This is a genomic window from Microbispora siamensis (assembly GCF_016863095.1).
GTDB classification, from domain to species: domain Bacteria; phylum Actinomycetota; class Actinomycetes; order Streptosporangiales; family Streptosporangiaceae; genus Microbispora; species Microbispora siamensis.
In genome coordinates this window covers 115,343-173,013 of sequence record NZ_BOOF01000027.1, presented here as the reverse complement: position 1 = coordinate 173,013, position 57,671 = coordinate 115,343, and the positions used below count along the sequence as shown (strand labels likewise).

Genomic DNA, 57,671 nt, shown 5'->3' with positions numbered 1-57,671 from the left:
TCCGCGACGAGGCGGAGATCCGCGGTCACCGGCGCACGTACGTGGGGGCGCTGCCCGGCCGCATCGTCCGGGCGATCCGCGAGGCGGGCTCGATGAACCCGGTCGTGCTGCTCGACGAGATCGACAAGGTCGGCGCCGACTACCGGGGCGACCCGACGGCGGCGCTGCTCGAGGTGCTCGACCCGGCGCAGAACCACACGTTCCGCGACCACTACCTGGAGGTCGAGCTCGACCTGAGCGACGTGCTGTTCCTCGCCACGGCCAACGTGCTGGAGCAGGTGCCTGGGCCGCTGCTCGACCGCATGGAGATCGTCACGCTCGACGGCTACACCGAGGACGAGAAGGTCGCCATCGCCCGCGACCACCTGCTCCCGCGCAACCTGGAGAAGGCCGGCCTCACCGCCGACGACGTGACGGTGGAGGAGGCGGCGCTGCGCCGCCTGGCGGGCGAGTACACCCGCGAGGCGGGCGTCCGCTCTCTCGAGCGCTCGATCGCCCGGATCCTGCGCAAGGCGACGGCGAAGGTCGCCCTCGGCGAGGCCGAGCTCCCGGTGACGGTCACGGCCGGCGACCTGGTCTCCTACCTGGGCCGGCCGCGCCACGTGCCCGAGTCGTCCCTGCCGGAGGCGCGGCAGCGTACGGCGGTGCCGGGCGTGGCGACCGGCCTCGCGGTGACCGGCGCGGGCGGCGACGTCCTCTACGTCGAGGCGTCGCTGGCCGACCCGGAGACCGGGGCGACCGGTGTGACCCTGACCGGCCAGCTCGGCGACGTGATGAAGGAGTCGGCGCAGATCGCGCTGTCCTTCCTGCGGTCGCGGGGCGCCGAGCTGGAGCTGCCGGTCGGGTCGCTCAAGGACAGGTCGGTGCACATCCACGTGCCCGCGGGCGCGGTGCCGAAGGACGGCCCTTCGGCCGGTGTCACGATGACCACCGCCCTGGCCTCGCTGCTGTCGGGCCGGCCGGTCCGCGCCGACGTGGCGATGACCGGCGAGGTGTCCCTCACCGGGCGGGTGCTGCCGATCGGCGGGGTCAAGCAGAAGCTGCTGGCGGCCCACCGGGCGGGGATCACCACGGTGCTCATCCCGGCGCGCAACGAGCCCGACCTGGACGACGTCCCGGCCGAGGTGCTGGCCGACCTCACCGTCTACGCGGTGAGCGACGTCCGCGAGGTCCTCGACCTGGCCCTCACCCCGGCGACGGTCGCTCAGCAGGCGGCCGCCTGACCCACTCCACACGGCCCGCGTCTCCGCTCCGGAGGCGCGGGCCTTTCCCTGTGACGAAGCACACATTCCCGGTATGGAATAAGGATTAGCTCACTCCTGTTTCAGCCGGTCGTGAGCGTATCGAACCTGGTGAACCCGCCCGAGCGAGGGTGTCCCACGGCCTGAAGCCTGCGACCCCACCCCTCCAACGAAGGCACTCACCGATGACGCTCTCCCCGCTGCCCGATCTGATCCTGCGCCGGATCACGCATCTGCCCTTCCCACCCGGCACGCGCTAGCCGCGCATGCGTGAGCAATCGGCCGCCAACTTCTTCGGGGACAGCAAGTGATCACGGTTACGGGCCTGCGCAAGGCCTACGGCGACGTCGTCGCGCTCGACGGCGTCGACCTCCACGTCGGCAAGGGCGAGGTCTTCGGCGTGCTCGGGCGCAGCGGCGCAGGCAAGAGCACCCTGCTGCGCTGCGTCAACCTGCTCGAGCGTCCCGACGAGGGCGTGGTGACCGTCGACGGGCGCGAGCTGACCGCCCTCGGCGCGGCCGACCTGCGCCGCGCCCGCCAGCGCATCGGCATGATCCACCAGCACTTCGCGCTGCTGTCGTCGCGCACGGTGGCGGGCAACGTGGCCTTCCCCCTGGAGGTCATGGGCGTCGGCAGGGCCGCCCGGGCCCGGCGCGTCGCGGAGATGCTCGACCTCGTGGGGTTGGCCGACCGGGCCGGGGCCTACCCCGCGCAGCTGTCCGGCGGCCAGAAGCAGCGGGTCGGCATCGCGCGGGCGCTCGCCGCCGAGCCGTCGGTGCTGCTGTCGGACGAGGCCACGTCCGCGCTCGACCCCGCCACGACCCAGTCGATCCTGGCCCTGCTGCGGCGGCTCAACCGGGAGCTGGGGCTGACCATCCTGCTCATCACCCACGAGATGGACGTCATCAAGGCCGTCTGCGACTCGGCGGCGATCATGAGCGACGGGCGGATCGCCGAGGCGGGCCCCATCCCGGACCTGCTCGCCACCCCCGGGTCGCGCCTGGCGGCCGAGCTGTTCCCGCTGCCGCCCGCCGAGCCCGGCACCGTGACGGTCGCCCTGGCCGCCGACCAGACCCTGCTGTCGCGGCTCGCGCGTACGTACGACGTGGACGTCGCCGTCGCCGCGGGTGCGGTCGAACAGGTCGCGGGGGTCCCGGCGGGCCGGCTGCGGCTGCGGATCACCGGAGCCGGTACGGCTGCCGCCCTCGCCGACCTGCGCGAGCGCGGCCTGCTGGTGGAGGAGGACGCATGACCTGGTCGGAGATGAGCCCTCTGCTGTGGGAGGCCACCGGGCAGACCGCCGTGATGGTGGGCTGGTCCACGTTGTTCACCGTGCTGTTCGGGCTGCCGCTCGGCGTCTGCCTGGCCGGGACGGACCGGGGCGGGCTGTTCCCGGCCCCCGCCGTGCGGCGCGTGCTCGGCCTCGTCGTCAACGTCGGCCGGTCGCTGCCCTTCATCGTCCTCATGATCGCGGTCATCCCGGTGACCCGCGTGCTCACCGGCACCACGATCGGGACCGCCGCCGCGGTGGTCCCGCTGACGATCGGCGCGGTGCCGTTCTTCGCCCGGCTGGTGGAGACGGCGCTGCGCGAGGTGGGCCGCGACGTCGTGCAGGCGGCCGAGGCGATGGGGGCGGGCCGGGTGACGATCGTGGCGCGCGTCCTGCTCCCCGAGGCGCTGCCCGGCCTGGTCGCCGGGCTGACCGTCACCGTGGTCACGCTCATCTCCTACTCGGCCATGGCCGGGGTGATCGGCGGCGGCGGTCTCGGCGACCTCGCCGTCCGCTACGGATACCAGCGGTTCGAGACCACGCTCATGGTCGTCACCGTGGTCGTGCTGGTCGTCGTGGTGCAGCTCGCGCAGACCCTGGGCGACGCCGTCGCCCGCCGTCTTTCCCACCGTTAACCCATCTAAGGAGTTCTGTCCCATGCGTAGAACGCTCGGCCTCGTCATCGCCGCCGTGGTCGCGCTCGTGTTGTCCGCCTGCGGGTCCTCGTCTTCGGACACCGCGACCGCCTCCGGCACGGCGGCGGCGAACGCCCCGCTCAAGGTCGGCGTGAGCCCGGTGCCGCACGCGCAGATCCTGAAGTACGTGGCCGACAACCTGGCCGCCGCGAAGGGCCTGAAGCTTGAGATCGTCGAATTCAGCGACTACGTGCAGCCCAACCTGCAGCTCCAGGACGGCCAGCTCGACGCCAACTACTTCCAGCACAAGCCCTACCTGGACGACTTCAACGCCTCCAAGGGCACGAAGCTGAGCTTCGTCGCCCCCGTGCACCTGGAGCCGCTCGGCCTGTACTCCAAGAAGGTCAAGGACCTCGCCTCGCTGCCGCAGGGCGGCACGGTCGCGGTGCCCAACGACGCCACCAACCTCGGCCGGGCGCTCAAGCTGCTCGCCGACAACGGCGTGGTCACGCTCAAGGACGGCGTGGGCACCGCCGCGACCGAGCGCGACGTGACCGGCAACCCGAAGAACCTGACCTTCCGCCCGCTGGAGGCCGCGCAGCTTCCGCGCTCGCTCGACGACGTGGACGCCGCCGTGATCAACGGCAACTACGCGCTGGAGGCGAACCTCAACCCGTCCTCCGACGCGCTGGTGCTGGAGAAGGCCGAGGGCAACCCGTACGCCAACGGCCTGGTGGTCGCGCAGGGGCACGAGAGCGACCCGCGGGTGAAGACGCTGGCCGGGCTGCTGACCGGCCCCGAGGTGAAGAAGTACATCGAGGACACCTTCAAGGGCTCGGTCATCCCCGCCTCCTGACGCGAACATATGTGGACGAATCATCCAGTCGCTTGACCGGATGATTCGTCCATGCTGTCATGGGCCCCATGCTGTACGGGACACCGGCACTGGAGGCCGCGGACGAGAAGGTGCTCGCCGAGATCGAGGAGATGCGGCGCGACCTGAAATACCGGCTGGCGGAGGCCCACCGCTGGGACGGCCTGCTGCGGCGGCAGTTGCAGGCGCGCGCGATCCAGGGATCCAACTCCATCGAGGGCTACCACGCCAGCGTCGAGGACATCGAGTCGATCATGTCCGGCGAGGACCCCCTGGAGGCGTCGGCGGCCGTGGCCCGGGAGATCGCCGGCTACCGGCAGGCGCTCACCTACATCGGCACCCTGTCGCGGGCACGGGTCTTCCGCTACGACGCGGGCCTGCTGCACGCGCTCAACTTCATGATGATCGGCCATCACGTGGACAAGACGCCGGGCACGGTGCGGCCCGGCGGGATCTACGTGCGCAACTCCGCCACCGGCGAGGTGGTCTACGAGGGCCCCGACCACGAACAGGTCCCCGACCTGCTGGCGGAACTGGTCGAGTGGCTCAACGAGGGCGACCTCGGCGCGCCCAGCTACGTGCGCGCCGCCATGGCGCACCTCAACCTCGTCAAGATCCACCCGTGGCGGGACGGCAACGGGCGCATGTCGCGGGCGCTGCAGACGCTCGTGCTCGGCCGCGACCAGATCACCACGCCGGAGTTCGCCTCGATCGAGGAGTGGCTGGGCGAGGGCCGCACCACCTACGACTACTATGACGTGCTCGGCGAGGTGGGACGCCGCCGGTGGAGCCCGCACGGGGACACCCTCTCGTGGGTGCGGTTCGTCCTGCGCTGCCATCACATGCAGGCGCAGCGGGTGGGACGCCGGCTCGCCGAGGCGGGCGAGGTGTGGATGCTGCTGGAGGAGCAGACCGGGGCGCAGGGCCTGCACCCGCGCACGGTCTCGGCGCTCTACCAGGTGTTCGTCTCCCGGCGGCTGCGGCGGGGCATGTACCAGGCCGACGAGGGGCTGAGCCAGGGCCAGGCCGCCCGCGACCTGCGCGAGCTGGCGGCCACCGGGTGGCTCCAGCCGTACGGGGAGACGAAGGGCCGCTTCTACGCGCCGGGGCCGAAGATGACGGAGATCAAGGCCGCGTTCGCCGAGCGGGCCAGGCCGCTGCGCGACCCCTACCGGGCGCTGGAGGGCTGAGCGGACGCATCGGGAATTCGCGCCTACCGTGCGGAAAGCAAACCGAGTAACGTTCGGTTATGCACCCTGGGGCGATCGCGGCGGTGACGCCGGACAAACCGGCAGTGATCATGGCGGGCTCCGGCCGTGTGATCACCTTTCGCGAGCTCGACGAGGAATCCAACCGCCTGGCCCATCTGCTGCGGGCCGCGGGCCTGAAGCCTGGCGATCACATCGCCTTCATGCTGGAGAACCATCCGCTCTTCCTCGTGATCGCCTGGGCCGCGCACCGCTCGGGCCTGTACTACACCGCGATCAGCTCCCGCCTCCAGGCCGACGAGCTGTCGTACATCGTGGACAACTGCGGGGCCCGGGTCTTCATCTCCTCGGCGAAGCTCGCCGGCGTCGCGAGCGCCGTCACCGAGGCCACGCCCGGGGTCGAGCTGCGGCTCATGGTCGACGGCGTCGCCCCGGGGTTCACCTCGTACGAGGAGGCCGTGGCGGGGCAGCCCGTGACGCCGGTCGACGACGAGTGCCAGGGCGCCGACATGCTCTACTCGTCGGGCACCACGGGACGCCCCAAGGGGGTCAAGCCGCCGCTCAGCCGGGCGCCGCTGGAGGCCCCCGGCGCCCTGGTGCAGCTCATCCAGTTCCTGTTCGCGCCCTCGGCCGACAGCGTGTACCTGTCGCCCGCGCCGCTCTACCACGCCGCTCCGCTGCGGTACAGCATGTCGTTCCAGCGCCTCGGCGCGACCGTGGTGGTGATGGAGAGGTTCGACCCCGAGGAGGCGCTGGCGCTCGTCGAGCGGCACCGGGTCACCCACGCGCAGTGGGTGCCCACGATGTTCGTCAAGATGCTCAAGCTGCCCGAGGAGGTGCGCGAGCGCTACGACCTGTCGTCGCTGCGCTGCGCCATCCACGCCGCCGCGCCCTGCCCCGTCGAGGTCAAGGAGCGGATGATGGAGTGGTGGGGGCCGATCATCCACGAGTACTACGCGGGCACGGAGGGCAACTGCTTCCTGTACGCGGGGCCGGAGGACTGGCTCGCCCACAAGGGCACGGTGGGCCGGCCGCTGCTCGGGGTCACCCACGTCTGCGACGAGGACGGAAACGAGCTGCCGCCCGGTGAGCACGGCACGGTCTACTTCTCGGACGGGCCGAAGTTCGAGTATCACGGCGACCCCGAGAAGACCGCGTCGGTCCAGGACCCCAAGGGCCGTGGCTGGACCACGCTGGGGGACATCGGCTATCTGGACGATGACGGCTTCCTCTACCTAACCGACCGGCGCTCGTACATGATCATCTCCGGTGGGGTGAACATCTACCCGCAGGAGGCCGAGAACGTGCTGGCGATGCACCCCGAGGTGGCCGACGTGGCCGTCTTCGGGGTGCCGGACCCCGAGATGGGCGAGCAGGTCAAGGCCGTCGTGCAGCCGGCGGACCCGGCCGCCGCCGGTCCCGCCCTGGAGGCCGAGCTGATCGCCTACTGCCGGGAACGCCTGGCCCACTACAAGTGCCCGAAGTCGGTCGACTTCCGGGACGAGCTGCCCCGCCACCCCACCGGCAAGCTGTACAAGCGCCTGCTCAGGGACGAGTACTGGCCCCGGACGAGCTGACATAAAGTACGCGTAGGGCGCTCGGGGATCCCCACCGCTGATCGCTTAGCGAGACCTTATCGCCGATGCGTCATCGTATTACGTGTACCGGCGGAGAGCCGGGATCACCGGCGAATCCATTGAGGGGGATGGCGATGAGTTCACCTGAGCACGTTCCCGGCGACGAGAACACCCAGATACTCCCCGGTCACGGCTGGAGCCAGTTTGGAAGCACTCCGCCGCAGCACGGGCAGTACACCGGGGCGTACCAGTCGTACGGCGCCTACGGGAGCGGTTCTTATGACACGGCGCAGTTTCCGCCGCCTCCGGCGCGGAAGGGCACGCTGACCGCCCGACAGAAGGCGGGTGCGGGCCTCGCCCTCGTGGCCGTGGCGCTGGGCGGCGGGGTCACCGGGGCCCTCGTCGCGAACAGCGTGAACGGCGGGCAGACGGTGATCGCGAGCCCGGTGGTCAAGGGGGTGTCCAACTCCTCCACCACCACCATCGCCGCGGTGGCCAAGGCGATCATGCCGTCCGTGGTGTCCATCGAGGTGAAGACCGCCACGGCCGGCGGCGAGGGGTCCGGTGTCATCCTGTCGGCCGACGGTCTGATCCTGACGAACAACCACGTAGTGAGCATCGGCGGCGGGGGCGGCGGCACGGTCACCGTGAAGTTCAGCGACGGCAAGACCGCCAACGCCGTCATCAAGGGCACCGACCCCACCACCGACCTCGCGGTCATCCAGGCGCAGGGCGTGTCCGGCCTGACCCCCGCCTCCCTCGGCGACAGCGACAAGCTCCAGGTCGGCGACGCCGTCCTCGCGATCGGCAGCCCGCTCGGCCTGGAGGGATCGGTCACCTCCGGCATCGTGAGCGCCCTCGACCGCACGCTGACCGAGGCCCCCGAAGAGCAGCAGCCGCAGTTCCCCTGGGGCATGGAACAGCAGCAGCAGCCGCAGAGCCAGGGCACCACGATCGGCGGCATGATCCAGACCGACGCCGCGATCAACCCCGGCAACTCCGGCGGCGCGCTGGTCAACTCCTCCGGGCAGGTCGTCGGCGTCAACACGGCGATCGCCACCTCGGGCTCCAGCTCCGGCAACATCGGCGTGGGCTTCGCGATCCCCATCAACACCGCGAAGCTCGTCTCCGAGCAGCTCATCAAGACGGGCAAGGCGACCCACGCCTTCTTCGGCGTGAGCGTGGCCGACGCGGTCGGCGGCGCGTCCGGCGCGGTGGTCAGCTCGATCACGGCCGGCAGCCCGGCGGAGAAGGCCGGCCTCAAGGAGGGCGACCTGATCACCAAGATCAACGACAAGCTGGTGGACAGCGCGGAGGCGCTCGTCGGCACCATCCGCAGCTCCCGCCCCGGCGACAAGGTGACGGTCACCTACACCCGTGACGGCAAGGAGAACACCATCACCACCGCGCTCGCGGAGCAGTCGTCCACGAGCTGACGGTCCACGATCGTCGCCGGCGGGCCTCTGGGGGGACGGCCCGCCGGCGATCGCTTTTCCTGAGAGAAGTGCCTACCTGCGCCGGCGGCCGCTGATCGCGCGGAAGGTGTCCTCCAGGGCGGTGAGTGTCTCGTCGTACGTGAGCCGGGCGGCCACCCCGACGGAGAGGCAGTCGACGACGGTGAGCTGGGCGATCCTGCTGCCCATCGCGCCGAAGCGGAACGGGGTCTCGCGGGCCGCGGTCTTCAGCACGATGTCGGCGAGCTGCGTGATCGGCGAGGGGTCGAAGTTCGTGATCGCGATCGTGGTCGCCCGCCGGTCGGCGGCCAGCCGCAGCGCGTCCAGGACGTCGACGGTGGTGCCGGTGTGCGAGATGCCGATCGCGACGTCGCCCCTGCGCAGCAGCGCGGCCGAGGTGAGCGCGCTGTGGAAGTCCTGCCAGGCGAAGGCCATCAGGCCGATCCGGTGCAGCTTCTGGTGCAGATCGGCCGCGACGAAGCCGCTCGCCCCGGCGCCGTAGAGGTCCACGCGGCGGGCCCCGGCGATGGCGGTGACCGCATGCTCCAGGGCGGCGGTGTCGAGGTGCTCGGCGGTCTCCGCGACCGCGCGGGAGTCGCTGTAGCCGATCTTGGCGACGATCTCCTCCAGCGGATCGTCGGCGCTGATGTCGCCGTCGAGCGGGCGTGCGTCTCCGGCACGTGACGCCTCCAGCGTCGCCTCGCGGGCGAGCGCGATCCGCAGCTCGGGGTAGCCGCGCAGCCCGATGGCCCGGCAGAAGCGCAGCACCGTGGCCTCCGAGGTGCCGCACTCGCGGGCGAGCGCCCCGATCGGGCGGTCCGCGACGCCCTGGGGGTCGGCCAGCACCGCGCGCGCGACCCGTTGCTCCGCGGGCCGCAGAGACCGGATCGCGCCGCGCAGCCGCACGAGAATCCCGTTCGAAGCCGGGATGCCGCTCGGGTGGTCGTCGCCGGGGCTCATCCGCCCTGCCTCTACTTGCTCATGCCGGCGGTCAGCCCGGCGATGATCTGCTTGGTCGCCAGGACGAACAGCACGAAGAGCGGCGCCGTGGCGAGGACCAGCCCGGCGAACAGCGCCGACCAGTCGGTCGTGTACTCGCCGAAGAACTGCGACAACCCGCGCGGGATCGTGAACTTCTCGTCGGAGCGCAGTAGCACCAGCGGGTAGAGGAACTCATGCCACAGCGGCACGAACTGGAACAGCGTCACCGACGCCAGCGCGGGCCGCACCAGCGGCACCATGATCTGCCCGAAGATCCGGAACTCGCCGGCCCCGTCGAGCCGGGCCGCCTCGTCCAGCTCCCCCGGCAGGGAACGGTAGAACGCCGACAGCACGAACATGCAGAACGGCACCCCCGACGCGGCATACAGCAGCGTGAGCCCGAGCAGCGAGTCGATCAGCCCCATGGAGTCCATGAGGTAGAAGATCGGCACCAGGCCCAGCCGGATCGGCAGCATGAGCCCCGCCAGGAAGTACGCCCCGAGCACCCGGTTGCCGAAGAAGTCGTAGCGGGCCAGCGGGTAGGCCGCCAGCGCGGAGACCGCCGTGCCGAGCAGCACGGCGCCGCAGGTGACGGTCAGCGAGTTCAGCAGGTAGGTGCTGAACGACGCCTCCGTCCACACGCGGCCGTAACTGCGCAGCGTCGGGGACGCCGGCAGCCCCAGCGGCGCGGTGAAGATCTCGCTGGTGGGCCGCAGCGAGTTGACCAGCATGACGACCAACGGCAGCAGCGCGACGACCGCGTACCCCCACAGCAGCAGGTGGACGGCGACGCGCCCCGGAGCCCGGTGCCGGGCCGTCACAGCAGCCTCCTCTCCCGGCGCCGGAAGTACGAGCTGGCCAGCAGCGACACCCCGAAGATGAACACGAACATCAGCACGGCGAGCGCCGACGACCGCCCGATCGCGTTCACGCCGCCTTCGACGAACGCGACCCGGTAGAACAGCAGGCCGAGCACGTCGGTCGAGCCGGCCGGGGACCCGGTCGATCCGGCCATCGCGTAGACCAGCCCGAAGGCGTTGAAGTTGCCGATGAACGTCAGCACGCTCACCACGCCGATCGCCGGGGTGAGCAGCGGCAGCGTCACCCGCCGGAACGCCTGCCAGGCCGAGGCGCCGTCGACCCGGGCCGCCTCGTGATACTCGGCCGGGATTCCGGCGAGCGCGGCGGAGAACAGCAGCATGGGGAAGCCCACCCACTGCCACGCGTTGACCAGGATGACGACCGGCAGCGCCGTACGCGTGTCGCCCAGCCAGGGCAGCGCCCACGAGTCCAGCCCGGCCGCCTCGAGCAGCGAGTTGACCGGGCCGAACGTCGGGTTGAGCAGCAGGCTCCACAGGTAGCCGACGACCAGCGGGTCCACCAGGTAGGGCGTGGTGAACGCGGCCTGCAGGAACCGTTTGCCGCGGCCGTACCGGAACAGCAGGAGGGCGAACAGCAGCCCGACCGTGTTCTGGATCAGCATCGTCCCGGCGAAGAACAGCGCGTTGTGCGCCAGCGCCCGCCACAGCTGCTGGTCATAGGGGTAGACGCCGAACAGGTCCCGGTAGTTGGCGAGCCCGGCGAACCCCGTCTGCCGGATCCCGCGCCACTCGAAAAAGCTGTAGTCGAGCGCGGTGACCAGCGGATAGACGATGAAGACCGAGTAGAGCAGGAACGCGGGCAGCAGGAAGACGGCCAGCACCCGCCACCGCGGCACGTACCGGCGACCGGCGCCGGTGCGTGCCGCGCGACGCCCGGAAAAGCGGCCGGAAAAGCGTCGGGGGAACCGTCCGGGAGAGCGCCGGGGCGTGCTCAGTTCCCCGGCTTGAACCACTGCCCGACGCCCTTCTGCACGCTCTCGGCGACCGCCTTGGGATCGGTCTGGCCCGCCAGCATCTTCTGCACCTCGTCCCGGAAGACCGCGTCGCCGTTCGGCTGGCCGTACCGGAAGTCGACGAGCAGCGTGTACGGCGCGCCGTTGGCGGCGTAGTTCTTCGCCATCTCGGCCAGCAGCGGGTCCGGCGGCGTGACCCCGGGAACCGCCGACAGCTGCTTCAGCTCGCTCGCGTAGAGCTGCCCGAACTCCGGCGTCGCCATCCACTTGACCAGTTCGAGTGCCTCGGCCTGGTGGGCCGACTTGGCGTTGACGCCGAACGAGCCGTCGGCCCAGCCCGGCGTCACGGGCGTGGTCACCGGGGAGCCGGGCGGCGGCGGCACCTGGAAGACGCCGAGATCCAGGCTCGGGTTGGCCGCGAGCACGGGCGCCAGGTCGAAGCTGCCCGTGGGGTACATCGCGGCCTTTCCGGTGGCGAACAGCGCCTGGACGTCGGGGATCTTGACGGCCACCACGTCCTTGGGGAAGTACGGCTCCAGGTCCTTGATCAGCTTGATCGAGGCCGTGAAGTCGGGGTCGGTGAACTTCTTCTCGCCGCGCAGCAGCGCGTCCCGGAACTTCGTGCTGCCGTAACGGGCGTTGCCGAAGATCTCGTGGACGATCGGCAACGTCCAGGTCGCGTCGGGCCCGGCCGCGACGGCGAACGGCGTGATCCCGGCCGCCTTCAGCTTGCCGGCCGCCGCGATCATGTCGTCCCAGGTGGCGGGGGGCTGGATGCCGTTGTCGCCGAACAGCTTCTTGTTGTAGAGCACCTGGAGCGTCTGGTAGGCGAACGGCACGCCGTAGATCTTGCCGTCCTTGTGGCCCTTGGCGCCCTCCAGCAGCTTGGCGTCGAAGCCGGACAGCGCCTCCACCTTGCCGTCCAGCGGCACCAGCTGGCCCGCCTCGACCAGCGGCTGCAACCCGCCGTAGGACTTCAGCTGGGCGACGTCGGGCCCGGCGGTGCCGGACAGGCCGGTGGCCAGGATGTTGGGGTACTCGGTGGCCTGGAACGGCTTGAACTCGACATGGATCTTCGGGTGCGACTTTTCGAACGTGGCGAGGATCTTCTCGTACGCCTTGACGTCCTCCACACGCCACGACCACAGACTCAGCGTGACCTTGTCACCGCCCGCCTTGTCGCCCTGCTCGGATGCACCACCCCCGGGAGCGCACGCCGCCAGCGCCACCGCGAGCACGCCGATCGCTCCCGCGATCCACCTTCTCTTCACGAGACTCCCTTTCGGCTCGTAGCCAGTTCGGCGAGCGCCATGCGTGTAGGTAAATACCATGCAAGGTCATCGCGTTGTCTGAAAATTACTTACATCTGACAAGATCCGCAATGCCTTCTTCACGGAAGGTTCACGCGAACAGGTGGCGGGGCGAGAGCGGTCAGCCGCGGTGGCGGGTGAGGGCCTCCGACTCCCACAGATCGCGGTAGTAACCCGGCACGGCGACGAGGTCGGCGTGCGCGCCGCGCTGGGTGACCCTGCCGCCCTCCAGCACGACGATCTCGTCGACCTGTTCCAGGCCGCGCAGCCGGTGGGTGACCAGCAGCGTGGTGCGGCCGCGGGTGGCGTCCAGCAGGTCGGCCATCAGCAGGTCGGCCGTCTCCTCGTCCAGGGCCTCGGCCGGCTCGTCCAGCAGCAGCACCGGCGGGTCGTACAGCAGGGCCCGGGCCAGCGCGAGCCGCTGGAGCTGGCCGCCGGAGACCGTCCTGCCATCCTCGCCGAGCACCGCGTCCCAGCCGGTGCGCTCGGTCCAGGCGTCCAGGCGGGCCCGCCGTACGGCCGCCTCGATGTCCTCGGTGGACGCCTGCGGCCCGGCCAGGCGCAGGTTGTCGCTGACCGTGGCCTGGAAGACGTACGGGTCCTGGGTGAGGCCCGTGACGAGCGCCCGCACGTCGTCGGAGGACAGGCGCCGCACGTCGACCCCGTTGAGCCGGATCGCGCCGGACTCGATCTCCACGGTCCGCATCAGCGCCGACAGCAGGGTGCTCTTCCCCGCGCCGCTCGGGCCGACCACCGCGACCCGGCGGCCCGGCGTCAGCGTCAGGCTCACGCCGTTCAGCGCGGGCTCACGCCCGCCGTGGCGCACCACGAGATCGTCGACCTCGACCGTCAGCGGCGGCTCGGGTGCGGGCGCCGGATCCGCGGGCTCACGCACCGCCGGTGCAGTGGCGGCGGTCTCCCTGAGCCTGCGCAGCGCCGCGACCACCCCCGCGAACCGCTCGCCCGCGGCCGCCAGCGGCAGTGCGGGCTCGAAGGCGACCAGCGCGGTCAGGGCGGCCACGGCGGTCGCGACCCGGCCGAGACCGGCGGCCTGGGCCGTCAGGACCACGACGACGACGGTCAGTCCCTGCGTCAGCATGCCGACGCCGAGCGCGGTGGCGTTGATCCGGGCCTGCCCCCGCTCCAGCAGGGACAGCCGCCCGTCGGCGTCCATCGCCGCCGACAGCGCCCGGTCGCGCGCGCCGTACGCCGCGAGGTCGGCCGCGCCGTGGACCAGGTCGGCCACCCGGGCGGCCAGGTCGGCGCGGGCCGGGGCGATCCGCGCCGACCAGCGCCGGGCGGCGGCGGCCGTGCCCGCGGGCAGCAGCACCCCGGCGACGAGCAGGCCGGCGGCGAGCACGAACGCGGCGGCGGGCAGCAGGAAGCCCGCGATGACGACGGCGGCGACGCCGGTGATCAGCGCGGCGGCGGCCGGCAGCAGGCAGCGGACGAGCAGGTCCTGCACGGCGTCGGTGTCGTCCACCATGCGACTGAGCAGGTCGGCCCCGCGCTGCGGCAGCGGCCCTGCCGGGATCAGCGCCCGATAGAGACGCTCGCGGGTGCCCGCCTGGGCGCGCAGCGCGACGTCGTGCCCGGCCAGGCGCTCGCCGTACCGGAACACGCCGCGGGTGGTGGCGAACGCCCGCACGGCCACGATCGCGACCGACAGCGCCGCCAGGGGCGGCTGCTCGGCGGCCCGCGTGATCAGCCAGGCGGCCGACGCGATGAGTGCGACCCCCGCGAGGTCGGCCGCCGCCCCGGCGAGCGCGGCGAGCACGAGCCGCCGTCCCATGCCGGTGCCGGTGACCACCGACAGCGGCGAGGCCACTGCGGACGTCTCCGTGGCCGTCTTCATGGCCGTCTTCGTGGTCGCCTCCGCGCGGCTCATCGGGCCTCCCCGCCCTGTAGGGAGATCGGGGGCGCGGGAACCGGGGGGACGAGGGCGCCGCCGTCGAGGCGGACGACCCGGTCGGCGAGGTCGATCATTGCCGGGCGGTGCGCGACGATGATCGCCGTACGGCCCTCCGCCAGCCTGCGCGTGGCCGCCACGATCGCCGCCTCGCTCCTGCCGTCGAGCCGCGCCGTGGGCTCGTCCAGTAGCAGCACCCGGGCGGCGGGGCGGCAGAAGGCCCTGGCCAGGGCGACCCGCTGACGCTGGCCCGCCGACAGGTTCGCGCCGCGCTCGCCGAGCGGGGTGTCGTACCCCTGCGGCAGGGCGGCGGCGAACTCCGCCACCTGCGCCGCCGCCGCGGCGGCCCTGACCTCCTCAGGACCGGCCGCCGAACCGAGCGCGATGTTGTCGGCCACCGACGTCGCGAACAGGTGCGGGCGCTGTGGCACGAAGGCGAGCCGCCGCCGCCACTCGTCGAGGTCGAGGCCGGCCAGATCGGTCCCGTCCACCAGCACCCGCCCCTCCGACGGGGTCACGAACCCGAGCAGCAGGTGCAGCAGCGTGCTCTTGCCCGCGCCGCTCGGGCCGACGATCGCCAGCCGCTCGCCCGGCTCGATGACCAGCGAGACGCGGTCGAGCGCGGTCTCCTCGCGGCCCGGGTAGCGCACGGTGACGTCCTCCAGCCGGATCTCCGGCGGCCCGCCGGCCGGCGCGGGCCGCCCCGCGCCGCCTGCCTTTCCCGTGCCCGTGGCGGCTCCGGCCGGTGCGGTCGCCCGCCCGGCCTCCTGCGGCGGGTTGATGACCGCGAACGCCTCGTCGGCGGCGGCGACGCCCTCCATGGCGGCGTGGAAGCGGGTGCCCATCGCGCGCAGCGGCAGGTACGCCTCCGGGGCGAGCAGCAGCACGAGCAGCGCCGTACGCAGGTCGAGCGAGCCCGACAGCAGCCGCAGCCCCACGGGCACCGCCACCAGCGCCAGCGACAGCGACGCCACGAGTTCGAGCACCAGCGACGACAGGAACGCCACCCGCAGCGTGCGCATGGTCGCGGCGCGGTGGGCCTCCGCGACCTCGCGGATCACCGACGCCTGGTAGCGGGCCCGGCCGAAGGCCCGCAGCGTGGGCAGGCCGCGTACGACGTCGAGGAAGTGGCCGCCGAGGCGGGCCAGCGCGCGCCACTGCCGTTCCGTCACGGTCTTGGTGGTCCACCCGACCAGCGCCCCGAAGATCGGGATCAGCGGCAGCGTGAGCACCACGATCACGGCGGTGGCCAGGTCGGCCACGAAGAGCCGGACCACGACCGCGAGCGGCACGACCCCGGCCACGGCGACCGACGGCAGGTAGCCCGTCAGGTAGGGGTCGAGCGCGTCGAGCCCCCGGCCCGCGAGCGTCACCAGCTCACCCGACCGGTACGCCGGCCCGAGACCCTCCACCCGGCCGAAGAGCAGTCGCCGCAGCGCCGACTTCAGCGCGGTGGCCGCGCGGCCCGCGAGCACTCCCTGCGCCCATCCGAGCAGCCCGCGGCAGGCGACGACGAGCGCCAGGGGGAGCAGCGCGGCGATCGCGAACCGGCCGGACAGCACCCCGGCCAGCAGTTCCGCCTGCACGAGCACGAGCAGCCCGGCCACCACCGCCGCCGCCAGGCAGCAGGCGAGATGGATGCGGACGCTCCGCTCCGCGCGGGCCAGCCGGAGGAGATCCTTGTGCAACGGTCCCCAATCAGAAGAACGTCGGCAGCGCGCCCCTGGAGAAGGTGCGCCACACCCATACTTGCGCGCCCACGAGGATCGGGGCGACCGGGACCACCATGACACTGAGCACAGTCAGTGTCTGATCCGGGGCGGCGTTGCCGAGCATGTGGGCGGCCGCGGCCGCCATGACCAGGACCGCGGGCGCGGCGGCGGCACAGGCCGACAGCAGCAGCGCCCGCCCGCTCCTGCCCGGGCCGTCCTGCAGGCGCCACGCTGCGAACGTGCGGCCGTGCCAGGCGAGCAGCGCGAGCAGCGCCACACCTCCCGCGATGCCCGCCGCGTCGAGGGGCGAGGCGGGCAGGCCGCGCGCGACGGCCACGAGGATCGCGCCCCAGGAGAGCGCCAGCCCCGCCGAACCCGCGCACAGCGCGCCGTCCCACACCAGACGCCAGGCGGCGCCGCCGGACCTACGGCGGAACCACAGCCCCGCGTCGCGCACGATCCACGCCAGCAGCAGGGCGACGACGAGAGGGTACAGGCGGCTCAGCGCCTGGCCCTCCAGCACGGGGAACGCGCCGAACAGCACGCCGGCGAGCGCGACCAGCCACACCTCGTTGGCGAGCACGAACGGGGCCATCGCGCCGACGAGGCGGTCGCGGGCGGCGGGGGAGCGGCCGAGCACGGGCAGCAGCACGCCGAGGCCGATGTCGAAGCCCTCCAGGGCGAAGTAGCCGGCCAGCAGGACGGCGAACGTCAGGAACCAGAAGATGTCCATGGGGGCAGGTCCTCTACAGCGAGTGGGCGGGGACGGGCTCTGCCGTGACCGGAAGGTCCGCGGCGCCGAGCGCGACCTGTCCCGGGCCACGCCGTACGGCACGGGCGATGAGGACGTAGTCGACGAGGGCGAGCAGCCCGAGCACGCCCGCGAAACCCGCGAAGGAGGCGGTGATGTCCGCGCGGGTCAGCCCGGGGGTGAGGGCGTCGGCCACGGAGAGCTTGCCGTACACCAGCCAGGGCTGGCGGCCGACCTCGCGGACGATCCAGCCGGCGATCGCCGCGACGAACGGCAGCGGGGTCATGACCATGAGGAGGGGGTGCAGCCAGCGCCAGCGGGCCAGCAGGTCGCGGATGAGCAGCGGCGCCAGCACGAACATCACGGCGAACTGGACGAGCTGCCCGATCGTGATCATGAGTCCGAGCGCGGTGCCGGGGATCACGCCGTGGAACTTGTCCGGCTGGACGGAGCCGACCGGCCCGAACTGGGCGTAGCCGAACCCGACGGTGAACAGCGACCCGATGAAGGCGGTCAGCACGCCGATGCGCAGGGAGCGGGTGAAGAACTCCCGCTCGGGGGTGCGCCGGAACAGGTGGTAGGCGCTGGCGCCCATCACGACGAACCCGCCGGTCCACAGCCCGGCGCTCAGCACGTGGGGGAGCGCGAAGACGAGGGTCGGGTTGGTGAACAGCGCGCCGAAGTCGCGCAGCACGAGCCGCCCGCCCATCTCGGCCGAGCCCGCCGGGTTCTGCAGGAAGGAGTTGGCGACCATGATGAACAGCGCCGAGGCGTACGCCGTCAGCGTCACCAGCCAGATGCACGCCACGTGGAGCCCGCGCGGCAGCCGGTGCCAGCCGAAGATCCACAGGCCCAGGAACGTGGACTCCAGGAAGAAGGCCAGCAGCGTCTCCATGGCCAGCGGCGCGCCGAACACGTCGCCCGCGTAGTGCGAAAGGCCGCTCCAGCTCAGCCCGAACTGGAACTCCATCACGAGCCCGGTGACGACGCCGAGCGCGTAGTTGATCACGTAGATCTGCCCCCAGAAGCGGGTCATCCGCTCGTGCAGGGGGTTCCCGCCGATGGCGTACCGGGTGTGCATGATCGCCACCAGCGGGGCCAGCCCGAGCGTGAGCACGACGAACAGGAAGTGGAGGCTTCCGGTCACGGCGAACTGCAGCCGGGCGAGGCCGACGATGTCCATTGATTTCTCCATGCGTAGGCTGTCTACATATAGACAGCCTACATATAGACTCGGCCGTGTGAAGAACCGGGATAGGCTGCGGGCGTGAACGCCGATGCGCTCCGGGGCCATATGGACGCCCTGCTGCTCTCCGTGCTGGAGCGCGAGCCGCTGCACGGCTACGCGATCATCGAAGCGCTGCGCGAGCGCAGCGGCGGCGCACTCGACGTGCCGACGGGCACGGTCTACCCCGCGCTGCGCAGGCTGGAGCGGGCCGGGCTGCTCGCCGGCGAGTGGGCCTCCGACGGGGGGCGCAAACGGCGGACCTACCGCCTCACCGACGCCGGGCGCAAGGCGCTGGCGGGGGAGCGGTCGGCCTGGCGGTCGTTCACGACCGCGATAGGGAGCGTTCTCGACCCGCTGCGCTGAGATCCGCTGTACCGAGCGCGGAGACCGCCCTGGTGCAGCGCAGGCAGTGCGCGGCGCTGTACAGCTGCCACACGCTGAGCGCGTAGCTGACCGCGGACACGGCCAGCCCGGGGAGGTAGGCGCTGAACCCCACAGGGCCGTGGGCGGCCGCCGCCAGCGTCAGCCCCATCGCCCCGATCAGCGGCGTCTGGATCCAGACGAACAACCCCAGCCACCGGGTGAGCCGCACGGGACGGCGGACGCGCCGCGCCCCTCGGCCGAACGCGAGCAGCGCGACGCCGCCCATCACGCCCACGCTGAGCTGGAGCAGATCCACCGTCCTGGCCAACAGCCCGAACCACACCGGTTTGATCTCGTCGACATGCGGGCTCTGGGGGAAGACCCGCCAGATCACCGTCCACATGAACGCGATGAGCGGCACGCTGAGGAACAGCAGCGCGGCCGTGCGGCGGCCCTGGCTCACCGTCAGCTCCCCCTGGAAGCCCGGCGCGACCTCGGGCACCGTCCCGAAGTCGGCGACCGCCAGCCGCTCGGCCTCGGCCCGCGGGACTCCCTCGATCTCGTACGCCTCGGCCGCGTCGAGCAGGCTGTCGCGCGCCTCGGCCAGCAGGTCGCGCTTGGCGCCGCCCGGGCCGCGCAGCGCATGGCGCATCGACGCGACGTACTCGTCGATCGGACCCGCGTTCCCCATCGTCCCTCCCCGGTCTGCGGCAAGCGTACGGCCGGGGCACCCGGAGGCGCATCAGGGTGATCCCTGACCTGGGCCCAAGGTCCCCGTGTGGCCCGAGCCGTGGAGCGGGCAACGAGACGGTCAGTGGGCGCCTCCGGATCGGCAAAGGGGGGGAGCGGCACCGCTCCGGTTCGCAGATACCCTGTCCTCAGATGAGGCCCGGCCCCCAAAACATGGCCCTGTCCCTTTTGGGGCGCGAGGGACCAGGGGTTTTTCTGGGTACAGGGATGCTCATGGGCGGTGTCTTCTGACCGTTTCGCCGCGGCAACACCCTGTTAACCCTGGTCGGCGAGACTGAGAGCGGAGAGCGAGGCGGAACGTGAACCAGCCGAAGATCGTGGTGGGCATCAACGGGTCGATGGCGTCGCAGGCCGCACTGCGGTGGGCCGCCGCCGAGGGTTCGCTGCGCGGTGCGCGGGTCGAGGCGGTGTACGCCTGGGAGTGGACGGGCGGGCTGCACGCCCACTACGCGCCGATCGCGAGCCGCACCTCACGTGAGGACGAGCACAGGACCGCTCTCGACGTCGCCGCCCAGGCCGTCGCCGAACTCGGCGAGCGCCACGTCGAGCCGGTCGTCGTCGAGGGTCCGCCGGCCCAGGTGCTGCTGCGCGCAACCGATGGCGCGGACCTGCTGGTGCTTGGCGCGCACGAGGCCGAGTCCGAGCCGTACCCCGTGCTCAACCCGGTCGTCTCCGCCTGCCTGCTGCGGGCCAGGTGCCCGGTCGTCGTCGTGCTGCCGGGCATGGAGCACGACCGCCGTCCCGGAGTGCTCGCCGGCAGCCGGGCCTGATCCCGCCGGGGGCCGGATGTCCCTCCGGTCTCGGGACTTTCCGCCCTGCCGGACCGTGCGGCCCGGGCGGAGCATGAGGGCATGGAACCCAACAGCCCGGCCGGTGGCCCAGCCACCAACCCGGGCATCGTCGTCGGGTACGACGGGTCCGACTTCGCCATGCAGGCGCTCGACTGGGCGATGGACGAGGCCGAGTTCCGGGACTCGCCCATCACCGTCTGCCACGCCTGGCAGTCGCCGTACGGCGCGGGCGAGGAGGAGGCGCGCAAGTCCCTGCACCACGCGGCCGAGCACGTGCTGTGGCACGGCGCCGAGTGCGCCCGGCAGTGCACCAGCGGCGTCCGGGTTCGGGAGGACCTGTTCGAGGGGCCGGCCTCCGACCGGCTCGTCGCGCTGTCGGAGACGGCCGACCTGGTCGTCGTGGGATCGCGCGGCCTGAGCGGGGCGGCCCGCCGGGTGATGGGTTCGGTCGCGGGGCACGTCGCGACGCACGCGCTCTGCCCGGTGATCGTGGTCCGCGGCACGGGGTCGCTGCCGCACCGCAGGCACCCCGGCCCCATCGTCGTGGGCGTCGGCGGCGGCGACGACCACGTCCTCGCCTTCGCCTTCCGCGAGGCCGCCCTGCGCGCGCTGCCGCTGATCGCGGTGCACGCCTGGCGCTACCCGGCCGCCGCCTGGAGCGCGGGCATGGCGCCCATGGTGATGTCCGACGTCCCCGGCAGGGAGGCCGTCGAGGCCCTGGAAGCCGCCGTGAGGCCCTGGCGTGCGCGATACCCCGACGTGCACACCCTGCTCCAGTCCGGCGAGGGGCCCGTGCTCGACGTCCTTGCCGACGCCTCTCCCGGTGCGACCATGCTGGTCGTCGGCGCGACCCGCGCCAGGGGGATGCTCGGCAGGCTCGGCTCTGTCACCCGGCCGCTGATCGACGCGGTCACCTGTCCGGTGGCAGTCGTCCACTGCTGACCGGGGGATCCGGAGAGGACCGTCCGGATGGGACCGATCCATCCCGAACCGCGACGCGCAAGGGCAGCACGCCTACGGATACGACGTCAGGCAATCGGCAAATCCATACAAGTTTGTGTTAAAGACACTTATTGGTCCTGGTGTCGCGGTGGTCTACCCCTAAAGTCCGGGACATGCGTGCTCTATCCCGGGCCTTTCCCGATGACCACCACGGTGGCCGCGACACGAGACGTGGCGCGAGACGCGGCGCCCGCGCGGTCGCCGCGCTCGCGGCCGCCGGTCTCCTGACCGCCGGCGTCACGGTCGCGTCGCCGGCGCCCGCCTCGGCCGAGCCGGGCGCCGTGGTGATCAGCCAGGTGTACGGAGGCGGCGGCAACTCCGGCGCCCCCTACACCAACGACTACGTCGAGCTGTTCAACCGCGGCACCGCCGCGATCTCGCTGGACGGCTGGTCCCTCCAGTACACCAGTGCCACCGGGACCGGCCAGTTCGGCTCCCAGAAGCAGAACCTGTCGGGCTCGCTCGCCCCCGGCCAGTATCACCTCGTCCAGCTTTCCGCCGGATCGACGCCGAGCGGTACGCTGCCGCCCGCCGACACCGTCGGCAACCTCAGCCTGAGCGCCACGGCCGGCAAGGTCGTCCTGGTCCGCTCGACCGAGGGCCTTGCCTGCAACGGCGGCTCCTCGCCCTGCACGCCCGAGCAGACCGCGCAGATCGCCGACCTCGTCGGGTACGGCACGGCCAACTACTTCGAGGGCTCGGCGGCGGCCCCGGGCCTGAGCAACTCCACCGCCGCGGTGCGCGCGGGCGGCGGCTGCGCGGACACCGACGACAACGCCGCGGACTTCGCCGCGGGGACGCCCGCGCCGCGCAACACCGCGACGCCCCCGGCTCCCTGCGGCGTCGCCTCGCCGTCGCCGTCGCCGTCCGCCTCGCCGAGCGCCTCACCGTCCGCGTCGCCCTCGGTGTCGCCCTCCGCCTCGCCGTCGCCGTCGCCCACGCCCAGCACGGTCCCGTGCGACGTGCCGCCGAACCGGCAGATCGCCGAGGTCCAGGGCAGCGGCGCCGCCTCCCCGCTCGTGGGGCAGACCGTCCGGGTCGAGGGAATCGTGACCGGCGACTTCCAGGAGACCGGCCAGCAGAGCGGCTTCTACTTCCAGGACCCGACGCCCGACGCCGACCCGGCCACCTCCGACGGCCTGTTCGCGTTCGCCCGGGCGTCGTTCAAGGACGTCAAGGTCGGTGACCGAGTGCTCGTCACCGGCCGGGTCACCGAGTTCAACGGGCTCACCGAGCTGTCCCCGGTCACGGCCGTGGACGTCTGCGGCACCGGGACGGTCACGCCCAAGGCCTACGACCTGCCGCGGGCCGACGGCGCCACCTTCGAGCCGTACGAGAACGTGCTCGTGACCTTCCCCGAGCCGCTGACCGTGACCGACCACTACAACCTCGGCCGGTTCGGCGAGGTGACGGTCGCCGCCGGCGGCCGGCTGTTCCAGCCGACCGACCGGCAGGGTGTGAACCCCGCGCTGGACGCCCGCAGGTCGCTGCTCGTCGACGACGGCTCCAACACCGAGAACCCCGCCACCATCCCGTACACGACGCCGCAGGTCGTCCGGCTCGGCGACACCGCCGTGGGCGTCACCGGCGTGCTGAGCTACGGCTTCGGTGCCTACCGGCTGGAGCCGACCAAGCAGATCACCTTCCTGCGGACCAACCCCCGGCTGCCGGCGCCTCTGCCGGTCGGCGGGAACGTCCGCGTCGCGAGCCTCAACACGCTCAACTGGTTCACGACGCTCGACTCGCGCGGCGCCGACACCGCGGAGGAGCAGCAGCGGCAGCTCAAGAAGATCGTCGCCACGCTCAAGGGCCTCGACGCCGACGTCGTCGGGCTCATGGAGGTCGAGAACAACGGCCAGACGGCCGTCAACGCGCTGGTCGACGCCCTGAACGCGGAGGTGGGCGCGGGCACGTACGCCGCCCTGACCCACCCCTACCCGGGCAGCGACGCCATCCACGTCGCCGCGATCTACAAGCCGGCGAAGCTGACCCCCGTCGGGGAGACGCGGTCCTCGACCGATCCCGTCTTCCGGCGGCCGCCGCTGATCCAGACCTTCCGCCGGGTGGGCGGCGGCCAGCCGTTCACGCTGCTCGTCAACCACTTCAAGTCGAAGGGCTGTGACGAGGAGGCCACCGGCGGCGACGCCGACCAGGGCGACGGGCAGAGCTGCTACAACGCCGAGCGCGTACGGCAGGCCAAGGCCGTGCTGGGCCTCATCGACTCGATGGACCTGCCGAACCCGCTGGTGATCGGCGACCTCAACGCGTACGGCGAGGAGGACCCGATCCACACCCTGGAGGCCGGCGGCCTGACCAGCCTGTCCAAGCGGTTCGTCCCCGCGGCGCAGCGCTACAGCTACCTGTTCAACGGGCTGTCGGGCGAGCTCGACCACGCGATGGCCGGCAAGCAGCTCGTCAAGCGGGTGACCGGGGCGACCATCTGGCACGTCAACGCCGACGAGCCGCGCATCCTCGACTACAACCTGGAGTTCAACCCGCCGAGCCTGTACCGGCCCGACGCGTTCCGCTCCTCCGACCACGACCCGCTGCTGATCGGGCTGAACCTGCCCGGCGGCAAGGGCTGACGATCCGCACGCGAAGGGGCCCCCGGCGACGGGGGCCCCTATCGCAGGTCAGGCGTTGGGATCGACGAAGTCCCGCTTGGTCTCCGGCGGCTCACCCGGCTTACCGCCGAGACGCGGGTAACGCAGGTCGAAGGCGGGCCGCTCGGACCGGATCGGCGGGATCGACACGAAGTTGTGGCGCGGTGGCGGGCAGGACGTCGCCCACTCCAGCGAGTTGGAGTGCCCCCACGGGTCGTTCACCGTCACCTTCTCCCCGTGCCGTACCGTCCACCAGATGTTGTAGAGGAACGGCAGGGTGGACAGCCCGAGCAGGAACGCGCCGATGCTCGACACCTGGTGCATCCAGGTGAAGCCGTCGCTGGCCGCGTAGTCGCCGTACCGCCGCGGCATGCCCTGCGCGCCGAGCCAGTGCTGGATGAGGAACGTCATGTGGAACCCGATGAACAGCATCCAGAAGTGGATCTTTCCGAGCGGCTCGTTCAGCATCCTCCCGGTCAGCTTGGGCCACCAGAAGTAGAAGCCCGCGAACATGGCGAAGACCACCGTGCCGAACACCACGTAGTGGAAGTGGGCGACCACGAAGTAGGTGTCGGTCACGTGGAAGTCCAGCGGCGGCGACGCCAGGATCACCCCCGTCAGGCCGCCGAGCAGGAACGTCACGAGGAATCCCACCGACCACAGCATCGGCGTCTCGAACGTGAGATGGCCCCGCCACATCGTGCCGGTCCAGTTGAAGAACTTCACCCCCGTGGGCACGGCGATCAGGAACGTCATCAGCGAGAAGAACGGCAGCAGCACGTTCCCTGTGGCGAACATGTGGTGCGCCCACACGGTGACCGACAGCGCGGTGATCGCGATCGTCGCGCCGACCATCCCGACGTACCCGAACAGCGGCTTGCGGCTGAAGACCGGGATCACCTCGGTGACGATGCCGAAGAACGGCAGCGCGATGATGTAGACCTCCGGATGGCCGAAGAACCAGAACAGGTGCTGCCACAGAAGCGGGCCGCCGGTCTGGGGGTCGTAGATGTGGGCGCCCAGCTTGCGGTCGATCTCCAGTGCCAGCAGCGCGGCGGCGAGCACCGGGAAGGCGATCAGCACGAGGATCGAGGTGAAGAACACGTTCCACGTGAAGATCGGCATCCGGAACATCGTCATGCCCGGGGCGCGCATGCACATGATCGTCGTGATGAAGTTGACCGAGCCGAGGATGGTCCCGAGGCCGGACAGGGCCAGGCCCATGATCCACAGATCCCCGCCGAGCTGCGGGGTGAACGGCGCGGCCGACAGCGGAGTGTAGCCCGTCCAGCCGAACGTCGGCGCCCCGCCCGCGAAGTACGACCCGACGACCATCAGGCCGCCGAAGAGGAACAGCCAGTAGCTCGCCATGTTCAGCCTCGGGAACGCCACGTCCGGAGCGCCGATCTGCAGCGGCATGATCGCGTTGGCGAACCCGGCGAACAACGGCGTCGCGAAGAACAGCAGCATGATGGTGCCGTGCAGCGTGAACAGCTGGTTGTACTGCTGCAACGTGACGAACTGCATGCCGGGCTCGAAGAGCTCCGCCCGGATGACCATCGCCTGCAGGCCGCCGACCAGGAAGAAGAAGAACGTGGCGATGAAGTAGAGGTTGCCGATCACCTTGTGGTCCGTGCTCGACAACCATGAGGCGATCCGGGCGCCCGGGCCCTTCGGGGCCGCCAAGTCGGTCGGCCGTACGGCATGAGTCGTCATCCGGGGCTCCTTCTAGGTCAAGGAGGTCTCCTGCCCAATCACACGAGGCTCATCACGAAATGGAATGCTGGGATTGTCCGGCTGGTTATGCCCGCTGAAGACCGAGCGAAAGGAGTCGCCCGTGGCGACCATCGAGGTAACCGAGAAGAACTTCAACGACATCGCCGACAACGGCATCGTACTGCTCGATTTCTGGGCCTCCTGGTGCGGCCCCTGCCGGTCCTTCGCGCCGATTTTCGAAAAGGCGTCCGAGGAGCACAAGGACATCACCTTCGGCAAGATCGACACTGAGGCGCAGCCCGCCCTGTCGGAGGGCTTCGAGATCACCGCGATCCCGACGATCATGGCGATCCGCGACGGCATCGTGGTGTTCGCCCAGCCGGGCGCCCTTCCCGCGCCGGCACTCGAGGACCTGATCCGGCAGTTGCGCGCGCTCGACATGGACGCCATCCGCGCCCAGATCGAGGCGGAGGCCAAGAACAGCTGAGGCGTCGGGCTGTGCCCGCAAACGGAAACCGCCGTCACCCCGTCCGATTGATCGGAGGGCGACGGCGGATTCAGACGACCCGATCAGGCGATGCAGGTCAGCTCGACCGGTACAGCTCCGCGACGCGGAAGGCGAGGTCGAGCGACTGACCGCGGTTGAGGCGGGGGTCGCACGCGGTCTCGTACCGCAGCGCCAGGTCCTCCTCCACGATCGCGTGCCCGCCGCCCACGCACTCGGTCACGTCGTCGCCGGTGAACTCGATGTGGATGCCGCCGGGGTGGGTGCCGAGCGCGTGGTGCACCTCGAAGAAGCCCGCGACCTCGTCCAGCACGTCGTCGAGGCGGCGGGTCTTGTGGCCGCTCGGCGCCTCGAAGGTGTTGCCGTGCATCGGATCGCACACCCAGGCCACCGTGGCGCCGCTCGCGTTGACCTTGTCCACCAGCGTCGGCAGCGCGTCGCGGACCTTGCCCGCGCCCATCCGGGTGATGAAGGTGAGCCGGCCGGGCTCGTTGTCCGGGTTGAGCTTGTCGATCAGCGCGATGGCCTCTTCCGGCGTGGTCGTCGGGCCGAGCTTCACGCCGATCGGGTTGCGGATGCGGCTGAAGAACTCGACGTGCGCCCCGTCGAGCTGCCGGGTGCGCTCGCCGATCCACACCATGTGCGCCGACACGTCGTACGGCAGGCCCGTGCGCGAGTCGATCCGGGTGAGCGCCCGGTCGTAGTCGAGGATCAGGGCCTCGTGGGAGGAGTAGAACTCCACGGTGTGGAACTCCTCGGGCTCGGCGCCGCAGGCCCGCATGAACGAGAGTGCCTGGTCGATCTCCCGCGCGAGCTGCTCGTAGCGCCGGCCCGCCGGGGACTCCGCGACGAAGTCCTGGTTCCAGGCGTGGACCTGACGCAGGTCGGCGTAGCCGCCCTTGGTGAAGGCCCGCGTGAGGTTCAGCGTGACCGCCGCCGAGTGGTAGGCGCGCAGCAGCCGGTTCGGGTCGGGGCGGCGGGACTCGGCGGTGAAGTCGAAGCCGTTGACCATGTCGCCCCGGTAGGCCGGAAGCTCGACGCCGTCGCGGATCTCCATGGGCTTGGACCGCGGCTTGGCGAACTGCCCGGCGAGCCGCCCGATCTTCACGACCGGGACGCGGCCGGCGTAGGTCAGCACGATCGCCATCTGCAGCAGAGTCTTGAGCTTGTTGCGCACGTTCTCGGCCGTCGCGCCCGCGAAGGTCTCGGCGCAGTCGCCGCCCTGCAGGACGAACGCCTCCCCGCGCGCCACGGCGGCCATGCTGTCCTTGAGCTGGTCGCACTCGCCGGCGAACACCAGCGGGGGCAGGGACGCCAGCTCCGCGACGACCTTGTCCAGCTCGCCGCGGTCGGGCCAGTCCGGCTGCTGGGCCGCGGGGAGATCACGCCAGGTGTCCAGGGCGCTCGAGGTGTCCAGGGCACTCAAGGTGTCGGGGTTCGTTGCGCTCACGGGAACCAAGGTTATTGCAACACGTCCCGTGTGGGCCCCTTCCTGTCCATTTGCTGAGATCTTTTTTCTCGCGGCGGAAGACGTACGTGCTCGGGCAGCACGCCGAGCCCGATGAATCGGGGCAGCAGCGAGCGCACCACCGGCACGCGGGTGAGGTCGGGGATCGGCCCCACGGGACCGGCGAGCGCGGGCCGGATGAGGCGTTCCTGCACCACCCGCTGCGCGGTCTGCACGACGACCGTGGGCACCTTCCTGCGGCGCTCCACCCGGGCGAGCAGCGCGTCGGGGGCCCGGCCGCGCAGCAGGGCCGGGCCGACGATGTTGGCGGCCGCGACCGCGTCCTGCACCGCGAGGTTGATCCCGACGCCGAACACCGGCGACATCGCGTGGGCCGCGTCGCCGATCAGCAGCAGCCCGGGCAGGTGCCAGCGCGTGAGCCGGTTCAGTTCGACGCTGAGCACGCCGGCCTCGTCGAAGCCGTGCAGCTCGGAGGTCCTGCCGCCGAGGAAGGGCAGCAGCCGTTCCACCTCGCGGCGCAGCCCGTCGACGCCCTTCGCCTCGAGTGCGGCGAAGCCGCCCTTCGGGATGACGTAGGCGAGCTGCCAGTACGTCTCCCTGTTGATGGCGACCATGAGCCGTCCGGCCGACGCCCGCAGGAACGGCTGCTCGGGGTCGTCCTCCGCCCGCGGCAGCCGGAACCAGACGACGTCCATCGGGGCGCCGAACCGTCTCGGCGCCAGGCCCGCCGCCCGCCGTACGTCGGAGTGCCGGCCGTCGGCGGCGACCGTGAGCACGGCCCGTATCTCGTGCTCCTCGCCCCGCTCGTCGCGATAGCGCACCCCGCGGATCGCGCCGTCGTGCCGTACGAGATCGACGACCTTGGCGTTCATCAGGAGGTGGAAGTGGGGATACGCGGCCGCCTCGCGGGTGAGGAGGTCGAGGAAGTCCCACTGCGGGACGAAGGCGATGTACTGGTACTTGCCCGGCAGGCGCCGCAGGTCGGCGACGGGCACCTGGCCGTCGTCGGTCCGCAGGGACATCTCGTACGCCTTGCGGTGCGGCAGCCGGTGGAACGCCTCGGCCAGGCCGATCTCGTCCAGGACCTGGAGGGTCGAGGGATGGATGGTGTCACCGCGGAAGTCACGCAGGAAGTCCGCGTGCTTCTCCAGCAAAGTGACGTCGACGCCCGCGCGGGCCAGGAGCAGCGCGAGCATGGCCCCCGCGGGCCCGCCGCCCGCGATCACACATGTCGTCTCCATAATTCATCACCCGCTGAAATTATCTCATGCGGGGGACCGGCCCGCCAGATGTGGGCCTACCGGAGCGCGTGCGGGACCGCTATTTTGTGATCAATGGAGTCGGCCGTCTGGAGTCCGTTGTGAGTGCTCGTGTCAGTCACCTGCCCCGCGTCGCGGCCGGGGCGATGGTCCTGTCCCTGGTGGCGTCGCTGACCGTCGGAGCGCCCGCGGCCCTCGCCGCGACCGGCGACTCCGAGCCGCACACCGGCAACGGGTGCGGCTCGCAGTCCCTCACGCTGGAGGCGTGACTCCCGTTCTCTTTCCCGGTCCCGGACGCTCAGACGCGGGCGTGGGGGGCGGCCTGACGCTGCCCGCCCTCCCGGTGTCCCGCGCGCAGCACGTCCAGGCAGGCGACCAGTGACCGCGTGGTGATGTCCCTGGTGGGGGCGTAGGACTCCTCCGGATACTGCCTCGGGCCGTCCTCCACCAGCATGATCAGATAGAGGTAGACCCGGTAGAGGGCGATCCGGAGGCGGGCGGCGTGGTCCAGCGTCAGCGGGCCGCCCTCCTGCCGGTAGCCGGCGAGCATCGGATCGTCCTCGCGCAGCTCGCCGAAGATGGTGGGGGTGACGAAGTCGGCCAGCGGATCGCCCCAGAACGCCCTCTCGTGGTCGATGAGCGCCTGGACGCGCTTGTCGCCGTTCAGGAACACGTTGCCCGGCCACATGTCGAAGTGCACCAGCGACGGGTTGGTGACCTGGTCGAGGACGTGCGCGTTCATGTGGACGAGCCCGACGATCTCCACGATCGTCGCGGGGAGCGGGGTGCTGTAGTAGACCGCGTCGTCGAGCAGCGCGCCGATCATGACGAGGAACGCCTCCCGCCAGGTCCGGCCGGTCAGCCCCGCGTACGGGTAGCCGAAGACGCCCGTGCCCGGGATGGCGTGGAGGCGGGCGAGGTGGCGGCCCAGCTCGAACCGCAGCGCGCCCTCCTCCGCGGGGCTGAGCGACGTCCGGTTCCACGGCACCCCGTCGAGCGCGGACAGGATGAGGTAGTCGCCGCCGAGCAGCGGGTCGTCGAACGACGCCTTGAGCAGGTCGGGCATCGGCAGCCCCACGGGCTGGGCGAGGTGGTAGACCATCGCCTCGGTGCGCAGCAGGTGCCGCTCGTAGGCCAGCAACCTCAGGTCGGGCGGCGGCCCGAGCTTCAGCACCACCTGACGTCCGTCGTCGAGGCCGAGCCGCCAGACGGCGTTGGCGAAGCCGTCGGTGAGCTCCTCCGACGAGGTCACCCCGCAGCCCAGCGCGTCACGGGTGATCTCGTCGAGCTGCGCGGGGGACAACCGCCTTTTCGTCCTGCTGTCCATTCAGCCTTCCAATGACGGAGTGGTGACCGCGATGGTCCACGTGGCCTCGTGCTTGTCCCCCGGCTGCAAAACGATCAGATCCGTGCCCGAGTTGAACGCGTCGGGCGGGCAGGTCATCGGCTCCACGGCCAGCCCCCGGTGGCCGAGCCCCGTGCCGGTGCAGATCTGGACCCACGGCAGCACCGCCGGGTCCCAGGTGAGCTCCACCCCGCCCTCGGGCCCGAGCACACGTACGCGCCCCTCCGTCACGCCGGTGAAGGCGTGGTCGACGGCGGTGTCCCCGATCACGCGCGGCGTCCTGAAGTCGTACGGCGTGCCCGCGACCTCCACCAGGTCGGTGGGGGCGAGCAGGTCGTCGGTGAGCAGCACCCGCCCGGCCGGCAGGCCGAGCTCGTAGGCGGTGACGTCGGGCCCGGCCAGCAGCCACGGGTGCGGCCCGCAGCCGTACGGCGCCGCCGTCTCGCCCACGTTCTGCGCCGTCAGCGTGGTCGACAGGCCCTCCTCGGACACCGAGTGCCGCACCTCCAGCGCGATCCTGTGCGGGTAGCCCTCGGTGGGCTCCACTACGTGCGTCAGCCGTACGTGGCCGTGGTGGTCCTCGACCGACAGCAGCTCCGCGCACTTCCAGTCGAGCTCGGCCACGAGGCCGTGCAGGGCATGGCCGCGGTCGGGCTCGTTCACCGGCAGGTGGCGGCGCTGCCCCTCGAAGACGTACGTGCCGCCGACCACGCGGTTCGGCCACGGAGCCAGGATGGTGCCGCTGTAGTAGGGGACCGGCCCGCCTTCCGGCCAGCTCGTCACCAGTTCGCGGCCCTCGTGGAGCAGCGCCCGGAGCGCGCCGCCCCGCTCGCTGATCGTGGCCTGGTATCCGCCGCCGGCAATCGTGTAATCGGGCACGGGGGAGTCCTCTCGCTGACGCGACGTCAAGAAGCGGGTCATCTGACGGTATGCAGGGACTTTATCCCAGCTCATCGCCCTTGATCCAAGCGGGGTGGGAGAGTTATGGGAGCGCTCCCATAGCGGGTAAAGCTAAGTCTTTTCGGCGGGCGCGTCAACTTATTCTCGGGATTATCGCTTAGATCGGTATAACGGCACCGATTTGCCGTAGACCGGTTCTCATATGCACGTGCATGGGCGATCGCCCACCACTCCGTGCTGAAAGTTTCAGCTGCTCCGGACGGCCGTCATCGCGCCGCCGTACAAGATGTCCCGGGCGCGCGAATACGCGCGGCCGCGTGTGGGCCATGCCGCGGAAAATGGCCCGGGGAATCGGTGGAATCGCGCCGCGACGCCCCGGCGCGGACCGGCCACCGCACCGGACGGGACCGGATTTCCGCACGGCGGGTCGCCGTCGCTGCGCGCCGGGAGAAGACCGGGACGGCGGCGGGAAGTCCGCCGGCCCGATAACAGGCATGGCGCGTCGCGCACCCAGCCTGTCACCGGGCCTGTCACCGGGCCGCGCGGGCCCGGACGGGTCTCAGCGCAGCTCGCCGCTCTTCACGACGTCGCGGTACCAGAGCGCGCTGTCCTTCGGGGTGCGCTTCTGCGTCGTGTAGTCCACGTACACGATGCCGAACCGCTGGCTGTATCCCTCGGCCCACTCGAAGTTGTCCAGCAGCGACCACACGTGGTAGCCCTCGACCTGGGCCCCGGCCTCCATCGCGCGGTGCATCGCGCTCAGGTGGTCGCGCAGGTACGCGATCCGCCGCTCGTCGCGGACGCGGCCGTCGGCGTCGACCCCGTCCACGACGGCCAGGCCGTTCTCGGTGATGACCATCGGCACGCCCGGGTAGTCGCGCTGCACCCGGACGAGAATGTCGTGCAGGCCCTCGGGGTAGATCTCCAGCCACTCGGCCTGGGCCCGCTCGTGCAGGAAGACCCGCTCGCCCTTGCCGTCCACGAAGACCGGCGTGTAGTACTGCACGCCGAGCACGTCGATGGGCTCGCTGATGACACCGAGGTCCCCGTCGAGGATGTGGTCGGCCATCGGGCCGCGCTCGGAGATCCAGCGCAGCGTGTCCTCTGGGTAGCGGCCCTTGAAGATGGGGTCGAGGTAGAGCCGGTTCTCCAGCCCATCCTGGTGGTGGGCCGCCTCGCGCGCCTCCGGTGTGTCGTCGGCCGGGTAGGTGGGGTGCAGGTTGAGCGCCGGCCCGATGCGGCGTCCGGGGTGCCGCTCGTGCAGCACTCGCGAGGCGAGGCCGTGGGCGAGCAGCAGGTGGTGGCAGGCGACGAACGCGCGCGCGTCGTCCTTGAAGCCCGGCGCGTGGGTGCCGAAGCGGTATCCGCAGTCGACCACGGTCTTGGGCTCGTTGATCGTCAGCCAGTCCCTGATCTCCAGGGCGTCGAAGCAGATCTCGGCGTACTCCGCGAAGCGTTCGGCCGTGTCCCGGTTCTCCCAGCCCCCTCGGTCCTGCAGCTCCTGCGGCAGGTCCCAGTGGAAGAGCGTGGCCATCGGCCGGACGCCGCGTTCTGCCAGCCCGTCCACGAGCCGGCGGTAGAAGTCGAGGCCCTTCTGGTTGGGCTTGCCCGAGCCGGTCGGCTGGATCCGCGGCCAGGCGATGGAGAAGCGGTAGCTGCCCAGGCCCAGATCGGCGATGAGGTCCAGGTCCTCGTTGTAGCGGTGGTAGTGGTCGGCGGCGTGCTCCCCGCTGTCACCGTCGCGTACGTTGCCGGGGACCGCGCAGAACGTGTCCCACACCGAGGGCCCGCGGCCGTCCTCCGTGGTCGCGCCCTCGATCTGGTACGCCGCGGTGGACGCGCCCCAGACGAAGTCGGCCGGAAACCGTGCGGGTGATTTCATCAGAAACCTCCGAGGAAACCCCCGCCTTGGGGCGGGGGACGAAGCGGACTCCCTGCGGAGTAGGGCAGGGGCAGGCGGTTCGCCATAAGGCGAACCGCCGTAGGAACACACGTACGATCCTGGACCGATCGAGTGGCACGATGTGAGGCGTGGCGCGGATCGTGAAGCGGGCGTACAAGTACCGCTTCTACCCGACCCCCGGGCAAGCCGAAGAGCTTGCCCGGACGTTCGGATGCGTGCGCCTGGTCTACAACAAGGCCCTGGAGGAGCGCACCCGCGCCTACACCGCGCAGGGTCGCCGGGTGTCCTATGCGGAGTCCTCGGCGATGCTCACCCAGTGGAAGCGCAGCGGAGACTACGACTTCCTGTCGGAGGTCTCCTCCGTCCCCCTGCAGCAGGCGCTGCGGCATCTGCAGGCCGCGTTCGCGAACTTCTTCGCGCGCCGGGCCAAGTACCCGGCGTTCAAGTCCCGCAAGAAGTCCCGCGCCAGCGCGGAGTACACCCGGTCGGCGTTCCGGTGGCGGGACGGCCGGTTGTGGCTGGCGAAGATGGACGCCCCGCTGGACATCGTGTGGTCGCGTCCGCTTCCGCAAGGTGCGCAGCCGTCCACCGTGACCGTGAGCAAGGACGCGGCGGGGCGGTGGTTCGTGTCCCTCCTCGTGGAGGAGACGATCACACCGTTGCCTCCCGTGGACGCCCAGGTCGGCGTGGACGCGGGGCTCACGAGCCTCCTCACGTTGTCCCGCCCGGTCGACGGCCTGACCGACGAGGACGGCAAGGTCGCCAACCCCCGACATGAACGAGCCGCCCGCAAGCGCCTGGCCAAGGCGCAGCGGACGCTCGCCCGGAAAGCCAAGGGCAGCGCGAACCGGGCCAAGGCCCGGCGTAGGCTCGCCCGCGTGTACGCCCGGATCACCGACCGCCGCCGGGACTTCCTGCACAAGCTTTCGACTCGGCTCGTCCGTGAGAACCAAACGGTCGTGATCGAGGACCTCACCGTCCGCAACATGCTCAAGAACGGCTCGCTGGCCCGCGCCATCTCCGACGCCTCGTGGCGGGAACTGCGGTCGATGCTGGAGTACAAAGCGCGGTGGTACGGGCGGGAGGTGCTGGTCGTGGACCGGTGGTTTCCCTCCTCCAAGCTGTGCTCTGCGTGCGGGGCGCTGCACGAGTCGATGCGGTTGAACGTTCGGACCTGGGAATGCGCCTGCGGCGTGGTCCACGACCGGGACGTCAACGCCGCGAAGAACATCCTCGCCGCCGGGCCGGCGGAGAGGTGAAACGCCTGTGGAGCTGGTGTAAGACCTCAACGAGAGACCTCTCGGACGGGGCGACCGGCGGTGAAGCAGGAAGCCCGACCGGCGACGGTTGGAAACCCCTCCCGTCAGGGAGGGGAGGATGTCAACCATTCTCGGTGAGGAATCGCGCGGGTGATTCGAGCGCCGTGCGGAGTTCGCCGAGGAACTCCGCGGCATCGCGACCGTTGATGAAACGGTGGTCGTATGCGAGGCCTATTGTGGCGGTCTTGCGTACGGCGAAGCCCGATCCGTCCGGGACGACCTCCGAGCGCGGCGCGGTCAGCGCCAGCGCGCACGTCTGGCCGGGGAAGACGATCGGGACGGCGAACACGATGCCGTCGTGCGTGTGCAGGGTGAGCGTGATGGCGCCGCCTTGGAGGTCGCGTTCCCGGAACGACCCGGTGAGCGCCGTCTTGCGGAAGCCGACCAGGTCGCCGGCGATCTCCGCGAGCGGCCGGTTGCCCGCGTCGCGGACGACCGGGATGAACAGCCCCCGGCCCACGTCGACGGTGACGCCCACGTCGGCGGTGGCGGCCCTTCTCGCCCGTGGGCCGGGGCCGGGCTCGGCGAAGAACATCGGGAAGCGGTCGAGCAGCCCGCCGACCGCCTTCACCACCATCTCGGGCAGGCCGACCAGGGTGCGCAGCCGGCGGGTGAGGTCGCGGGCGAGCGACAGGACCTCGGTCACGTCGGCGTTCATCGCCGTGAAGGCCGCGGGGATCTCGCGCCGGGACCGCTCGACGACCTCGGCCGTCCGCTGCTGTGCCCGCGACAGCGTGATCCACTGTGCGTCGTCGTCCCCGCCCGCGTCGTTCGCGGCCGGGGCGGCGTCCGCGACGGCGGCGGGGGAGGACGCCTGGCCGCCGAGAAGTTCCTCGACGTCGGTCCGCCTGATCACCTTCCGGCCGAGGGCGTACACCCGCTCCATGGCGATGCCGTGCGCCTCGATCAGTTCGCGCGCGGGCGCCGTGACGACGACGCCGGAGGCGTCGCCGGACGGCGCCGGGGTCTGCGGCCCGCCCGGGTGCTCGTCCGCGGCCTTCCCCGCGGCCTCCTGAGCAGGCCCGCCCGCGCTCTCCCCGGAGGCCTCGTCCGCGGACCCGAGCAGGCGGGCGATCACCTGCCCGGGCTCGCATTCGGCCCCCTCGGCGAGCAGCCGCCGCAGGACGCCGTCCGCCGGCGCCTCGACCTCCTCGGTCGCCTTGGACGTCTCAAGCAGCACGATCGGATCGCCGTCCCGCACCGCCTGCCCGTCCTCGGCCAGCCACTCGACCAGGACGTACGCCGTGTCGTTGTTGTTGAGCTTGGGCACCCGGAAGTCGGTCACGACAGGCCCTCCTTGACCGCGGCCCTGATGCTGTCGGCCTGCACGAGCACCTCGCGTTCCAGATGGGGGGCGGCGGGGATCACCCCGTCCGCCGAGTTGACCAGTGTGATCGGGCGGCGCAGGCGGCCCCACAGGCGCGGGTAGAGCGCCGTGGCCACCTCGGCCGCCCAGCTGCCGCCCTCGGTCCCGTCGTCGACGACGCAAACGTGCCGCGCGTCCTCCAGCCCCGGCAGACGGGGCACGGGGTAGAGCTGGGCGGGCACCAGCAGCTCGCAGACCAGGTCGTCCTCGAGGAGCAGCGTCCGCATGGCGTCGAGCGCCCGGTGGACGAGCCCGCCATGGGTGATCAGCGTGCAGTCGGGCCGGCCCGCGCCGTCGAGGTACACCCGCGCCACGTCGTCGACCAGCTCGAACCGGAACAGGTCGTCCGTGCGGTACATCTGCCGCGTGTACAGGACCTTGTCCTCGAAGAACAGGCAGGGCCGCGCAAGCCGGAACATCCGGGCGAACAGCTCGCCCGCGTCGTGGAACGGCGTCATCTCGAACAGGGACAGCCCCGGCACGCCGATGAAGTGCTTCTGCGGGTTCTGGCTGTGGGTCGGGCCGTAACCGCGGTTTCCGCCCGTGGGGCAGCGCACCACGAGCGGCACCGGCACGGGCCTGCCGTACATGGAGGTGGACTTGGCGGCGAAGTTCGTGATCTGGTCGAACGCCAGCGCCACGAAGTCGGAGAACATGATCTCGACGATGGCCTTGTCGCCGGCCAGGGCCAGCCCGGCCCCGACCCCGGCGATCGCGCCCTCGCTCAGCGGCGTGGACCTCACCCGGGAGCCGAAGCGGTCGGACAGTCCCCGGGTGACCTTGAACGCGCCGCCGTAGGGGTCGCTGACGTCCTCGCCGAGCAGGTGGACCGAGGGGTCGGACTCCATGAGATCGTGCAGCGCCTGGTTGATGTGCTCGGAGACCCTGGTCACGCCGATCCTCCCGGCCGGGAGTGGGGGCGGGCGGAGACCTCGGCGACCACCCGCTCGACGAGCTCTCGCTGCTCCCGGTCGATCCGGGCGAACCGCTCGGGATCGGCCTCGGCGTACCGGTCGTACCAGTCGGACTCCCGGGCCCGGCGGATCTCCTCGGGCGGGCGGGTGTCGTCGCCCTTGCTGTGCGGTCCTAGGCGGTGCGTGGCGAACTCGACGACCAGCGGGGACGGCTCGGCCCGCACGGTGTCGACCAGCGGGGCGAGGGCCTCCCTGATCTCGCCCACGTCGGTGGACGTGACGTGGTGGTGGCGGACGCCGAAGGCCGCGGCCCGGGCGGCGATGGTGCCGGCCATCTGCGCGGACGTGGGGGTCGACTGGGCGATGCCGTTGTGCTCGACCACGACCAGCAGCGGCACCCGCCACAGGGACGCCATGTTCAGCGCTTCGTAGACGGCGCCCTCACCCCAGGTGCCGTCTCCGATGTACGCGCAGGCCAGCGCTCCCGAGCCGGCCAGCTTCAGGGCCACCCCGGTCGCCACGGGCAGGCTCTCGCCCTGCACCCCGGTGGACAGGAAACGCCGGTGGTAGATGTGCTGGCTGCCGCCGACGCCCCCGCACAGCGCGCCCTCCCGCCCCATGATCTCGGCGAGCAGTCCGTGCGGGTCGGGATGGCGGGCGAGGAAGTGGCCGTGCCCCCGGTGGTTGCTGAACACGAAGTCGTCGTCGCGGAGCAGGGCCGACAGCGCGACCGGGACGTACTCCTGCCCGAGGCAGGTGTGGGTGGTGCCGCTCAGCACGCCCTGCTCGAACAGGCGGAGCAGGGCGCGTTCGAAGTGCCTGATGAGGAGGAGTGAGCGGAGATCCCCGTCGTAGAGGGCATGCCGCGGGCTCCGGGCCGGTGCAGCGGTGACGATCACAGGTGGTCCGCTCCTGGTGCGTCTCTGGTCGAGGGCGCGCTCGACGCCGGGCCCCGCTGCCAGGGACAGGAGCACCACAGCATCCATTGACAGGAGCGCCAGCGTCCATTCACAGGAGCGCCGGCATCATTGAAGGAGCACCTGGTCTGGGAGCGCTCCCACGGAGCGTAGGTGGGGTAAGGGGCGCTGTCAATCCCTGGTCATGCGGCGAATTTGGGAGATTACGACCACATTGTCCGTGATCTGCGCTAATAACCTCACATTCCCCGCCTTGGGGCTAATAACGGACAGAAACTTCCATGACACTTGACGAACGAAAGCCGTGATCCCTAGCCTCCACTGCCGTGGGAGCGTTCCCACTACCGCGTCCGAAATGGGGGTTACCGGCGCGAGCGGCGGTGGATCCCGCGCCGTGCCAGGCACCAGGCAGGAAGCTCACCGGCGGTGATTCAACCACCGCCGGATCGTTTGGCCGCCCGCGACTTCGTATCAATCGCCGGCGTACCGGGGCGCAGAGCGCACAGAGGAATGCCATGTTCTTAATGCAAATTTCAACCGAGGTGCCGGCGTCGTGACCCGGACCGGCCTCTCACCGGCCAAGCAGGCGTTGCTGGCGCAGCGGCTCAAAGCCGGGAAAGCCGCGAGGGTCACCGTGCCGCCGCGGCCGGCCGGCACCCACCCGCCGCTTTCGCACGCCCAGGAGCGCCTGTGGTTCCTGGAGCAGTACGCCCCGGGCACCACCGCCTACACCGTCGCCTTCGCCGTCCGGCTGGACGGCGGTGAGATCGACGGCGCGGCCCTGGAACGCGCCCTCACCGAGGTGGCCCGGCGCCACGAGAGCCTGCGCACCCGGTTCGTCACCACCGACGACGGCACGCCGGAGATCGTGCTGGACGACGAGCCCGTCGTCGAGCTGCGGCTGTCGGACGACCCCGCCACCGTGCGGGAGGCCGTGCAGGAGGAGCTGAGCCGGCCGTTCGACCTGGCGAGCGGCCCGCTGCTGCGGCTGCTCCTGGTCCGGCTCGGCGCCCGCGAGCACGTGCTGCTCCTGACGATGCACCACGCCGTCACCGACGGCTGGTCCTGCGACATCGTGATGGAGGAGCTGCTCGCCCTGCACGAGGCGTACCGGACCGGGACCGACGCCGGTCTCGCCGCCCCGCCCGTGCAGTACGGCGACTACGCGCTGTGGGAGCGCGGCCGGACCCACGAGGACGACATCCGTTACTGGAGGGAGCGGCTGGCCGGGCTGCCGCCGCTGGAGCTGCCGACCGACCTGCCGCGCCCGCCGGAGCAGGGGTCGGCGGGCGCCGCCCACGGCGTCGCGCTGGACCGCGAGCTGGTGGACGCGCTGACCGCACTGGGCGGGGAGAACGGCGCGACGCTGTACATGACGCTGCTCGCCGCCTTCCAGGTGCTCCTCGCGCGCTACTCCGGTCAGGACGACTTCGCGGTGGGGTCGCCCGTGTCGGGACGCGACCTGCCGGAGCTGGAGCGGGTGGTCGGGCTCTTCATCAACTCGCTGCCGATGCGGGCCGACCTGTCCGGCGACCCGACCTTCACCGAGCTGCTCGGCCGCGTGCGCGAGACGGCGCTGGACGCCTACACCCACCAGGAACTGCCCTTCGACCGGCTGGTCGGCGAGCTCGGCGTCGAGCGCGACGTGAGCAGGTCGCCGGTGTTCCAGGTGATGTTCGCGCTGCAGAACTACCGGTCGGCCCCGCTGGCCACCCAGGGCCTGACCATGTCGGCGTACCCGTTCGAGGTGACCGCCAGCCGGTTCGACCTCGCGCTCTACCTGATGGACCAGGGCGACGGCCTGCGCGGCAACTTCACCTACCGCACCGAGCTGTTCCGGCCGGCCACGATCGAGCGCCTGGCGGAGTGCTTCGAGAACCTGCTCAGGTCGATCGTCGCCGACCCGCACGCGCGGGTGTCCGACCTGGAGCTGCTCCCGGCGGCGGAGCGCGACCGCGTGCTCGGGTTCGCGGGCGCCGCCCCCGAGGCCGAGACGCCCCCGGCGGACGCGTTCGGCGGGGCGTCGAGGCTGCATGCGGTGATCGCGGCGCAGGCGGCCCGCACCCCGTCCGCGACCGCCGTCGTCTGCGGCGGCGACGCCCTCACGTACGCGGAGCTGGACGCCGCGGCCGACCGGCTCGCCCGGCGGCTGCGCGGGCTCGGCGTGCGGCGCGACGACCGTGTGGCGATCTGCCTGGAGCAGTCCACCGGGCTCGCGGTCGCGGTGCTCGGCGTGCTCAAGGCGGGCGCGGCCTATCTGCCGCTCGACCCGGAGCACCCGCGCGGACGGCTCGAGTACGTCCTGGCCGACGCCGCGGCGTCGATCGTCGTGACCAGCCCGGACCTGCGCGACCGGCTCCCCGATGGCATCACCGCCGTGCACCTCGGCGACCAGGCGGACGACCAGACGGAGCTCCCCGCCGAGGCGGAGCCGGCGGCGCCGGGCGACCTCGCGTACGTGATCTACACCTCCGGCACCACCGGGCGGCCCAAGGGCGTCGCGGTGCAGCACCACGAGGTCATGGTCTACCTCGCCGGGGTGCGCGAGCGGCTGGGCGTGGAGCCCGGCTCGTCCTTCGCCCTGCTCCAGTCCCTCGCCTTCGACTTCGGCGTCACGGTCTTCTACCTGTGCCTGATGACCGGCGGCACCCTGCACCTGGTGCCCTCGCGCACCGCCGGTCCCGAGCTGGCGGGGATCTTCCGGCGGACCGGGATCGACTACCTCAAGATCACTCCTTCGCACCTCGCCGCGCTGCTCGCCGACGCCGGGCCGGACGACCTGCTGCCCAGGAAGCTGCTGCTGCTGGGCGGAGAGGCGGCCCCGCGCGGCTGGGCGGCCGAGCTCGCGGCGATGGGCCGCTGCCGGGTCGTCAACCACTACGGGCCGACCGAGGCCACCGTCGGCGTGACCACCTACGACGTCGCCCGGCTGCCCGCTCCCGACGGCCCGGCCGAGGCGAGCGTGAGCCTGCCGATCGGCTCGCCGCTGCCCGGGGCGCGGGCGTACGTGCTGGACGAGCGGTTGCGGCCGGTGCCGGCCGGAGTGCCGGGGGAGATCTACCTCGGCGGCGACCGGCTGGCCCGCGGCTACCTGAACCGTCCCGGCCTGACCGCCGACCGGTTCCTCCCCGACCCGTACGGCCCGCCCGGGTCGCGCATGTACCGCACCGGGGACCTCGGCCGGTGGTCCGACTCGGGCGACCTGGAGTTCCTGGGCCGCCGCGACCTGCAGGTGAAGATCCGCGGCTACCGGGTCGAGCTCGGCGAGGTCGAGTCGGTGCTCGCCGACCATCCGGACGTCGCCCAGGCCGTGGTCGAGCCGCGCGGTGAGCAGCTCGTCGCCTACCTCGTCCCCTCCGCCGAACACGCCGTGGACGACGCACGACCGGACACCGCGGCGGTGCGCGCGTGGCTGGCCGACCGGCTGCCCGCGTACATGATCCCCTCGCGGTACGCCTGGCTGGACGAGCTGCCGCTCAAGTCGCACGGCAAGGTGGACCGCTCACGGCTGCCCGAGCCGGAGGCCGACGTGGCGGCGGCCGAATACGTCGCCCCGGAGGCCGGCGCCGAGGAGGACGTGGCACGCGTCTGGGCGGAGGTGCTGGACGTCGAGCGCGTGGGGGCGCTCGACGACTTCTTCGCGCTGGGCGGCCACTCGCTGCTGGCGATGCGGGTCATCGCCCGGCTGCGCAAGGCACACCCGGACCGGCCGGTCACGGTGCTCGACGTGTTCAAGCACCGCACCGTCCGGGAGCTGGCCCGGCTGCTCACGGCCGAGGGGGACGTGCCGCGCTCCCTGCTGCACCGGCTCACCCCCGCCCGGGCCGTCACCACCACCCTGGTGTGCGTGCCGTACGGCGGGGGCAGCGCGGCGGTCTACCAGCCGCTCGCGGACGCGCTGCCGGCCGACTGGGCGCTCTACTCGGTCGCCGTGCCCGGCAACGAACTGGGCGAGGAGGCGCGGCCGTTCGACGAGGTGGTCCGCGACTGCGTGACCGAGATCACCGAGATCATGGACGGCTCGCCGGGCCGGCTGGTGATCTACGGGCACTGCGGGCCGGGCGGGGTGCTCGCCACCGCCGTCGCCCGGGAGCTGGAGGCGGCCGGGCAGGAGCTGACCGCGCTCTACCTCGGCGGCGTCTTCCCGTTCGCCCGGCCGGGCCGCGGGATGAACTGGCTCGGCACGTTCTTCGACAGGCTGACCAGCGATCAGGCCAGGATCAACGCCCTGACCGCCGCCGGGCTGGACGTCGAGGAGCTGGGCCGGGACCAGGTCAGGCTGATCGTCACCAACCAGCGGCTCGGCGCCCGGCACGCGGAGCGCTACTACACCCGCCTGTTCGAGGAGGCGGACGGTGGTCGGCTGCGCGCCCCGGTCATCTCCGTCGTCGGCGAGCGCGACCCGGCGACCGAGTTCTATCAGGAACGTTACAAAGAGTGGCATGCCCTGTCAGACGAGGCCGCGTGCGTCGTGCTCGACGAGGCCGGGCACTTCTTCACCCGCTACCGCGCGGCCGAACTGGCCGACATCGTCACCGGCACCCACGACGCGCTCGCCTCCGGGCGTACGGAGGGGATGGAACGGGACGAGGGGCGGACCTGGTGGCTGCAGGGCGTCTCGCGCCGGTCCGCCGAAGCCGGAACCGAGGGCGGAATCGAGGCCGGGACCGAGGCCGGGACCGCCGCGAAGCGGGACGAGCCGTCCGGCGCGGCGGGCACGCGGGCGCTCGGCGGCCCGCCGCCCAGCATGCGGCGCTTCCTCGTGGTCGCGGCAGGCCAGCTGGTCTCGATCACCGGCTCCGCGCTGACCGAGTTCGCCATCCCGCTGTGGATCTACCTCACCACCGGCTCGCTCGCCCGGTTCGCGCTGTTCTCCGTGCTCGGCCTGCTGCCCGGCATGCTCGTCGCCCCGCTGGCCGGCACGATCGTCGACCGGTTCGACCGGCGGAAGGTCATGATCGCCGGGGACGCGGCCGCGGGCGGCACCCAGCTCATGCTCGGCCTGCTGCTGTGGACCGGCAACCTGCAGGTCTGGCACATCTACCCGCTGCTGGTCTGCCTGTCCGTCGCCCTCACCTTCCAACGGCTCGCGTACGGCTCGGCGATCCCGCAGCTCGTGCCGAAACGGTTCCTCGGGCACGCCAACGGCGTGGTCCAGATGGCCACCGGCACCGCGCAGCTCATCGTGCCGCTGATCGCGGTCGGGCTGATGGCGGCGATCGGGCTGGAGGGCATCCTCGTCATCGACGTGGTCAGCTACGTCGTCGCCACGCTCACCGTTGCGCTGATCCGCTTCCCCGCGACGATGGCCTGGAAGCGGCGGGAGAGCGTGCTCGCCGAGATGATGGGCGGCATCCGCCACTCCTGGGGCCACCGGGGCTTCCGCGCGATGCTGTTCTACTTCGCGGTGCTGAACGTCTTCCTGTCTCCGCTGTTCCTGATGATCTCGCCGCTCGTGCTGTCGTTCGCGTCGCTGGCCGAGGTCGGCCGGGTGTCGTTCGCGGGCGGGCTCGGCGCCTTCCTCGGCGGCCTGGCCATGGCCGCCTGGGGCGGCCCGCGCCGCCGGCGGTTGCACGGCGTGCTGCTGTCAACGCTCGCCCTGTCGGTGTTCTGCCTGCTGACCGGGCTGCGCGCGGACCTGTTCCTGATCGCGGTCGGCGCGTTCGGCATGTCGCTGTGCCTCACCCTGCTGAACGGCGTCTACGCCACGATCATCCAGGTCAAGGTGCCGCAGCGGTTCCACGGCCGGGTCATCGCGCTGAACACGCTGATCGCCTGGTCCACCCTGCCGATCGGGTTCGGCCTGGTCGCGCCGTACGGCGCGCAGGTCTTCGAGCCGCTGCTCGCCCCGGACGGGCCGCTCGCCGGCACGGCGGGCGCGGTGCTCGGCACCGGTCCCGGCCGGGGGATCGGCTTCATGTACGCCTGCTTCGCGGTGGCGATCGCCGTCATCGCGCTGGTCGCGCTGCGGGTCCGGGTGCTGCGCCGGTTCGACACCGACGTGCCCGACGCCCTGCCGGACGACGTCGTCGGCTACCAGGCCCTGACCGAACGCATCGCGGCCGCCCGGACGGCGGACGCCGGCCCCGGCGACCGTACGGACGCACCCGCGGACACACGGACGGCCCGCGAACCCGAGAAGGAGCTCGCATGACAGGGACGAGGACGCGGGGGACGCCCGCGCTCACCGTGCCGGAGCTGCTGCGGCTGCGCGCGGGGCAGGAGCCGGACGGCGTCGCGATGATCGTGGAAGGGCAGGGGGAGCTCACCTTCGCCGAGTGGGACCGCAGGTCGGCGGCGCTCGCCGCCGCACTGGCGGACCGGGGCGTGGCGCCGGGCGACCGGGTGGCGCTGCACTTCGGCAGCCGCGACTGGATCGACTTCGCCGTGGCGTTCTTCGGCGTGCTCAGGACGGGCGCGGTGGCCGTGCCGATGTCGGACCGGCTGGCGCCGGCCGAGCTGCGCTACATGATCGGGCACTGCGCCGCGTCGGCGGTGCTGCTCGGCCGGGACCTCGCGGCGCCGACGGGGCCGGGATCGGCGTCCATGCCCGGGGAGAGGGCCGTGGAGCCGTGGACCGCGACCCCGGCGGAGCTGGAGGCCGGCTTCGCGGCGGAGACGGCGTGGGAAGGGCCGCAGGTGCGGCCCGGCGACCTGGCGCAGATCCTCTACACCTCCGGCACGACAGGGCGGCCCAAGGGGGTCGGCGCGAGCCACGCCAACCTGGCCTACGGTTGCGTCACGCAGCCCAAGCACCGCAGGTTCGCCCACTCACGGCACCTGCTGCACGCCTTCCCGATCGGCACCAACGCCGGCCAGACCATGCTGATCAACGCGCTGGACGCCCGGCCGACCGTGCTGACCCCGGCGAGGTTCACCCCCGGCCGGTTCGCCCGGCTCATCGAGACCTACCGCCCCGGCACCGTGTTCCTGGTGCCGTCCATGGCGATCGAGCTGCTCGACGCCGGGCTGCACGAGCGGCACGACATGTCCAGCGTGGTGCTGCTGGGGTCGGCGGCGGCCGCGCTTCCCCCCGCCCTGTCGGAGCGCCTGGCGACGGCCTTCCCGAACGCGACCGTGACGAACTACTACACGTCCACCGAGGCCGCCCCCGCCCAGACGATCATGATCTACGACCGGACGCGGCCCGCCGCGCTGGGGCGGCCCGCGTTCGGCGGCTCGCTGCGCATCACCGACGAGGAGGGCAACCCGCTCCCGCCCGGGGAGACCGGCGAGGTGTGGATGCGGTCGCCCACCGCCACCCGCTCCTACTACGGCGACGCGGAGGCCAGCGCCCGGTCGTTCCGCGACGGCTGGGTGCGCATGGGAGACGTCGGATACGTGGACGCCGACGGCTACCTCTACCTCGTCGACCGCGAGAGCGACGTGGTCAAGACCGGCGCGTTCAAGGTGTCCACGCTCCAGGTGGAGGCCGCGCTTCACGAGCACCCGGGGGTCGCCGAGGCGGCCGTGTTCGGGCTCCCGCATCCGGTGCTCGGCTCCGTGCTGGGCGCCGCGATCGTGCCCAGGTCACCCGGGCTGCCGGAAGGCCCCGGGCTGTCCGAGAGCGAGGTGCGCGCCTTCCTGATGGACCGGCTGGCCTGGCACGAGCTGCCCGAACGGGTCCTCGTGGTCGACAGCCTGCCCAGGAACCAGTCAGGCAAGGTCATCAAGAAGGAGCTGCCCGCGCTGCTGGGCGACTCCGTGATCAGCACGACGGAAGGCAAGTGAGATGTCACCGACACTCATCGGCGAGGGGGAGCAGGCGTCCCTCGCACAGCACGGCATGTGGATAACGGAGCAGATGGGCTGCGGTGGCCGGGTGTACCACATGCCGCTGGCCATCCGGTTCGACGGCCCCCTCGACGTGGACCGGCTGCTGGCCGCCTGCCACGACGTGGTCCGCGCGCATCCCCAGCTGGCCGCGGCCCTGGCGGAGCGGGACGGCGTGGTGCGCCTGGTGCCTGCCGCCGTGCCGCCGCCGATCGTATTCGAGGACGCCACCGGGTTCGAGGACGCAGGGCGTGAGCCCGGCGAGCTGGTCGACCGCGAGGCGTCACTCGCCCTGGACCTGGGGACCGGGCCGACGGCCCGGTTCACGGTGTTCCGGCTCGCGCCGGAGCGGCACCTGCTCGTCTTCGTCGCCCACCACGCCGTCTTCGACGGAATGTCGAAGGACATCCTGGTGCGCGGCCTGGCCGACGCCTACGCCGGGCTGCCGTCGCCGGCCCTCCCCCTGACGTACGGCGAGGCCGTGGAGCGGGAGAACGCCCGGGTGGCCGAGCTGCTCGGTGACGCCGCCGAGTTCTGGCGCGACCGCTGGCGGGACCGGCAGGACCTGCGGCTCCCCGGACTCTCCGGGGTCTCGACCCGCGCCGCGGCCGGCGACGCCGTCGACTTCGCGCTTCCCGCCGATCTCGCCGTCGCCGCGGACAAGCTGGGCGTCACCCGGTTCGAGCTGGTGCTCGCCGCCGTGCACACCCTGCTCGCGGCGTACGGCAACGAGGACGCGGCGGTGGCCGTCGACCTGTCGACCAGGACCGAGGAGACGCGGGGCCACATCGGCCTGTTCGTGAACGAGCTGCCGGTGCCTGCCCCCGCCCCGGCCGGGAGGTTCGCCGAGTTCGCCCACGCCGTACGCGAGGAGCTGCGGGCCGCCTACCGGTTCCGGCAGGTGCCGCTCGCGCGCGCGGTCGGCGGAGTGAGCCCGCGCACCGCGCTGACGCCGGTCTCGGTCAGCTACCGCAGGCGTGACGCGAGCGCGCCGGAGTTCCCCGGCGTGGAGGCGTCGGTGGACTGGATGTCGTTCAACCAGGCGGTGCGCGGCACGCTGCACCTGCAGGTGGTGGACGCGCCGGACGGCATCGCGGCCCGGCTGCAGTTCAACCCGCTCGTCCTGAGCCGCTCCGGCTGCGAGACCGTCGCCGAGCACCTGCTCGCCCTGCTGCGCGCGGTGGCCGCGGCCCCGGACGCCGACGTGGCCGACCTGCCGCTGCCGTCCCCGGTGGCCGGCGGCGCGGCCGAGCCGTCCTTCGCCCGGGCCGGGGAGCCGGCCCCGGTCAGGGCGGGCGTCGAGGCGGACGCCGTGCCGTACCTCGCGGAGGTGGGCGAGATCTGGCGCGAGGTGCTCGGCATGCCGGAGATCGGCCCGGACGAGGACCTGTTCGACCTCGGCGGGCACTCGCTGTCGATCACCCAGATCATCGCGAAGGTGCGCGAGCGGATGGACGTGGAGCTGTCCTTCGACGTGTTCTTCGACGACCCGACGATCACCGGGATCGCGGCGGAGGTCGCCCGCCTGCGGGAGGAGGCGTGATGAGGGAGCGCGTGGCCGAGCTGGTGTCGAAGGCGAGCGGCGGCGACCTGGCCGTCGCCGACATCCTGGCGGCGGACTGCAGCCTGCCCGCGCTCGGCCTCACCTCGATCGCCTACCTCCGGCTGATCGACCTGCTGGAGACCGAGTTCGACTGCGACGTCGACCTGGACGGCGGCCACCTCGACACGCTCGACGGCCTGGTCGAGCACATCGCGGGGCAGCGGACGTGACCGCGAGCGCGCCGGCGCAGGTCACCGGTCTCACGGCGCTGCCGCCGCGCACCGTGGAGTTCCGCGGCGCGCGGGGCGGGCAGGCCGCGCTGACCTGGGGGCAGCAGGGGATCTGGCGCTCGACGCAGTGGCTGGACGACGGCGACCCCTACTTCAACCTGGCCTGGACCCTGCCGGTGACCGGCGCGGCCGGTCTGGACGCCGTGCTGCGCGCCGTGGGCCGTCTCGTCGAGCGGCACGAGACGCTGCGCACGGCGTTCGTCCGGGACGGGGAGGGCAGTGGGGAGAACGGGGAGGGCACCGAGGGCAGCACGGTCCAGCGGGTGAGCCGCGAGGGCCGGCTCACGGTCGGCGTGTACGAGGCGGCGGCCAAGCCGATGAGCGCGGCCAAGGCGCTGGCCGCCGAGCTGGCCGCGACCGGGTTCGACTACGCGGCCGAGCTGCCGATCCGGTGCGCGGTGGTCTGCCAGAGGGGCCGGCCGCGCGCGCTGGCGCTCGCGTTGTCGCACCTCGCGCTCGACGGCTGGTCGCTGAACATGGTGGCTGCGGAGTGGCCGCGGCTGGTGGCCGGGGATGACCTGCCCGGCCCGGACTGGCAGCCGCTCGACCAGGCGGCCTTCGAGCGGTCGGATCCGCCGCCCGGCGGACAGGCGCTGCGGCACTGGCGGACCGGTCTGGCGTCCGCTCCGCGTTCGATGTTCGACTTCCCGGCGAGGGAACCCGAGGAGCCGCGCTTCGTCCGCCACGGGATGGACTCCCCGGCGGCGGCCGTCGCCGCAGAGGCGCTCGCCGCCCGGCACGGCGTGACGACCTCCAGCGTGCTCACGGTGGCGAGCGCCGCGCTGCTGGCCGCCGTCACCGGGCACCCCACGGCGGCGCTGCAGCTCATCGTGTCGAACCGGCACCACCCGGGCATGGAGGCGATGGCCGGCCCCGCCGCCCAGGACGGGCTGTGCGTCATCGACCTGGAGGCCGGCACGTTCGCCGACGCGCTGCGGCGCGGACACCGCAGGACGATGGCGACGTACCGGAACGGGCACTACGACCCCGGGCTCGTGCTGGCCGCCTGGGAGGCGGAGGCGTGGGACCGCGGCGCCGACATCGACCTGGACGCGTTCTTCAACGACGTCAGGCAGGCGGGCCGCTGGCAGGGCCTGCCGCAGGTCGATACCGGGGACGCCGCGGCGCTCGCCGCGCTGCGGGGCAAGACCAGGACGTTCTTCGTCGGCGCCTACTCGAAGGTCAAGGCGAGGATCTTCTTCGCCACCGGCCCGGCCCCGTCCACCTGCGAGTTCTACGTCCTGGTGGACACGGCCTTCCTGCCCGGGGACGTCGCCGAGCGGATGCTCACCGGCCTGGAGGAGCTGCTGGTCCGGGCGCTCTCGGAGGAGGTGCCGCTGGACCAGGTCGCGAAGGTCGCGGGGCTGGACCCGGTGCGGCGCCCCGCCGGGTGGACCGTGATCGGCCACGACTGGGTGGACCTGCCGGAGAGCGAGGCCCTGCTACGCCGGGTGTGCGGGACCGACCTGGCCGTGGTCGTGGTGGAGGGCACCGGAGACGACCTGGGAGACGGGGCGGCCCCCCGGCTGACCGGGTATCTCGTCGCGCGTCCCGGGCTGGACACGCCCGAGGCCGTCCACGCCGCCGTGATGCGCGCCGCGGCCGGCCGGACCGACGTGCTCGCCCCCCACCACTACGTCCTGTGCGCGGCGCCGCCGGCCGACCCCACCGGCTGGCCCGCCTGTCCCCGGCTGATCGAGGGCGGCGGGCGGGCCCCGTCTACCGCAATGACCGTTTTGGGAAGGTGACATGACCGACTCCCCGATGCTCGTGGTCGTCAACGACGAGGAGCAGTACTCCGTATGGTGGAGTGACCGCGAGCCGCCCGCCGGGTGGCGGGCCACCGGCTTCGCGGGCACGCGGCAGGAATGCCTGGACCACATCGAGACGGTGTGGACCGACATGCGCCCGCTGAGCGCACGCGACCCGGCGACGCTGAGCTCCCGGGACAGATGACCACCGCGGAGCGCCGCGCCGCGCTGATCGAGAAGCTGGCCGGGCTGCCCCCCGAGCGCCGGGCGGCGCTGCTGCGCTCCCTCGGGGGCGCGCCGCGGGACCCCGGCGGCGAGGAGTGGCCGCTGTCGCCGGGGCAGGAGCGCCTGTGGTTCCTCAGCCGCTTCGACCCCGGCGACACCAGTTACAACACGCCCTGGTGCATGCGGCTGCGGGGGCCGCTCGACGTGGACGCGCTGACCGCGGCGTTCACCCGGATCGTGGCGCGGCACGAGGTGCTGCGGACCCGCTTCCGGCTACGCGGGGACGCCCCCGTGCAGGTCGTGCTGCCGCCCGGGCCGGTGCCGCTGGAGAGGATCGCGCTCTCGGGGGAGGCGGACCTCGACCGGGCGCTGAAGGAGTTCGTCGAGCGGCCGTTCGACCTGGAGAACGAGCCTCCCCTGCGGACCGGCCTGGCCGAGCCGGGCAGGGACGACGCGGTCGTGTGCATCGTCCTGCACCACATCGTGATGGACGGCTGGTCGCTCGACGTGCTCATGCGTGAGCTCACGGAGTGCTACGCCGCCGGGCGCGAGGGGCGTGAGCCCGAGCTGCCGGAGCTGCCCACGCAGTATCCCCGCTTCGCCGTGCAGGAGAGGCAGCGGGACCACACGGAGGGCCTGGAGTACTGGACGCGCCGCCTGGCCGGCGCCCCCGCGCTGGACCTTCCGGCCGACCACCCCCGGCCGCCCCGGTGGTCCGGGCGTGGCGGACGCGAGCACCTGCTGTTGCCGCCGGAGGAGATCACGCCGCTGGAGAAGGTGGCCAGGAAGCGGCGCTGCACGTCCTTCATGGCCCTGGCCGCCGCCTACCAGGCGACCCTCGCCCTGGCGTCGGGCCAGTCCGACTTCTGCGTCGGCGTGCCGGTGGCCGGCCGGTCCCGCAGCGAGCTGGCGCCGCTGATCGGCTACTTCGGCAACACGATGGTGCTGCGCGCCGACCTGTCCGGCGACCCGTCGTTCCACGAGCTGCTGGACCGCGTGCGGGAGACGACCCTGGCCGGGATGCGGCACGCGGAGGTGCCGTTCGAGCACGTCCTGGCCGCGCTGCGCGTCCCCCGCGACATCAGCAGGCCGCCGCTGTGCCAGGCCATGTTCAACCTGCACAACCTGCCCAAGGACGACCTGCTGGGGACCCGGATGGCCGACCTCGGCCGGGAGGTCTACACGGTCCCGCCCAGTCACACCAAGTCGGAGGTCTCGATGGACCTGTGGCGGGGGCCGGAGGGGCTGGGCGGCGTCCTCGACTACAGCAGCGATCTGTTCGCGCCCGCGACCGCGCGCCGCCTCGTCGGCGGCTTCGCCGAGATCGTACGGCGGGCCGGGGCCGACCCGGACATCCCGCTGTCCGCGCTGAGCGGCGTGTTCTCGAGCGCGTTCTCGAGCGTGTTCTCGGAAGTGAAAGGTGCGTGAAAGTGAGTGACGCGGTGAGCGGCGTGACCACCCCTGATACGGCGCTCGCGCTGATCCGCCGGTGGCGTGACGCGAGCCCCGACGCGGTCGCGGTGAGCGGCGCCGGTGGCGTGCTGACATACCGGGAGCTGCACGACAGGGTCGACCGGCTGGCGGCGCTGCTGCGCGCCCGCGGAGTCGGCCCGGAGGTCCCGGTGGGCCTGTGCCTGGAGCGCTGCCCCGGCATGGTCGTCGCCCTGCTCGCCGTGTGGCGGGCCGGCGGCGCCTACGTGCCGCTCGACCCGGGCTTCCCCGAGGACCGGCTCCGGTACATGCGGGAGGACGCGGGCATCCGGCTGGTGCTGGCCGGCCAGGGGATCGAATCCCGGCTGCTCGACGGCGTCCCCGACGTCGTCGAGCTTTCGCAGGACGGCGTTCCCGTCGCGGGCGGGGCCCCCGGCGACGGCGACGTGCCGACCGGCGGCGAGGTGTTGGTCGACGGCGAGGTGTTGGTCGACGGCACCGTGGGCGACCTGGCCTACCTCATGTACACCTCCGGTTCCACCGGCAGGCCCAAGGGGGTCGCCGTGCCGCACGGCGCGGTGGTCAACCTGCTGGAGTCCTTCGCCTCCCTGCTGGAGCTCACCCCGCGCGACGCCTGGCTGGCGGTCACCACCTTGTCGTTCGACATCTCGGTGCTCGAGCTCCTCCTGCCGCTGGCCTGCGGCGCCCGGGTGGTGGTCGCGTCCGGGCACGAGACGGCGGACGGCCGGGCCCTGCGGTCGCGTGCCGTGAGCGAGGCCGTCACGATCATGCAGGCGACCCCGGCGAGCTGGCGCATCCTGCTCGAATCCGGCGGGGTCCCCGAGAACGTCGCGACCCGGCTGTGCGGGGGCGAGGCGCTGCCCCGCGACCTCGCCGACGCCCTCCTCGACGGCGGGGCCCGGCTCTGGAACGTGTACGGCCCGACGGAGACGACGGTATGGTCGACGGCCGGGCGGGTGGCCCCGTCCCCGGCCCCCGTCGACCTGGGGGAGCCCATCGGCAACACGACGGTGCACATCCTCGGCCCCGACGGACGTCCCGTGCCGCCCGGCGAGGCCGGTGAGCTGCACATCGGCGGCGCCGGCCTGGCGAGGGGATACCGCGGCATGCCGGGCCAGACGGCGGCCAGGTTCCTGCCCGACCCGTTCTCCGGAGTGCCGGGGGCCCGCCTGTACGCCACGGGCGACCTCGCCAGGATCGAGGACGGCAGGCTTCACTACCTGGGCCGGGCCGACCAGCAGGTGAAGGTGCGCGGGTTCCGGATCGAGCTCGGCGAGATCGAGAGCGTGCTGCGGGCCGCGCCCGAGGTGGCCGACGCCGCCGTCGGCGTCTGCGACGGTCCCGACGGGCTGCCGCGTCTGGTCGCCTACATCGTGCGCGCGGCCGGGGAGCCCGAAGGGGCCGACCTGTGGCCGTCCCTGCGTGACCGGCTGCGCCGCGACGTGCCCGAGTACATGGTGCCCGCGCACCTGGTGGTGCTGGACGCCCTGCCGCTCACCCCCAACGGCAAGCTCGACCGCAAGGCCCTGCCCGTGCCCGAGTGGACCCGGGCGCGCAGCCGGCCGTACCGGCCCGCGTCCACGCAGTTGGAGGAGGACCTCGCGGCGATGTGGGGGGAGGTGCTGGGCATCGCGGAGCCGGTCGGCGTGGACGACGACTTCTTCGAGCTGGGCGGGCACTCGCTGACCGCCACCCAGATCATCGCCAGGATCCAGGCGCGCTTCGCGATCAACGTGCCGATCGTGGTGCTGTTCGAGAACCCCACGGTGGCCGACCTGGCGGCGGCGATGGACCGGCTCGACGACGACGACCTGGACCTCGCCGAGATCGCCGCGCTCCGCGACGAACTCGACGGCCTCAGCGCCGAGGACCTGGCGGCCGTGCTCGACGAGATGGCGTCGGACGCATGAGGGCGCCCCTGTCGCCGGGCCAGGAACGGCTCTGGCTCCTGCAGAGGCTGAATCCCCGCGACGCCTCGTACACCATGTACACCGTCCGCCGGCTGCGCGGGCCCCTCGACACCGGCACCCTCGAACAGGCCCTCGCCGACGTCGTGGCCCGGCACGAGGGCCTGCGCACCCGGTTCGACGAGGAGGACGGCGTCCCCTGGGCGATCGCCGAGCCGCCGGGGGCGGCGGAGTCACTCCCGCCGGTCGAGCGGATCCAGGCCGCCGACGAGGAGCACGCCCGGCGGCTTGTCGCCGAGCGGGTGAACGCCCCGTTCGACCTCGCCGAGGGCGTGCCGCTGCGCGTCGCGGTCATCGCGATCGGCGCGCTGGACCACGTCCTGTGCGTCACGATGCACCACATCATCGGCGACGGCTGGTCGCTGGGGATCCTCTTCGACGACCTGGCGGAGTGCTACACCGCGCGCCTGCACGGGCGCGCCCCGAGTCTGCCGCCGCTGCCGGTCCAGCCGTCCGACTACGCCCGCTGGCAGCGCCGCCGCGCCGAGCGCGCGGTGCCGTACTGGCAGGAGCGGCTCGCCGATCCGCCGCCGCCCGACCTGCCCTGCGGCATCGGGGCCGGGGACGTCCGCGACGAGGATCGCGCGGGCTTCCAGATCGTCCGGATGGGCCGGGAGGTCGCGGGCGAGCTCGACCGGCTCGCCCGCGAGCACAGGACCACGCCGTTCACCGTGCTCATGACGGCCTACCAGGTGCTGCTGCACCGGCACACCGGCCACACCGACGTCCTCGTCGGCACGGCCGTGGCCGGCCGCGACCGGGTCGAGCTGGAACCGATGATCGGCTACCTCTCGCAGACCGTCGTGCTGCGCGGCGACCTCGGCGGCGATCCGTCGTTCACCGAGCTGCTGGGGCGCATGAGGCAGGAGGCGCTGACGGCGCTGAGCCGGCCTTCGGTCCCGTTCGAGCGGATCGGGCACCCCGCCGAGGCGCTGATGCCGACCATGTTCATCCTGCACAGCCAGGACCTGGGACCCACCCGGCCGTTCGGCGACCTGTCCGTCGGCTTCTTCCCGGACGGCTACCGGCAGGTCAAGCTCGGCCTGTACACCGAGGCGTGGTTCGAGGACGGCGAGATCGTCCTGTCGTTCGGCCACGACGGGTTCAGCGGGTCTCCGCACGAGGCGGAGGCCGTCCGCCGGCTCGCCGAGCGTTTCCTGCTCCTGCTCGAGTCGGCCGTGGCGGAACCGCATCGCCGGATCTCCGAGCTGCGCGTCTGGACCGGCGACGACGAGGCCGACATCCGTGCCATGGCCGGCGAGGGCGCCGACACCCCCGGACCGGCGGTCCCCGAGATGATCGCGGAGACCGTCCGGCGCGCGCCCGGCGCCGTCGCGGTGGTCTGCGGGGAGACCGAGGTCACCTACGGCGAACTGGACCGGCGGGCGGCACGGCTGGCCGCCGCGCTGCGGGCCCGGGGCGTGCGCCCCGGCGACGTGGTCGGCGTCTGCCTGCCCCGTTCGGTCGAGGCGATCACCGCGCTGCTCGCCGTCTGGCGGGCCGGCGCGGCCTACCTGCCGTTCGAGCCGGACGAGCCGGAGGAGCGGCTGGCCTTCTCGCTCGCGGACGCCGGAGCGACGCACGTGATCACGAACCGGGCGCTGCCCGCCGGGCTCACCGCCGTCGATCCGCTGGCCGGCGAGGACGACGCGGCCGCCGGCGACCCCGACGATCAGGGCGAACCGGCCGGGACGCGCCCGGGTGACGTGGCCTACGTGATCTCCACCTCCGGCTCCACCGGCAGGCCCAAGGGCGTCGCCGTCGAGCACCGGGCCATCGCGGCCCGGATCCGGTGGATGCGCGGCGAGTACGGCCTGGCGCCCGGCGACCGCGTCGTCCAGTTCGCGTCGCTGAGCTTCGACACCCACCTCGAAGAGGTCTTCCCCACGCTCGCCGCGGGAGCGACCCTGGTGCTGCTGCCCGGCGGGGCGGCGACGCTGCCCGACCTGCTGGCCGCCCCGGGCGGGGAGCGGATCACGATGCTCGACCTGCCCACCGCCTACTGGCATCACCTGGTCGAGGAGATCGACCAGATCGCCTGGCCGCCCGCGCTCCGGCTGGTCGTCATCGGCGGCGAGCAGGCGTCCGGCGGCGCGGTGACGCGCTGGCGCGGCCGGTTCGGCGACGGCGTCCGCCTGGTGAACACCTACGGGCCGACCGAGGCCGCGGTCATCGCGACCGCGACCGACCTCGGCGCGACGTACGGCAGGCCGCCGATCGGCCGGCCCGTCGGCGCGACGACGGTCCACCTGCTCGACGCCGCCGGGGCGCCGGTCCCGAAGGGCGTGATCGGCGAGCTGGTCATCGGCGGTGCCGGGGTGGCACGCGGCTACCTGCGCCGCCCGGCGCTCACGGCCGCCGCCTTCGTCCCCGACCCGTTCGGACCGCCGGGATCACGGAGGTACCGCACCGGCGACCGGGCGCGCTGGCACCAGGACGGCACGCTGGAGTTCCTCGGACGGCTCGACGGGCAGCTCAAGGTCCGCGGCTTCCGGATCGAGCCGGGCGAGGTCGAGGCACGGCTGCTCGACCATCCGGGCGTCGGTCAGGCGTTCGTGACGGTCCACGCCGAGGAATTGGTGGCGTACGTGACCGGGACCGCGACGGGGGAGGAGCTCGCCGCGCACCTCGCGCGGACCCTGCCCCGCCATCTCGTCCCGACCGCCTGGGTCGTTCTCGACGCGCTGCCGCTCACCAGCCGCGGCAAGGTGGACCGGGCGGCGCTGCCCGCGCCGGTCCGGGCGCCGTCGGCCGGGCACGTCCCCCCGGGCACGGACGCCGAGCTGCTGGTGGCCGAGATCTGGGCGGAACTGCTGGGCGTCGGCTCCATCGGCGTGAACGACGATTTCTTCACCCTGGGCGGGCACTCGCTGCTCGCGACGAGGATCGCGGCCAGGCTGCGCCGGGCGACCGGGGTGGAGGTCCCGGTCCGGACGATCTTCGAGCGGCGCACCGTGGCCGAGCTGGCGGTCGCGCTGGAGGATCTGCTGGTCGCGGAGCTGGAGGACATGTCGGAGGAGGAGGCCGAGCGCCTGCTCTCGTCCGCCGGCGGCTGACCGCGAGGCGGGCGCCCTGTGTCTTCTGGGCGTCCGCCTCATGTTTTCTGGGCGTCCGCCTCATGTCGTCAGGAGGCCGGCGTGACCAAGTAGTCGCCGTGCTCCAGGTCCTCGAGCAGCGTCGGGTGGGTGGGCGACCAGCCGAGCAGTTCCTGCGTGTACGAGCTGGAGACGGGCCCGTCGAAGCCGTAGACGGTGGCCATGAACGGGCTGACGAAGTGCGTGGCAGCCTTGTCGGGGGTCAGCGAGACCGTGGGCACATCCAGGCCCCGGGCGATCGTCTCCGCGATGCTCTTCAGGGTGACGCCGCTTTCGGCCACTCCGTGCAGCACGCTGCCCGCAGGTGCCTTCTCCAGCGCCAGACGGAACAGGACCGCAGCGTCGAGCCGGTGCACCGCGGGCCACCGGTTGGTGCCGTCTCCGACGTACGCCGAGACGCCGGTCTTTCGCGCGGTGGCGATGAGCATGGGGATGAAACCGTGGTCTTCGGGACCGTGGACGGTGGGAGCGAGGCGGACCACGCTCGCGCGCACTCCCCGGGCGGCGAAGCCCAGACACGCCCGCTCACCCGCGATGCGGAAGGCGGCGATCCCGGCCGCGTCGGGCTCGTCCTTCTCGGTGGCCTCCCGGCCGGCGGGCATGACCAGGGTGCCCGAGGTGACGACGAGCGGCTTGCCCGAGTGTTCCAACGGCCGGCCGAGCGTCTCGATCGCGGTCCGGTCGCGTCTCATCATGTCGTCGAGGTCGGAGAAGTCGCCGCCGTAGGCCATGTGCAGGACTGCGTCGGCGGCTTCGGCGCCCCTGCGCAGACTGTCGAGATCGTCCAGGGATCCGCGGTGTGGTGTGGCCCCCAGCGACTCCAGCCGGGCGGCGGCGGCATCCGAGCGCGCGAGACCGGTGACGGTGTGACCGGCCGCGATGAGTTCGGCGACGACCGCGGGGCCGGTCTGGCCGGAACCACCGGTGACAAAGACATGCATGGGACACTCTCCCGCGTTACGTCAGTGACTGGCACTAAGTAGTGCCAGTCACTGACTTTATGTAGCGCCAGTCGCTGGCGTCAAGTAGCGCCAGTGACTGACATATGCGGTATCCTCGGAGGGTGCCACGAAGCGGAGCGGAAGCGCGCCGCCGCCTTCAGCAGGCGGCCCTGGAGCTGTATCGGGAACGCGGGTTCGACCAGACCACCACGGCCGAGATCGCCGCCCGGGCCGGCGTCAACGAACGCACGTTCTTCCGGCACTTCCCGGACAAGCGCGAGGTGCTCTTCGACGGCGAAGCCGACCTGCGCGCGGCGCTGGCGCGGGCGGTGGCCGAAGCACCTGCTGATCTCCAGCCGCTCGAGATACTGCTCTTCGCCTTCCGGAAGGTCGAACGGATCCTCGAGGACAATCGCCCGTTCGCCGAACCACGACTGCACGTCATCGCGGTGACACCGGCACTCCGTGAACGCGACCTGGCCAAGACCGCCTCGATCACCGAAGCCGTAGCGGAGGCACTGCGGCGGCGCGGTGTCACCGACCGGCTGGCCGGCCTGGCTGCTCACACCGGCTGGGCCGCCTTTCACCAAGCGATCCAATCCTGGATCGACGATTCCTCGCAGAGCTTGGACGCACATCTCCTCCAAGCCTTCGACGACCTGCGCGCCCTTTCCGCGACTGCCCCACCGGCACAGGCACGGCCCGGAGACTGACACCACGGATGTTCCCGGCCCTCCCCGGCATGCCGACGAGACCGCCGCACACCCTCGGGTGCGCGGCGGTCTCGTCGTTCGTGCGGCCGTGTCAGGCGGAGGCGCGGATCACCAGGTGGGTGTCGAGGATGACGACCGGCTGCTCCAGCGGCTCGCCGTTGATCCGGGCGATCAGAAGCTGGACCATCTGCCGGCCCATCGCCTCGGTCGGCTGGTGCACGCTCGTGAGCTGCGGGTCGGTGTGCAGCGCCACCTTGGAGTCCTCGAAACCGATCAGCGCGACGTCGTTGGGCACGACCAGGCCCTGCTCCTTCAGCACCCGCAGGGCGCCGACCGCCATCGGGTCGGAGGCCGTGAACACGGCGTCCAGGTCGGGGTGACGGGCGAGCAGGTCGCGCATGCCCGCCTCCCCGCTCTCCTCGGAGAAGTCGCCGTACGCGACGCGCTCGGTCATACCGGTGGCCAGCAGCGCGTCGCGGTATCCGGCGAGACGGTCGACGCCCACGCCCATGTCCTGCGGACCGGCGATGGTGGCGATCTTGGTCCGGCCCTTGGAGAGCAGGTACTTGACCGCCTGCCGGGCGCCGGCCCGGTTGTCCATGTCGACGAAGCTGTACGGGTTGAGCCCGACCGGGCGGCCACCGAGCACGGTCGGCACGCCCATCTCCTCCAGCCGTCCCGGCAGCGGGTCGGCGCCGTGCACCGAGGTGAGCAGCACGCCGTCGACGTGCTGCCCGGTCAGGTAGTGCTCCAGCCGGTCGTGCTCGGCACGGTTCTGCGCCATCGTGAGGATGAGCTGGAGGCCGGTCTCCGACA

Annotated in this window: 43 protein-coding genes and 1 pseudogene (2 of these 44 running past the window's edge); 24 read left to right on the top strand and 20 right to left on the bottom strand. The window is 72.1% G+C overall.

Annotated elements, in window-relative coordinates; all coding sequences use genetic code 11:
- From lon to Msi02_RS22595, 7 genes are all read left to right on the top strand, one after another.
- A protein-coding gene (lon, locus tag Msi02_RS22625; RefSeq protein ID WP_204050132.1) for an endopeptidase La crosses the window boundary here: on the top strand, positions 1 to 1,223 show its 3' portion. 1,138 nt of this gene lie to the left of the window's left edge; the window shows 1,223 of its 2,361 coding nt (coding positions 1,139-2,361); the start codon falls outside the window, past its left edge; it ends in the stop codon at positions 1,221 to 1,223.
- Positions 1,224 to 1,548: 325 nt separating this feature from the next.
- Complete coding sequence (locus tag Msi02_RS22620; RefSeq protein ID WP_204050131.1) at positions 1,549 to 2,493, top strand: methionine ABC transporter ATP-binding protein; 945 nt, start codon at positions 1,549 to 1,551, stop codon at positions 2,491 to 2,493.
- Positions 2,490 to 3,146 (top strand): methionine ABC transporter permease, encoded by a 657-nt coding sequence (locus Msi02_RS22615; RefSeq protein ID WP_079319974.1) that lies wholly within the window; start codon positions 2,490 to 2,492, stop codon positions 3,144 to 3,146. Before Msi02_RS22620 ends, Msi02_RS22615 begins: the two co-directional genes overlap by 4 nt.
- Positions 3,147 to 3,168: 22 nt before the next feature.
- Complete coding sequence (locus Msi02_RS22610; protein ID WP_079319973.1) at positions 3,169 to 4,002, top strand: MetQ/NlpA family ABC transporter substrate-binding protein; 834 nt, start codon at positions 3,169 to 3,171, stop codon at positions 4,000 to 4,002.
- A gap of 68 nt (positions 4,003 to 4,070) precedes the next feature.
- Positions 4,071 to 5,210, top strand: a complete 1,140-nt coding sequence (locus Msi02_RS22605) for a Fic family protein (protein ID WP_204050130.1) — start codon at positions 4,071 to 4,073, stop codon at positions 5,208 to 5,210.
- Between the two features lie 59 nt (positions 5,211 to 5,269).
- Complete coding sequence (locus Msi02_RS22600) at positions 5,270 to 6,805, top strand: acyl-CoA synthetase (RefSeq protein ID WP_204050129.1); 1,536 nt, start codon at positions 5,270 to 5,272, stop codon at positions 6,803 to 6,805.
- Positions 6,806 to 6,939: 134 nt separating this feature from the next.
- On the top strand, positions 6,940 to 8,241 hold the full coding sequence (locus Msi02_RS22595) for a S1C family serine protease (protein ID WP_204050128.1): 1,302 nt from the start codon (positions 6,940 to 6,942) through the stop codon (positions 8,239 to 8,241).
- Positions 8,242 to 8,313: 72 nt separating this feature from the next.
- Here the strand turns inward: Msi02_RS22595 and Msi02_RS22590 are convergent, their stop codons facing one another.
- From Msi02_RS22590 to Msi02_RS22555, 8 genes are all read right to left on the bottom strand, one after another.
- Positions 8,314 to 9,219, bottom strand: coding sequence for a MurR/RpiR family transcriptional regulator (locus Msi02_RS22590; protein WP_204050127.1), 906 nt, complete (start codon positions 9,217 to 9,219; stop codon positions 8,314 to 8,316).
- An 11-nt stretch (positions 9,220 to 9,230) separates the two neighbouring features.
- Positions 9,231 to 10,061, bottom strand: coding sequence for a carbohydrate ABC transporter permease (locus Msi02_RS22585; protein WP_204050126.1), 831 nt, complete (start codon positions 10,059 to 10,061; stop codon positions 9,231 to 9,233).
- Positions 10,058 to 10,957 (bottom strand): carbohydrate ABC transporter permease, encoded by a 900-nt coding sequence (locus Msi02_RS22580; protein WP_079319968.1) that lies wholly within the window; start codon positions 10,955 to 10,957, stop codon positions 10,058 to 10,060. Before Msi02_RS22580 ends, Msi02_RS22585 begins: the two co-directional genes overlap by 4 nt.
- 95 nt (positions 10,958 to 11,052) lie before the next feature.
- Positions 11,053 to 12,345 (bottom strand): extracellular solute-binding protein, encoded by a 1,293-nt coding sequence (locus Msi02_RS22575; protein WP_204050125.1) that lies wholly within the window; start codon positions 12,343 to 12,345, stop codon positions 11,053 to 11,055.
- Between the two features lie 160 nt (positions 12,346 to 12,505).
- The gene (gene cydC, locus Msi02_RS22570) at positions 12,506 to 14,272 is read right to left on the bottom strand and encodes a thiol reductant ABC exporter subunit CydC (protein WP_239108615.1); all 1,767 of its coding nucleotides are present in this window, start codon (positions 14,270 to 14,272) and stop codon (positions 12,506 to 12,508) included.
- Positions 14,269 to 15,981 carry a thiol reductant ABC exporter subunit CydD gene (gene cydD, locus Msi02_RS22565; RefSeq protein ID WP_204050124.1) on the bottom strand — a complete coding sequence of 571 codons (1,713 nt, stop codon included), beginning with the start codon at positions 15,979 to 15,981 and terminating at the stop codon, positions 14,269 to 14,271. Before cydD ends, cydC begins: the two co-directional genes overlap by 4 nt.
- Before the next feature lie 10 nt (positions 15,982 to 15,991).
- Entirely contained in the window at positions 15,992 to 16,738 is a 747-nt protein-coding gene (locus Msi02_RS22560) for a cytochrome d ubiquinol oxidase subunit II (RefSeq protein WP_204050123.1), read from the bottom strand.
- Between the two features lie 13 nt (positions 16,739 to 16,751).
- On the bottom strand, positions 16,752 to 17,939 hold the full coding sequence (locus Msi02_RS22555; protein ID WP_204050122.1) for a cytochrome ubiquinol oxidase subunit I: 1,188 nt from the start codon (positions 17,937 to 17,939) through the stop codon (positions 16,752 to 16,754).
- Positions 17,940 to 18,023: 84 nt separating this feature from the next.
- Between Msi02_RS22555 and Msi02_RS22550 the strand changes: the two genes are divergently transcribed.
- Complete coding sequence (locus Msi02_RS22550) at positions 18,024 to 18,347, top strand: helix-turn-helix transcriptional regulator (protein ID WP_076436494.1); 324 nt, start codon at positions 18,024 to 18,026, stop codon at positions 18,345 to 18,347.
- On the opposite strand, the gene Msi02_RS22545 is transcribed toward Msi02_RS22550, so the two are convergent.
- Positions 18,307 to 19,038 carry a permease prefix domain 1-containing protein gene (locus Msi02_RS22545; RefSeq protein WP_204050121.1) on the bottom strand — a complete coding sequence of 244 codons (732 nt, stop codon included), beginning with the start codon at positions 19,036 to 19,038 and terminating at the stop codon, positions 18,307 to 18,309. The two genes, Msi02_RS22550 and Msi02_RS22545, sit on opposite strands and share 41 nt — an antisense overlap.
- A 358-nt stretch (positions 19,039 to 19,396) precedes the next feature.
- Here Msi02_RS22545 and Msi02_RS22540 point away from each other — a divergent pair, with 358 nt between their 5' ends.
- The 3 genes from Msi02_RS22540 (at position 19,397) to Msi02_RS22530 (ending at position 23,475) form a co-directional block, all read left to right on the top strand.
- Positions 19,397 to 19,867 carry a universal stress protein gene (locus Msi02_RS22540; protein ID WP_079314503.1) on the top strand — a complete coding sequence of 157 codons (471 nt, stop codon included), beginning with the start codon at positions 19,397 to 19,399 and terminating at the stop codon, positions 19,865 to 19,867.
- An 81-nt stretch (positions 19,868 to 19,948) separates the two neighbouring features.
- The gene (locus tag Msi02_RS22535) at positions 19,949 to 20,830 is read left to right on the top strand and encodes a universal stress protein (protein WP_079314504.1); all 882 of its coding nucleotides are present in this window, start codon (positions 19,949 to 19,951) and stop codon (positions 20,828 to 20,830) included.
- Positions 20,831 to 21,003: 173 nt separating this feature from the next.
- Positions 21,004 to 23,475, top strand: coding sequence for an ExeM/NucH family extracellular endonuclease (locus Msi02_RS22530; RefSeq protein ID WP_204050120.1), 2,472 nt, complete (start codon positions 21,004 to 21,006; stop codon positions 23,473 to 23,475).
- A 48-nt stretch (positions 23,476 to 23,523) separates the two neighbouring features.
- Here Msi02_RS22530 and ctaD read toward each other — a convergent pair whose 3' ends face one another.
- Positions 23,524 to 25,209, bottom strand: a complete 1,686-nt coding sequence (gene ctaD / locus Msi02_RS22525; RefSeq protein WP_204050119.1) for an aa3-type cytochrome oxidase subunit I — start codon at positions 25,207 to 25,209, stop codon at positions 23,524 to 23,526.
- A gap of 121 nt (positions 25,210 to 25,330) precedes the next feature.
- On the opposite strand from ctaD, the gene Msi02_RS22520 reads away from it, so the two are divergent.
- The gene (locus tag Msi02_RS22520) at positions 25,331 to 25,696 is read left to right on the top strand and encodes a thioredoxin family protein (RefSeq protein ID WP_193204564.1); all 366 of its coding nucleotides are present in this window, start codon (positions 25,331 to 25,333) and stop codon (positions 25,694 to 25,696) included.
- A 97-nt stretch (positions 25,697 to 25,793) separates the two neighbouring features.
- On the opposite strand, the gene Msi02_RS22515 is transcribed toward Msi02_RS22520, so the two are convergent.
- Both Msi02_RS22515 and Msi02_RS22510 read right to left on the bottom strand, forming a co-directional pair.
- Complete coding sequence (locus Msi02_RS22515) at positions 25,794 to 27,164, bottom strand: class II 3-deoxy-7-phosphoheptulonate synthase (RefSeq protein ID WP_079314555.1); 1,371 nt, start codon at positions 27,162 to 27,164, stop codon at positions 25,794 to 25,796.
- Positions 27,165 to 27,175: 11 nt separating this feature from the next.
- The gene (locus tag Msi02_RS22510; RefSeq protein ID WP_204050118.1) at positions 27,176 to 28,423 is read right to left on the bottom strand and encodes an FAD-dependent oxidoreductase; all 1,248 of its coding nucleotides are present in this window, start codon (positions 28,421 to 28,423) and stop codon (positions 27,176 to 27,178) included.
- 119 nt (positions 28,424 to 28,542) lie between these two features.
- Between Msi02_RS22510 and Msi02_RS22505 the strand changes: the two genes are divergently transcribed.
- Entirely contained in the window at positions 28,543 to 28,710 is a 168-nt protein-coding gene (locus tag Msi02_RS22505; protein WP_161627906.1) for a hypothetical protein, read from the top strand.
- Positions 28,711 to 28,739: 29 nt separating this feature from the next.
- Here Msi02_RS22505 and Msi02_RS22500 read toward each other — a convergent pair whose 3' ends face one another.
- From Msi02_RS22500 to Msi02_RS22490, 3 genes are all read right to left on the bottom strand, one after another.
- Entirely contained in the window at positions 28,740 to 29,768 is a 1,029-nt protein-coding gene (locus Msi02_RS22500; protein WP_204050117.1) for a phosphotransferase family protein, read from the bottom strand.
- Entirely contained in the window at positions 29,769 to 30,665 is an 897-nt protein-coding gene (locus Msi02_RS22495; protein WP_239108614.1) for an aldose 1-epimerase family protein, read from the bottom strand. It abuts the gene before it with no gap.
- 580 nt (positions 30,666 to 31,245) lie between these two features.
- On the bottom strand, positions 31,246 to 32,568 hold the full coding sequence (locus Msi02_RS22490; protein ID WP_204050115.1) for a GH1 family beta-glucosidase: 1,323 nt from the start codon (positions 32,566 to 32,568) through the stop codon (positions 31,246 to 31,248).
- A 149-nt stretch (positions 32,569 to 32,717) separates the two neighbouring features.
- On the opposite strand from Msi02_RS22490, the pseudogene Msi02_RS22485 reads away from it, so the two are divergent.
- A pseudogene (locus tag Msi02_RS22485) lies at positions 32,718 to 33,986 on the top strand (RNA-guided endonuclease InsQ/TnpB family protein).
- Here Msi02_RS22485 and Msi02_RS22480 read toward each other — a convergent pair.
- Genes Msi02_RS22480 through Msi02_RS22470 form a run of 3 tightly spaced genes read right to left on the bottom strand, consistent with a single transcriptional unit; the run spans position 33,970 to position 37,162 of the window.
- Positions 33,970 to 35,193, bottom strand: coding sequence for a 2-oxo acid dehydrogenase subunit E2 (locus tag Msi02_RS22480; RefSeq protein ID WP_204050113.1), 1,224 nt, complete (start codon positions 35,191 to 35,193; stop codon positions 33,970 to 33,972). The pseudogene Msi02_RS22485 and the gene Msi02_RS22480 overlap by 17 nt on opposite strands.
- On the bottom strand, positions 35,190 to 36,167 hold the full coding sequence (locus tag Msi02_RS22475) for an alpha-ketoacid dehydrogenase subunit beta (protein WP_204050112.1): 978 nt from the start codon (positions 36,165 to 36,167) through the stop codon (positions 35,190 to 35,192). Before Msi02_RS22475 ends, Msi02_RS22480 begins: the two co-directional genes overlap by 4 nt.
- Complete coding sequence (locus tag Msi02_RS22470) at positions 36,164 to 37,162, bottom strand: thiamine pyrophosphate-dependent dehydrogenase E1 component subunit alpha (protein ID WP_239108613.1); 999 nt, start codon at positions 37,160 to 37,162, stop codon at positions 36,164 to 36,166. Before Msi02_RS22470 ends, Msi02_RS22475 begins: the two co-directional genes overlap by 4 nt.
- 496 nt (positions 37,163 to 37,658) lie before the next feature.
- Here Msi02_RS22470 and Msi02_RS22465 point away from each other — a divergent pair, with 496 nt between their 5' ends.
- From Msi02_RS22465 to Msi02_RS22425, 9 genes are read left to right on the top strand one after another with little or no spacing between them, the layout of a single operon-like run.
- On the top strand, positions 37,659 to 43,259 hold the full coding sequence (locus Msi02_RS22465; RefSeq protein WP_204050110.1) for a non-ribosomal peptide synthetase/MFS transporter: 5,601 nt from the start codon (positions 37,659 to 37,661) through the stop codon (positions 43,257 to 43,259).
- A complete protein-coding gene (locus tag Msi02_RS22460) occupies positions 43,256 to 44,836 on the top strand; it encodes a class I adenylate-forming enzyme family protein (protein ID WP_204050109.1) in 1,581 nt (526 codons plus the stop codon). The genes Msi02_RS22465 and Msi02_RS22460 overlap by 4 nt, the downstream gene beginning before the upstream one ends.
- A 1-nt stretch (position 44,837) precedes the next feature.
- The gene (locus Msi02_RS22455) at positions 44,838 to 46,421 is read left to right on the top strand and encodes a condensation domain-containing protein (RefSeq protein ID WP_204050108.1); all 1,584 of its coding nucleotides are present in this window, start codon (positions 44,838 to 44,840) and stop codon (positions 46,419 to 46,421) included.
- Entirely contained in the window at positions 46,421 to 46,651 is a 231-nt protein-coding gene (locus Msi02_RS22450) for a phosphopantetheine-binding protein (RefSeq protein WP_204050107.1), read from the top strand. Before Msi02_RS22455 ends, Msi02_RS22450 begins: the two co-directional genes overlap by 1 nt.
- Positions 46,648 to 48,459 (top strand): condensation domain-containing protein, encoded by a 1,812-nt coding sequence (locus Msi02_RS22445; RefSeq protein WP_204050106.1) that lies wholly within the window; start codon positions 46,648 to 46,650, stop codon positions 48,457 to 48,459. Before Msi02_RS22450 ends, Msi02_RS22445 begins: the two co-directional genes overlap by 4 nt.
- 1 nt (position 48,460) lies before the next feature.
- A complete protein-coding gene (locus tag Msi02_RS22440) occupies positions 48,461 to 48,667 on the top strand; it encodes an MbtH family protein (protein ID WP_204050105.1) in 207 nt (68 codons plus the stop codon).
- On the top strand, positions 48,664 to 50,115 hold the full coding sequence (locus Msi02_RS22435) for a condensation domain-containing protein (RefSeq protein ID WP_204050104.1): 1,452 nt from the start codon (positions 48,664 to 48,666) through the stop codon (positions 50,113 to 50,115). Before Msi02_RS22440 ends, Msi02_RS22435 begins: the two co-directional genes overlap by 4 nt.
- Positions 50,116 to 50,117: 2 nt before the next feature.
- Positions 50,118 to 52,049 (top strand): non-ribosomal peptide synthetase, encoded by a 1,932-nt coding sequence (locus tag Msi02_RS22430; protein ID WP_204050103.1) that lies wholly within the window; start codon positions 50,118 to 50,120, stop codon positions 52,047 to 52,049.
- A complete protein-coding gene (locus Msi02_RS22425) occupies positions 52,046 to 55,162 on the top strand; it encodes a non-ribosomal peptide synthetase (RefSeq protein ID WP_204050102.1) in 3,117 nt (1,038 codons plus the stop codon). Before Msi02_RS22430 ends, Msi02_RS22425 begins: the two co-directional genes overlap by 4 nt.
- 68 nt (positions 55,163 to 55,230) lie before the next feature.
- On the opposite strand, the gene Msi02_RS22420 is transcribed toward Msi02_RS22425, so the two are convergent.
- A complete protein-coding gene (locus Msi02_RS22420) occupies positions 55,231 to 56,142 on the bottom strand; it encodes an SDR family oxidoreductase (protein WP_204050101.1) in 912 nt (303 codons plus the stop codon).
- A 122-nt stretch (positions 56,143 to 56,264) separates the two neighbouring features.
- On the opposite strand from Msi02_RS22420, the gene Msi02_RS22415 reads away from it, so the two are divergent.
- Positions 56,265 to 56,855, top strand: coding sequence for a TetR family transcriptional regulator (locus Msi02_RS22415; RefSeq protein ID WP_204050100.1), 591 nt, complete (start codon positions 56,265 to 56,267; stop codon positions 56,853 to 56,855).
- A gap of 91 nt (positions 56,856 to 56,946) precedes the next feature.
- On the opposite strand, the gene Msi02_RS22410 is transcribed toward Msi02_RS22415, so the two are convergent.
- Positions 56,947 to 57,671 carry the 3' portion of a LacI family DNA-binding transcriptional regulator gene (locus Msi02_RS22410; protein ID WP_193204543.1) on the bottom strand. 295 nt of this gene lie beyond the right edge of the window, so only the last 725 of its 1,020 coding nucleotides appear in the window; its start codon lies beyond the right edge, outside the window; its stop codon occupies positions 56,947 to 56,949.

Bases quoted from the DNA above. Each gene is read 5' to 3' on its own strand.
- Msi02_RS22420 (WP_204050101.1), bottom strand. From the start codon at position 56,142: ATGCATGTCTTTGTCACCGGTGGTTCCGGCCAGACCGGCCCCGCGGTC.
- Msi02_RS22595 (WP_204050128.1), top strand. From the start codon at position 6,940: ATGAGTTCACCTGAGCACGTTCCCGGCGACGAGAACACCCAGATACTC.
- Msi02_RS22500 (WP_204050117.1), bottom strand. From the start codon at position 29,768: ATGGACAGCAGGACGAAAAGGCGGTTGTCCCCCGCGCAGCTCGACGAG.
- Msi02_RS22510 (WP_204050118.1), bottom strand. From the start codon at position 28,423: ATGGAGACGACATGTGTGATCGCGGGCGGCGGGCCCGCGGGGGCCATG.
- Msi02_RS22615 (WP_079319974.1), top strand. From the start codon at position 2,490: ATGACCTGGTCGGAGATGAGCCCTCTGCTGTGGGAGGCCACCGGGCAG.
- ctaD (WP_204050119.1), bottom strand. From the start codon at position 25,209: ATGACGACTCATGCCGTACGGCCGACCGACTTGGCGGCCCCGAAGGGC.
- Msi02_RS22435 (WP_204050104.1), top strand. From the start codon at position 48,664: ATGACCACCGCGGAGCGCCGCGCCGCGCTGATCGAGAAGCTGGCCGGG.
- Msi02_RS22610 (WP_079319973.1), top strand. From the start codon at position 3,169: ATGCGTAGAACGCTCGGCCTCGTCATCGCCGCCGTGGTCGCGCTCGTG.
- cydC (WP_239108615.1), bottom strand. From the start codon at position 14,272: ATGAGCCGCGCGGAGGCGACCACGAAGACGGCCATGAAGACGGCCACG.
- Msi02_RS22455 (WP_204050108.1), top strand. From the start codon at position 44,838: ATGTCACCGACACTCATCGGCGAGGGGGAGCAGGCGTCCCTCGCACAG.
- Msi02_RS22555 (WP_204050122.1), bottom strand. From the start codon at position 17,939: ATGGACATCGTCGGCCTCGCCCGGCTGCAGTTCGCCGTGACCGGAAGC.
- Msi02_RS22440 (WP_204050105.1), top strand. From the start codon at position 48,461: ATGACCGACTCCCCGATGCTCGTGGTCGTCAACGACGAGGAGCAGTAC.
- Msi02_RS22545 (WP_204050121.1), bottom strand. From the start codon at position 19,038: ATGGGGAACGCGGGTCCGATCGACGAGTACGTCGCGTCGATGCGCCAT.
- Msi02_RS22450 (WP_204050107.1), top strand. From the start codon at position 46,421: ATGAGGGAGCGCGTGGCCGAGCTGGTGTCGAAGGCGAGCGGCGGCGAC.
- Msi02_RS22530 (WP_204050120.1), top strand. From the start codon at position 21,004: ATGCGTGCTCTATCCCGGGCCTTTCCCGATGACCACCACGGTGGCCGC.
- Msi02_RS22560 (WP_204050123.1), bottom strand. From the start codon at position 16,738: ATGGACATCTTCTGGTTCCTGACGTTCGCCGTCCTGCTGGCCGGCTAC.
- Msi02_RS22605 (WP_204050130.1), top strand. From the start codon at position 4,071: ATGCTGTACGGGACACCGGCACTGGAGGCCGCGGACGAGAAGGTGCTC.
- Msi02_RS22600 (WP_204050129.1), top strand. From the start codon at position 5,270: ATGCACCCTGGGGCGATCGCGGCGGTGACGCCGGACAAACCGGCAGTG.
- Msi02_RS22425 (WP_204050102.1), top strand. From the start codon at position 52,046: ATGAGGGCGCCCCTGTCGCCGGGCCAGGAACGGCTCTGGCTCCTGCAG.
- Msi02_RS22490 (WP_204050115.1), bottom strand. From the start codon at position 32,568: ATGAAATCACCCGCACGGTTTCCGGCCGACTTCGTCTGGGGCGCGTCC.
- Msi02_RS22590 (WP_204050127.1), bottom strand. From the start codon at position 9,219: ATGAGCCCCGGCGACGACCACCCGAGCGGCATCCCGGCTTCGAACGGG.
- Msi02_RS22460 (WP_204050109.1), top strand. From the start codon at position 43,256: ATGACAGGGACGAGGACGCGGGGGACGCCCGCGCTCACCGTGCCGGAG.
- Msi02_RS22535 (WP_079314504.1), top strand. From the start codon at position 19,949: ATGGAACCCAACAGCCCGGCCGGTGGCCCAGCCACCAACCCGGGCATC.